Origin of the sequence: Pseudomonas lundensis (assembly GCF_001042985.1) — a bacterium.
Classification (GTDB): domain Bacteria; phylum Pseudomonadota; class Gammaproteobacteria; order Pseudomonadales; family Pseudomonadaceae; genus Aquipseudomonas; species Aquipseudomonas lundensis.
The window spans coordinates 171,434-216,436 of the sequence record NZ_JYKY01000005.1 but is presented as its reverse complement, the minus strand read 5'-3'; the positions used below and the strand labels follow the sequence as shown (position 1 = coordinate 216,436).

Below are 45,003 nucleotides of genomic sequence, written 5' to 3'. Positions count from 1 at the left end.
GGCTCGCTGATGGCCTCTTCGCCTTTGAATGCCAGCACCGAAAAGGGCTGGTCGCTGCCCATGAGGGTCAGCTGGAAGCGGGTTTGGCGGCTAACGGTGGACATCCTTGGTTCCTCAGAAACTGAGGACGGGACGCTACAGGATTAGCTTAGGAATCACGTGTCAGACGATTCGGAATGTTTTAAAAGAAACGGGATCGGCCGGTGAATGACCGCCCCCCCCCTTACGCTACGTCCAGCGATCAGCCGCTGCGTGATCGCTGGCGCGTCCCTCCACCCAGCGCGGGCCGTCGGGAGTGTGTTCTTTTTTCCAGAACGGCGCCCGGGTTTTCAGGTAGTCCATCACAAAGGCACACGCGTCGAACGCCGCTTGCCGATGGGCGCTGGCGACGCCCACAAAGACGATGGGCTCTCCCGGTTGCAAGGCGCCCACGCGGTGCAGCACTTCAAGTTTGAGCAACGGCCAACGCTGCTCGGCCTCGATGACGATCTTGCCCAGCGCTTTTTCAGTCATGCCGGGGTAATGCTCCAGAAACATGCCTGCCACGTCGCGACCGTCGTTGAAGTCGCGCACATAGCCAACAAAGCTGACCACGGCGCCCACGCCTGCGTTGGCGGCATGCAGGGCGTTGACCTCAACGCCAGGGTCGAACGCCTCTGTCTGGACGCGAATAGCCATGTTCAGCCTCCCGTAACCGGCGGAAAGAACGCAACGTCGTCGCCGTCTGCCAAGGGTTCAGCGAGTTTGCACAGGTCTTGGTTACGCGCACACATCAGGTTGGACTCAGCCAGTACGTCCCACGCGTTGCCACGTTGCAACAGGTGCGAGCGCAGCTCTGCAATGGACGAAAAAACGCCTTCGACCTGCTCGCTGTCCCGCCCCAAGGCTTCACGGTAACGGGCGAAATACATGACGTTGAGCTTCATGACGCATCGGCCTTGAAATGCCCGCTCTTGCCGCCACGCTTCTCCAGCACGCGCACGCTTTCGATGGTCATGCCGCGGTCGACGGCCTTGCACATGTCATACACGGTCAGTGCCGCAACGCTGGCGGCGGTCAAGGCTTCCATCTCGACGCCGGTCTGCCCGCAAAGCTTGCAGCGCGCCACGATCAACACGGCATCGGAGCCCTGCGCGCTGAGTTCGACCTTGACCCCGGTCAGCATCAACGGGTGGCACAGGGGAATCAGGTCAGAGGTTTTCTTGGCCGCTTGAATGCCAGCAATACGCGCCACGGCGAAAACGTCGCCCTTGGGGTGGCCGCCACTGACGATCATGTCCAGCGTTTCGGGGCGCATGCGCACCACGGCCTGGGCCGCCGCCTCGCGAAAGGTCACGGCTTTGTCGGTGACATCCACCATGTGGGCACGACCTTGTGAATCCAAATGAGTCAGCACTGGGTTACTCCCTTCAAGTGCGGCGATTGTAAACCCGCCTCTGCTGCCTGCGCACCCTCGATCGCCCAGCAGCCTCTATGCCTTATGGCTCAAGGCCTGTAGCCAGGCGATCCACCTCGCGAATATCGCGCATTAGAACAAAGAATTGGCCCTGTTTTTATATTCGCCGTACAAGATTAAAAAAAAGGACGGCACGCACCATGAGTTTATTTGTATCCATTGTCTTGAGTTTACTGGCGGGTTTTGCAGTGCCCTTGCAAGCAGGCACTAACGCCAAACTGGGCGTGTTATTAGGTCATCCCTTATGGGCCACTGCCGTGTCGTTGGTGGTCAGTTGTATTGCCGTGATGGTGGTCATGCTGATTTTTAAAGTACCTCGTCCCAATATTGCCGCCCTGCAAGCAGGTCCTTGGTGGATCTGGTGTGGCGGCATTGCCGGTGTGTTGTATATCACCGCCGCCCTGATATTGGTGCCGCGACTGGGTGCACTCAACTTCATCATGGCCGTGATTATCGGCCAACTGACCATCTCGATAATGATTGATTACTTCGGGTTAGTGGGCTTACCCAAACAACCCCTCAATCTGCAAAAAATCATTGGCGTCAGTGTGGTACTGGCCGGTTTTTTAATTGCGGTACGCAGTTAATCCGCGATGCGTTTAAAGGCAACAACTTCACCCACCGGCCTTTATCAGGGGTCGGCATTTAATAACAGCAATCACACTTAATAGGTGAGCAATGAGTTCTTTTACCGCTTATGACGCCATTGGCGATCGCTTTGAAGTCTTCACCGACACCGCATCGCAACGTTCCGTTGAAACCGAAACGTTCTTTCATATGGTGGGTGATGTGAAAGGCAAGTCCGTTTTGGACCTGGCCTGCGGTTATGGGTATTTCGGCCGTGAGCTGTACCGTCAGGGCGCGTCGCGGGTGGTGGGGGTTGATATCTCGCCGTCGATGATCGAGCTGGCGCGCAAGGAGTCGGCCCGTAACAACGAGGCCATTGAGTTTCACGTGGCCAACGTCTGCGAGATGCCGGTGATGGGCCAATTTGAACGCGTGACCGCTGCCTGGCTGTTCAACTACGCCCAGTCGCCCGCCGAATTGGAAGCGATGTTCTACGCCGTTGCGCAAAACCTGCAGCCCGGCGGCAAGCTGATTGCCTACACCGTCGACCCCAGTTTCCGCCTTGAAGACGGCAACTTCACCAAGTACGGCGTACACGTCAAAAGCGAAAACCCTCACGAAGGCGGATTCCGCTGCTCTTCAGAATTTGTCACCACGCCACCCAGCGAATTCACTTTTTACCGCTGGAGCCACGAAGACTACGAACGGGCCATCCGCAAGGCGGGGTTCAGCGACTATCACTGGCAACGCCCGTTGATCTCCAAAACCAATCGCCAGAAATTCCCGGAAGGCTATTGGGGTGACTTTGAGCGCAACTGTTTGCAAACCGGCCTGGTCTGCACCCTCTGACACCTTTTGCATCTGTAGTGGAGTTCGACGTGTCAAACACATCCAAGGCGTTTCCCCACTGGCCGGTATTTGACGGCCCGCTGACCGCGCAAATGACTGACCGCCAATTAATGGGGCTCGAAGAGCACTTCCAGCCGGGGCTCAACCTGGCCTTGCCGCTGGCTGAGTGGCAGCAATTGACTCAAGCGCCAGTCAGCCTGCTGACGCGGCGCGTGGAAGACCCGCACGCCGCGCTGCCGATCCGCCTGGCGGCAGGCCGCTACCTGGCCGAGACCCTGGACCCGCGTCTGGATGTGCTTAACCCGCCGATGATCCGCATCGAAGGCGGCCAGATAGAAATCGGGCTGGATCAAGCCAAGGTCGACAGCGTCATGGACAGGATGCAAGGGCTGGGGTTAGACCGAAGCTGGATCGAAAAGGAAGTACCGCGCCACACGGTGCAGCTTCAACCCTATGCCATCGGCAAATACCCGGTCACTAACCTGGAATACAAAGCTTTTCTTGAAGATTCGCTGGAACCGCGTATTCCGACCAACTGGGCATTTGGGCAATTCCCGGTGGAACGTTCGAACCATCCGGTCTACGGCCTCACCGCAGAAGACGCCGATGCTTACGTGGCCTGGTTGAGCCTGCGCTCGGGGCGCGCCTTTCGCCTGCCGACTGAAGCGCAATGGGAATACGCAGGCGCGGGGCCGGAGAACCTTGAGTTTCCGTGGGGTGAGCGCTTTTTGCCGGAACACGCCAATACCGCCGAAATGGGCATTTTCAACACCACCCCGGTGGGCATGTTCCCCCTGGGCGCCTCGCCCTTCGGCTGCATGGACATGGCGGGCAACGTTGAAGAATACGTGGCCGACGACTATGCCCCCTACCCCGGCGGACACGCCATCAGCGATGACCTGGTCACCGTGGTAGGCAACCACCGCATCGCACGGGGCGGCAGCTTTACACGGTTTCGCGACCTGGCCCGCAACTGCCGTCGGCATGGCAAATACCCGCGCGAAATTTATGTCATGGGCTTCAGGCTCGCTGAAACGCTGTAACCCAAACTAATAAAAATCCGTTAATAGGAAAGGAATTCTATGAACCCGCTGCGCGTTAGAAACCAGGTTGATATCCACCTGAATGAATCGGGTATCCCCGGTACGTTTTACAGCTTTACGGGGCTGGAAGCCGACAAGGAACATATCGTTATCAAACTGGGTCCGGCGTCGATCAATAGTCCTTTGGTGCGTTTGCACTCTGAATGCCTGACCGGAGATGTCTTCAGTTCCCAACGCTGTGATTGCGGCCCGCAATTGTCCGAGTCCATCGAGCGCATGCACGAAGAAGGCGGTTATTTGATTTACCTGCGCCAGGAAGGCCGCGGGATTGGCTTATATGCCAAGTTGGACGCCTATCGCCTGCAAGACACGGGCATGGATACCTTTGAAGCCAATCAACATTTGAACTTTGGTGAAGATGATCGCGACTTCACGGAAGCCGCCCATATGTTGAAAGCACTGGGGGTGCAACATTGCCGGGTCATTACCAATAACCCGGACAAAGTAATCGCCCTGCAAAACAACGGCGTGCAGGTGGACGACGTGATCCCGACCGGGGTGTTTTTGACCCGGCACAACCGGCCTTATTTACAAGCCAAGATCAATAAAAAGAATCACCACATCAACTTGTTCAAATAAGTCCGTCCGTTAAATACCCGCCGGTTCTTTGCAGGGGCCCCGTTATTTATCGTCTGTGGCAGCCCTTGCAAACAATCGGTTTTTAACGGCACGGCATGACGCACTTTTACCTATTCAGGATGAATACACATGAAGCACTTCGGCCCGATCAGCGGTATTGCCACGTTTAAAGATTTCTATGTCGCCACTGCCGGTTATGACAATCAGGTCATTTTGTGGGATGCCACCACCAAAACCCCGATTCAGCGCGTGGTGCATGACCACCTGGCCAACCAGTGCGCGTTCAACCCCACCGGCACCCTGCTGGTCAGCGCCAGCAGTGACTACACCGCGCGCGTCTGGGAAGTCCCGAGCCTGCGCATGAAAGCAGTGCTGATCGGCCACGATGACGACATCGAAATGGCTGCGTTCTCGCCTGACGGACAAACCATCGCCACCTGCTCACGCGACCATACGCTGCGTCTGTTCGACCTCAATGGCCGCACCCTGCGCATCCTCCAAGGCCACACCGCCGATGTTATTTCAGTGTGCTGGGCCGCTGACGGCGCCACGCTGGTTTCAAGCAGCGACGACGGTTCGATCCGCCGCTGGGACGCCATGACCGGCGCACAACTGGAAATCATTGACCTGGGCGGGGTTGAAACCGACACCGTGGCCCTGTCGCGCGACGGCATCATTTTCGCCGGTGACGACGAAGGCAAAATCTCGCTGATCAGCGCCCAGGGCACGTTCCTGCAACCGGCTCACACCGCGGGTATCAAGCGCATCATCTGGGACGACGCCCAGCGTCTGTTGATCAGCCTCAGCTATGACCGCTCCGTGATGCTCTGGCACCTGAACAGCCAGAACCGTCTGGAAAAAACCGCCGAAACCTCACTGCCCAGCATCATCTGGCCACGCAGCTGCGCCCTGCTCGGCACAGACCGTATTGCGTTCGTGACCTTCGGCTCATGCTATGCCACCTGGAACTTCCGCACCCAGATCTGGGACCTGGACGGCATCGAACCGGCCATCAGCCTCAACGCCGTGGCCTTGGTCAACGATGACATTTTCAGCATCGGGGATGCGGGCATCCTGCACGTCAACGGCGTGGCCAACACCCAGGCCGGCAGCCTGTGCAACTTCCTGCTGCCGTTCGGCGACAGCGTACTCACCGGCGGCCAGATGGGCACGGTGTTCGACGCCCGCACCGGACAGGCCCTCTACCAGCACCGCTCGCCCCTGAACTGCGGCACCACGTTCATCAAAGACGGTCAGCTGCACGCGGCCATCGGCACGTACACCGGTGAAGCGCTGATATTCAAACTGGACCATCAGCAGCCCGTCTTCCTCACGGAAGTGGCCATGCACGACAACGCCATCAAAGGCATTGCCGCTGACGAAACCTTCATCTTCAGCGTGTGTGCCACCGCAGCAGCGGCGTTCTTCACCATTGACGACTTCACCGAACACACCTATCTGGACAAGGCGCACGACCGCATCTCCAACGGCTGCACGCAAATTGAGGGCGGATTCGCCAGCATCGGCCGCGACCTCAAACTGCGCCTGTGGCGCAATGGTGAAAGTGAAGTCTTCGAAACCCCGCACAACCATTCCATCAAGTGCATCGCGGTGTCCAAGGACCAAAACCTGATCGCTACCGGCAGCTATGGCGGCACTGTGGCCCTGTTCGATGTGCGCACCGGCCTTTGGGAGAAGTTCGAGAAGCCGACCGCCAGCGGCATCTCCTGCCTGACCCAGGCGGCCAACGGCAACGGTTTTCTGGCCAGCGCCTACGACGGTCGCATTTACCCGATCACGGCGCGTGCAGGCAGGCCACTGCTGTCATGACCTATTTCACCGAAGTCGACTTTCAGCACATGCAACACGCGCTGTCGTTGGCTGAGCGTGGCAGCCACTCCACCTGGCCCAACCCTCGGGTGGGCTGTGTGATCGCTCACGGCAATTGCGTCGTGGGCGAGGGTTGGCACCGGCGGGCGGGCGGGCCGCATGCCGAGGTGTTCGCCTTGCGTCAGGCAGGCGCCCTGGCCAAGGGCGCCACCGCCTACGTGACGCTGGAACCGTGCAGCCACATCGGCCGCACGGGGGCCTGTCATCAGGCCTTGATCGAAAGCGGTGTCAGCCGAGTGATCGTAGCCCTTGAGGACCCGTTCAAACAGGTCAATGGTCAAGGGATTGCCGCACTGAGGGCCGCGGGGATCGAGGTCAAGGTGGGGCTGATGCGCGAAGCGGCGAGTGAGTTGAATCGCGGTTTTCTGTCGAGCATTCAGCACCAGCGCCCGGCTCAGGTCGCGGGGGCTGCATGACCGACCACCTGCCGCACTTGCTCGCGCAGCCACCTATGCGCCGGGTCTTCGCCGAAACGGTTGTGCCAGAGCTGCACAAACGGGAACGGCGGAATCGGCAACGGCGGGCTGAGGCTGACCAGTTCTTCATCGAGCAACGCGTTATCCAGCGTGCGGGTGGCCACGGTGAGTATCAGGTCGGTGTTGCTGATCATGCTCGGGGCGGTCCGCCAGTGCGGGACACTGACTGCGATGCGGCGCTGCAAGCCTTCGTCACGCAGCAGGCGGTCGATTTCACCGTTCGAACAACCGTCCACCGACACCGAAATGTGCGGGCGCAACAAGTAATTGTCCAAATCCAGTTGGCCGTTGGCCGGCAAGGTGCTGCGATCCAGCAGACAGGAGAAGGTTTCTTCAAACAGCACCTCGCTGGAGATGTCCGCGCTGAGGTTGGGAAACACCCCCAACGCCAGGTCGATCTTGCCTTGGGCAATCTGTTCGAGCATGCCGTGGCGGCTGTCCTGGGTCACGACCAGCGTGGTGTTCGGCGCCTCGGCGCGCAGTTGCCGCAACAGCTTGGGCAACACGATCGCCGCGCCGTAATCAGACATCGCCAGGCGGAAGGTGCGGTGAGAATTGGCGGGCACAAAGTCAATCGACTTACCGAGCAGGATTTCAATCTGGCTGAGGATTTCCTTGAGCGGCGCCTGCAGGTTTTGCGCCAGGGCACTGAGCACCACTTCGCTGCCCTGACGGATCAGGATCGGGTCGTCGAGCAACACCCGCAGTTTGCTCAGAGAGTGACTGATGGCCGGCTGGCTCAAATGCAGCCGGGCCCCGGTGCGGGTGACGTGCTTTTCGGTCAGCAGCGCGTCGAGCACCACTAACAGGTTCAAATCAATATTGCGCAGTAAAACCATGACCATCCTGTCATTCACAAATCCGGGATTACCTTCCCGATACGGAGCGCCCCATGCTTCAACTCAAACGGATAATTGAAACCGCTCTTTACGTGAAAGATCTTACAGCAGCAAAAGATTTTTACTACAAAACCCTTCATTTGGAGGTCATGGTCGAAAGCGATGTGCTGATCGCGTTTAACGTCGGCGACCTCAACACGCTTCTGTTGTTTAAGCGCGGGGCGTCCCTTGAAACCAAATACCTGAGCGGCGGCGAAATCCCGCCGCACGATGCCCACGGCCGGATTCACGTGTGCTTCGCCATCGACGCCGACGACCTGCCCGCCTGGCAGCAAAAACTGGACGACAGCGGGGTGGCCATCGAAGGCCGCACGCAATGGCCCAAGGGCGGTTCGAGTGTGTATTTCCGCGACCCCGACCATAACCTCGTCGAACTGCTCACGCCGGGCTGTTGGCCGATTTACTGATTGCCTCTTTAAGGAACAAGATCATGCCTCACGTCGCTGCAAGCACTCGTCCGCTGATCCGGCGCACAGCCCTTTGGGCCCTGATTGCTCTCGTACTTGCCGGCGTGGCCTGGGGCGTCTGGCGCTGGCAACAGCCGGCCCCCGCCGGGTATGTGGCGGCCCCGCTCAAGGTGGCCGTGGCGCCGGTCAGTCGCCAGCCCTTCACCCGTTACCTGGAGGCCATCGGCGAGCTCGAAGCGGTGGAAGAAGTCAGCGTGCCGGCCGAAATCGGCGGGCGTATCGTCGAGCTACCCATCGAGTCCGGGCAACGGGTCGAGCGTGGTCAAGTGCTGGTGCGTCTTAACGATGCCCCCGAGCGCGGGCAACGGGTGCGCTTGCAAGGCCAGGTGGACAACGCCCGCGTACGCCTCGAACGCCTGCAAAAACTTATTACCTCCAACGCCGTGTCGCGCGAGGCCCTGGACGATGCCCAGGCCGAATACACCACTGCACGCGGGGCCTTGCAGGAACTCATGGCACAGATCGAGCAGCGCACCATTCGTGCACCATTTGCCGGCACGCTGGGTATTCGCAAAGTGCACATGGGCCAATACGTGAACCCTGGCGACACCCTGATCAACCTGATCGGCAATAAAGGCCTGTTCGTCAATTTCAGCGTGCCCGAACAAGCCCTGGCGCACTTTAAGACCGGCAGCCCCTTGCTGATTGAACTCGATGCCCTGCCCGGCCAACCGGTCACGGCGGTGGTCAGCAGCGTCGACCCGTTTCTGGACCGCACCCGCACGTTGAGCGTTCAAGCACGCCTGCAAGACCCGCCTGGCGCAGCACTGCCGCGCATGTTTGCCCGTGTGCGCCTGCCACAGGCCATGCCGGAAAACACCCTGAGCCTGCCAGAAACCGCCGTCACCTACAGCGCCTATGGCGAAGACGTGTACGTGGTGCAACCGGCCCGTGATGAAAAAAGCGCGCCCACGGTACGCCGTGTGTCGGTCAAGACCGGCGAGCGGCGCGATGGCCGAGTGGTGATCGACAAGGGCCTGTCGGCCGACGATCAGGTCGTGATCTCGGGCCAGATCAAGCTCAGTGATGGCGCGAGCATCGAACCGGTGACCAGCGCCGCGCTGGCCGTCGAAGCAGGAGCGCAAAAGTGAAATTCACTGACATTTTCGTCCACCGCCCGGTGCTCGCGCTGGTGGTCAGCCTGATGATCCTGCTGGCCGGGCTAAAAGCCTGGATGGGCCTGCCCGTGCGCCAGTACCCGCTGCTGGAAAGCTCGGTGATTACCGTCAGCACCGATTACCCCGGCGCGCCCGCCGAGTTGATGCAAGGCTTCATCACCCAGCCGATCAACCAGTCGCTGGCATCGGTGGAAGGCGTCGATTACGTCAGTTCATCGTCGGTGCAGGGCCACAGTGTGATTACCCTGCGCATGGCGCTTAACGAAGATTCGGCCAAGGCGCTGAGTGAAGTGATTGCCAAGGTCAATCAGGTCAAATACCGCCTGCCCGAGCAGGCCTATGACCCGGTCATCGAGCGTTCGGCGGGGGACTCCACGGCCGTCGCCTACGTCGGCTTTTCCAGCGACACCCTGTCCGCCGCCGCCCTGACCGACTACCTAAGCCGCGTGGTGCAACCGTTGTTTTCCACCCTTGAAGGGGTGGCCAAGGTCGACACGTTTGGTGGCCAGCGCCTGGCCATGCGCGTGTGGCTCGACCCGCAGCGCATGGCGGGCCACGGCATCAATGCCGATCAGGTGGAACAGGCGATTCGCGCCAACAACTTTCAGGCCGCCCCGGGGCAGATCAAGGGCCACTACGTGGTGTCCTCGATCCAGGTCAACAGCGACCTCAACACCCTCGATGAATTTCGCGACATGGTGATCAGCAACCGTGGCGACCACCTGTTGCGCCTGCGCGACATTGCCGAGATCGAACTGGGCTCGGCCGCCTATGAAACCAGCGCCCTGATGGACGCCAAACCTGCGGTTCACTTGGGCCTGTACGCCACGCCCAAGGGCAACCCGCTGCTGATCGTCGAGGGCATCAAGCGCCTGCTCCCCGACATCCAGAAGACCCTGCCGCCCGGTGTCGAGGTGGCGCTGGCGTTCGAGACCGCGCACTTTATCGAAGCCTCGATTCTGGAAGTGCTCGAAACCCTGCTCGAAGCGATCCTGATCGTGGTGGTCATTATCTTCCTGTGCCTGGGCTCGTGGCGCACCGTGCTGATCCCGATCCTCAGCATCCCGCTGTCGATGCTCGGGGCGCTGGCGCTGATGGCGATGTTCGGGTTCAGCATTAACCTGCTCACCTTGCTGGCCATGGTGCTGGCCATCGGCCTGGTAGTGGACGACGCCATCGTCGTGACCGAGAACATTCACCGTCACATCAAGGAAGGCCGCGCGCCGCTTGACGCCGCATTGGTCGGCGCACGGGAAATCGCCTCGCCGGTCATCGCCATGACCATCACCCTGGCCGCGGTGTACATGCCCATCGGCTTGATGAATGGCCTCACCGGCGCGCTGTTCAAGGAGTTTGCCCTGACACTCGCGGGCGCGGTGCTGGTGTCCGGCGTGATCGCCCTGACCCTGACGCCGGTGATGTGCGCCAAACTGCTGCCCCCCGGCCAGAGCGAAGGGCGCATGAGCCTGCTGGCCGAGGGCTTCTTTCACCGCCTGTCGCGCCTGTATCAGCGCGGGCTGGTGCATTCGCTGCGTGCACGCGGCGCGGTACTGGCGTTCGGCCTGCTGGTGCTGCTGAGCCTGCCGCTGCTATACGGCCACGCGGACAAGGAACTGGCGCCCAACGAAGATCAGGGCAACCTGCTGCTGGCGATCAAGTCCCCGCAACACGCCAACCTCGACTTCGTGGAGCGCTACGCTGCCCAACTGAGCGAACTGCTGGCCCGGATCCCGGAAACCACCAGCACCTGGATCATCAACGGCACCGACGGGGTTGCCGCCAGCTTCGCGGGGATCAACTTCAGCGAATGGGGTCAGCGCGACCGCAGCGCCGCACAGATCCAGAACGAGCTGCAACAACAGGTGGACGCCGTGGAAGGCAACTCGATCTTCGTCTTCCAGATGCCGCCCCTGCCCGCCTCGACCGGCGGCCTGCCAGTGCAACTGGTGATTCGCAGCACCGAGGATTACCGCGCGCTGTATCAAGCCATGCAAGACATCAAGGAACAGGCGCGGGCCAGCGGCCTGTTCGCGGTGGTCGACAGTGATCTGGACTTCAACAACCCGGTGACCGAAGTGCGCATCGACCGCAGCAAAGCCAACAGCCTCGGCATTCGCCTGCAAGACATCGCCAGCACGCTGGCGGTGTTGGTCGGTGAAAACTACACCAACCGCTTTGGTTTGCAGGGCCGCTCCTACGACGTGATCCCGCAGACGCAAGCCAAACAGCGCCTGACCCCGGACGCGCTCAACGGCTTTTACGTCAGCACTGACAGCGGTGTGCAAGTGCCACTGTCGACCGTGGTCAGCCTGCACAGTGACATCCAGCCCAACCGCCTCAAACAGTTCAACCAGCAAAACTCGGCCACCTTTCAGGGCATCCCGGCCCCGGGCGTGAGCCTAGGCGAAGCGGTGGCCTTTTTGGCCAATCAGAGCGCACAACTGCCTGCCAGCTTCAGCCACGACTGGCAATCGGACTCACGGCAGTTCATCCACGAAGGCAACGCGCTGATGATGACCTTCCTGTTCGCCATCATCGTCATTTACATGGTGCTGGCCGCACAGTATGAGAGCCTGCGCGACCCGCTGATCATCCTGATCACCGTGCCCCTGTCGATCTGCGGCGCCCTCATCCCGCTGGCGCTGGGTTGGGCCACGCTCAACATCTACACACAGATCGGCCTGGTGACGTTGATTGGCCTGATCAGCAAACACGGGATTCTGATGGTCGAGTTCGCCAACGAACTGCAACAGGCCAGTGGCTGCTCCCCGGCCCACGCCATCATCCGCTCGGCGCGCATCCGCCTGCGCCCGATCCTGATGACCACCGCCGCCATGGTCGTGGGCCTGGTACCGCTCCTGTTCGCCAGCGGCGCGGGCGCCAGCAGCCGCTTTGGCCTGGGGATCGTGATTGTGGTGGGGATGGTCGTGGGCACGCTGTTCACGCTGTTTGTGCTGCCGTCGATCTACACCCTGATCTCAACACGGCACACGGCGCCGATGACCCACGGGGTCTCCCTTGAAAAAGCCCCCTGCGGCGAGCCTGAAACCTTGTAAATCCCTGCGGAACAGGGCCAGCCAAGGCTGGCCCTCAACCGGCGCTACACAATCGAATCGATGTCCAAAAAGTAGGGTTTACCGTAGACGTGACCGCCGACCAGTTCGGCAATCGCCTGCTCAACGGGGTCGATTTCCACAGGGCTTGGCCAGCGGGATTTGCGGGCGGCGGTACGGGCCAGTTCGTCGCTGCTTGGGACAGGGATTTCGGCGGGTTCGCCTTTGAGGATGGCGATCAGGTCTTCGGTCGTGGCTGTGGCTTCGCTCAGCAGCGGCGCCAGCGGCAAGGCCTGGGCGGCTTTGACGGCGCTGGCCGTGTCTTTGCTGAAGGCGCGGATTGAGGTCAGCCCTTCAACCATGGGCAGGGCGCGGCGCGTGACGGTGTCAAACGCGCTGATGCTCGGGAAGCCCACTTTGCCGCGAAACACCGGGGTGCCAAGGGTCGGTATCACCAGCCCCACCAGAAAGCGCGGGTCATGGCGTTTGACGCTCAGGCCGACGCTGGCCACCGACAGCGCCACGCCCACCACGCGCTCAGTGGTCACCAACAACGTCAGTTCGTTGTTGGACTCATTGTCGAAAAAGATGTTGCGGTAACGGAAGTAATCACTGAACAACTCGCGTTCATTCAACTCCGCGTTCATGAACCAGGCGCGGGAGTCATGCACATGCTCATCGAACAGGCGGATGATCGGCAACACACTGTCGTTCAACGCCTTGCCATCATGGCCGAACAGTTGCCCATAACGGATCTCCCCATCCCTGCGCATGTCGGCATAGTGCTGCGCTTCATCCTGCTCATTGGTCATGTAGACCAACCCGCCGAGAAACGTGTTTAACAGCGTTCCCCAGCCGACAAACTCGCTGGTGTCCAGGTTCCATTCCGGCACGTAGTCACGTCGAAAATCGGCCATGGCGTTGCGCAATTGCCGGTATTCAAGGGACGGTTCGTACACCTTGCTGGTGTTGAACCTCTGCACGGGCGGGGTCTTGCTACGTTCCTCGTACTTCTTTTTGATGGCTTCGTGGGCTGTTTTTTCAGCCAACTGCACCTCGGTCAAAACGGGAGCAGGCGCGCCCGCCAGCGCGGCCGCGTCTGCCTTGAGTTGCATGCCGTGCAACGCTTTGAAGGCCTTGACCTCGTCAGAGCTCATGTCTTTGGTCGCGCCATCCCTCATGACATCGCTGTACGACTGCGTGTGAGGGGCACAGCCCTTGGCGTAACGGCTGATCCGCCACCCGGTAATCAACCCCGCCTCGCGCCTCATCACCTCCTCCAGCGGACCGTTGTCCATGGCATTGAGCCAGGTGTTGAAACGGGTGATGACGGTGGGGCCTACGGCGAATTCAAAAGAAGTTGATTCACTCATCGCTAGCCAAGGGCGTTCATTCATTAATGCTGCATTAAACGCTTCAGGGGGAGCCTGCAGAGGTGCGCCGACTTTATAAGCCTCGGCATACATGTGGTGCAAAGCGAGCTGCGACACCACCTCTTTTTCGCCCTGAGAGGCCTTGCCCTGATCGCCGGGCGGGTAACCGCCGCCCACATCCGAGTGCATGCCGGGGTAGATGTACTCCGCCGTACCGGCGCGGTAAGTGGACGGGCACATCGGGTCGTCCGGGTTGGCTTTACGCCGAATGGAATCCACCGGGAAGCAACTGCGCTGCTCGTGGGCCGCCACCATGTGCACGCAATGCTCAAGGAAGGCCTCGTCATCGCTCAGGCGCAGGCTGCCATCGGCCCAGCCCATGTGCCCGGCGGCAAAGGGCACCATATACGGTAACCCCACCGACGCCACGGTATCGAACAGGCCCATGAACACGATCTTGATCGGCAGGCCAGCGAACAGGTAACACGTGCTGCCCTCCACCTCGACCTTGGTCAAGGCCTCCAGCCAGTTGGCAAACGTCCGCGCCTGGGCTGCGCCACGGGAAAAGCCATACACGAACAGGCGCACGGCCTTGATTTCAGGAATGGTTTTAGACGCGTGTGCCGCATCAATCTGGCTTTTAAGTTCAGCCAGTGGGGCGGCCAGTACTTCCTGGCGGCGGGTATAGCTGTTTTTGAAAAGCGAAACGCCGAGTAAGTCTTCGGTGAGGCTGGTGCCCATTTTCTGCACCAAGGCATAGGCGTCATCTGTATCCAGATAGGTTTCGCCTGAAGCCCTTTTCAAGGCATCGATCACTCGGGTAATGCCCCAGTTGATCCGGTTCTCACCGCCCACCGCCTTTGTCAGGCCGTCACTGTTGGGTTCAAATTCACGTATTTCCTTAAATTCGGTGCCAACGCCTTGCATGTAATAGGCGTAAAAACCCTCACGTCTTACCACTTCATTTTCGTTACGCCCCAAACTCGCGTGGTAAAGACGCGCCACGTTAGTTGTGGTGGAAGGCTTGGCCTTAATGTCGGACGGTTCATGGTTGTTCGTACCGTCAAAACACAGGCTGATCGTCACAATTTTCATGCACGGGGCGCCCGCATATGCGTGTCCCGCAGCCCAAGCAGCGCTCATCGCGGCTTGCTCAAACCCATGAAAGGCCGCTTGTTGCTCTCGGTAATTGCGCAACACATCGCCCGGCGTTTTTGGCAGCAACCCGTCTTCCTTGAAATAAGGAGTGGGGCTCATAAATTCCGGAGCCGGCTTTTGGGAAGATGAATTCATGGTTGTGGACATGTCGCGGGCTCCTGCATTTTTTGAGGAAAGTGAAACGGATATTTGGGCGTTCCGGGCATCATGAGCCCCGCGGTAACTGCCACTTGGTTGCACGGCAAGAAGTGCACGTTCACAACCCCCAACCGTTCGTACCGCGCAACAGGAACAACGGCTCGATGACGGGTGTATTTGGCCTGATGCTCTCTGGCTGCTTTGCTCCAAGCATCCGAATAGCGGGGCTTTGGCCAGTTGATTGAGTCATACACATTGGGATCCTTCTCCCACTCCACCACCACCGTCAGCCCGGGATGCCATTTCACCGGCAGCGACGCGCAGCAATTCTGTTTGCCGCCGCCGCTATAAGGACTGATGTTCGGCCCGCCGCCTCCATTCACAGAAAACCAATTAATCGCCGCCGAGGTATGGCTATACCCCTCAATGGGTGTACCCAGACGCACGGGCTTTGGCGGGGTGCAGCCTTGCAGCGAAAGGCCGCTGATCAACATCAGCCACAAGACTCGAATCAGGACTCTGGACATGTGGCGGGCTCCTGCATTTTTTGAGGGAAGTTGAACGGGTAGCCGGGTTGCCCTGGCAGCATCGCCACTGCCGAAACCGCAACCTGATTGCAAGGAAGAAAGTGAACATCGATTGCACCCAGTCGCTCATAGGGCGCTACAGGCACAACGGCTCGATGACGGGTGTAACGCGTTTTGTGTTCTTTCATGCGTTCACTCCACGCATCAGAAAACACCCGTTCAGGCCAACGCCCATAAGCATATGGATCAGGATCCTTCTCCCACTCCACCACCACCGTCAGCCCGGGGTGCCATTTCACCGGCAGTGACGCGCAGCAATTTTGCCCACCCCCGTAGCCATACGGCGCCAGATTCGGCCCCCCGCCCCCGTTCACAGAAAAACGAATCGCCGCCGAGGTATGGCTGTACCCTTCGATGGGTGTACCCAGACGCACGAGCTTTGGCGGGGTGCAGCCTTGCAGCGAAAGGCCGCTGATCAACATCAGCCACAAGACTCGGATCAGGACTCTGGACATGTCGCGGGCTCCTGAATTTTTTGAGGGAAGTGAAACGGATAATCGGGACGCCCCGGATAAGTCGCACCAGCCGAAACGGCTACTTGGTTGCACGGTAAGAAGTGCACATTGACAAGCCCCAACTCCTCATACCGTGCAACAGGCACAACGGCTCGATGACGGGTGTAACGCGTCTTGTGTTCTTCCATGCGTTTACTCCACGCATCAGAAAACACCCGTTCAGGCCAACGCCCATAAGCATATGGATCAGGATCTTTCACCCACTCCACCACCACCGTCAGCCCGGGGTGCCATTTCACCGGCAGTGACGCGCAGCAATTCTGTTTGCCACCGCCGCTATAAGGACTGATGTTTGGCCCGCCCCCCCTGTTCACAGAAAACCGGTTTATCGCCGCCGAGGTATGGCTATACCCCTCGATGGGGGCACCCAGACGCACGGGCTTTGGCGGGGTGCAGCCTTGGAGTGCAAGGCCGCTGATGACGATGAGCCAAGCTGCGCGGGTCATAAGGCGGCCTTCTTGGGGGTGAGGCTTAAGGGCGGGAATTCGCTCAATGCGCTGGCGATGAAGGCTTCGTGTTGTGGTTTTTCCAACTGTTGGCGGCTGAGGTTCAGGTGGATGCCTGTCAGGCATCGAATCAGCGCTTCATGGCTGGTGAACCCATGTTGGGCAGGCGTGCAGTCATTTTTTTTGAGCCACTGGAGGGCTGCGCTGAGGGCGTGCAACGGCTGGACCTGCGCTGCGTTTAAGGTCAGGCCGGTCAATGCGCTGTGGTCCTGGGGGTTGATGTCCAGACCGCACAGCGAGGCCTTTTTGCCGTCGTGGTCGATCCAGTGCCAGCGGCACACCGGGCCATGGAAAGGCGCCAGTTGTTCAGGGTCGAGTTGCTCGCAGAAATGCCTGAACAGGCGCGTGTCGTAGTAGCGCAACACGCCGCTGCTGGTGCCTTTGTTCCAGGTTGCCTGGGTGGCGCCACGCAATTGCACGGCCAGTTTGTCGAAAGGCCAACGGCTGATCAGGGCCAGCACGCAAAACTGCGCGTGCACGGCGGTGAATAAGTGCGCTGTCGCTGCAATGTGCGCCTGATCCCCCAGGGCGATGCGCAGTAACACCGGCCCCTGATGAGCCAGCGCCTGTTCGGGGGTGTGCTCAAGCAGCCACTGACACTCAGGCGCCGGGCTCAGTGCCAGCAGCGGCGGTAACAGCGCCTCTGGCAGTACGGCGCCGTTAAGCAGCAGGTCCAGATGATCGATTCCGGCACTGCGGGCTTCGCCTATCAAGTGATGCAGCCATTCTTTTGCGTTCGTGGTCATGGCTTTTCCTTCCCTTCTCTTATTGTTTTGGTGACCTGAATATCAACGCGCCACTAACGCTTCGCCCTTGACCTGCGCGGCGAGTAAACAGTCCTTGCAGACGGGCTTGGGGGGCAGTGGCGTTTGAGGGGCTGGCGAGGCCTGCGCGGTCGGGTCCTGGCCGTGCTCAAGCAAGGACGGCGTGGCCATGAGCCCGAGCATCCCCGGCAGCAACGGGGCGGCAGCCGTGCCGCTGGCCGGAGCACCGCCGATTTGAATCGGGGAGCTGCTGAATATCCCCCCGCCGCCAATGACAATGTGTTCCCCGCCCGCTTTCAGGGTGAGGCTCGCACCCGCGTCGAGAATCAGGTTGGCGCCCGCCTTGATGTGCACTTCCTGCCCGGCTTCGGCCACCAGTGCTTGCCCCACGCGGGTGTGACTGCTGACGGCGACGTGCAGATAGTCATTGGCCTTGAGCTCGACCTTGCGGTCCGCAGCCACGGTGCGATGGTCCTCGGCCTCCAGCACCACGATGTTGTTGCCAGTGATGGTTTCATGCCGCTCGTTGCCCACCTCAAGGCGGCAGTCGTGTTCAACCTTGCGTTGCATGTCGCGCTGGGCGCGCAGGTAGATCAGCTCCTGCCCCGCGCGGTCTTCAAGGTGCAATTCGTTGAACCCGGTGCTGTGGGGGGTGCTGCGGCTGCGCAATACCGTGCGGGTCTTGTTGGCCGGCAGTGGATAAGGCACCGGGTGACGGCTGTTGGCCAGGCAGCCGCTGACCACAGGCTGGTCGGGGTCGCCTTCCAGAAAAGTCACCAGCACTTCCATGCCGACCCGCGGGATCGTCACGCTGCCGTGGCTGCTGCCTGCCCAGCTAGAGGCCACGCGCAGCCAACAGCTGGACGTGTCATCCCCCTGGCTTGCACGGTCCCAATGGAACTTGACCTTGATGCGCCCATAGGCGTCGCAATAGATCTCTTCCCCCGCAGGCCCGGTCACTAACGCGGTCTGACTGCCCAGCACCCGGGGTTTGGGGTAAGCCTGTTTGGGGCGGTAAAACACATCCCACGGCGTGGCCAGGAAGGTGTTGCGGTAGCCCTGCTCGAACGCGTCCGTATCCGGTTCGAGGTCGCAGGAGGTGCTCTCTTCCAGCACTTGCGGCTGATAACCCTGGTGGTGGATTTCAGTGAGCAGCCACAGGTCGTTCCATTCTTTGCGCGGGTGCCCGGTGAGGGAGAGAAAATGCCCCGTGACCAGCGTCGGCTGATCGCTGTTGCCCTCGGCCTGAAGGTAGTCGGCGCGGTGCCGCTCAAGGGCGCGTCGGGTCAGGGGCTTACCGCGATCTTGCGTCACGAACAGACCGGGATAGTCGTAGTCCTCCAGATCGGGCTGTGGGGTCTGCACCTCGGGACGGTGGTCGGCTTCGATCACAAAACCGGATTTTTCGAAATCGTAATCGCGGCGCGTGACACGGCTGGGGCGGGCTTCAAACCGCACCTTGAACTGCCGGATAACAGGCTCATCTGCCACCATGCCACTGTCTTGTACGTAGGCCGTGGGGCGGCGCAGTCGCGGGAAGACGGTCTGATCATCGCCAAACACCAGCACATGGGACTGTTCGCCATGCTGGAAGTGGTAGTGAATGCCTTCTTCGTGGCAGAGCCGCTGAATGAAGTGCAAGTCTGATTCGTCGTACTGGACGCAGTACGCTCGCGGCGGGTAGCTGGCATTCAATTGGAACTGATAGGTATCGCCTTGAATGCCGTGTTCTTCAAGCACGCAGGCAATGATCTGCGCCACCGTGCGCTGTTGAAAGATCCGCTGGTTGGTGCGATGGCGCAGGTACGCCAGGTGGGGCACCAGCGTCAGGCTGTAGCGGGTAAAACGCTTGCCCGACTCGCCTTGTTCAATGCGATAAATCTGCCCGTGAATCCCGTTGCCATGGCGGTTGAACGCCAGAAATGCCTGCTGGTGCAGCACGCGCTCAAGGTCAAGATTGGAGCGTTCGCTGACAAGCTCCACGGTGATTGCAAAGGGGGTACTGATCGTCTCCTGCCCATGAAACTTGAGCACGCGCAGGTCATGCTTAAGCCCCTGGATGGTGAGCGTAAATTGCGTTTCGTTGGCTGGACTGAACATCCATGACTCCTCGGGTGAACACCTCAACGTTAGGAACGGCAACCTGCGTGATGAACGAGGGTTGCCTTCAGGCAGCAGGTCGGTCACAACCAACCACAGGTGAACACCCGGCCTCGGCACCGAAAAGCAGCCGACGCGCATTGGCAGACGCCTTGAAACATGCCCCGGTTTGCACGCGCGTCCCGACAGGGTGTCCCCACCCAAATGCAGTGTTCGCAGCGGCAATAATTAGCCCCTGCCGGGGGCCCGCGAGGGGCATGAAATTCGGCTCCGCCATGGAGGTTCTCCTTGCTGAAAACAGGCACTTGAGAGGCCACACAATCGCTCAAGCGCTGAATCGATTAATCAAGGTTCGTGCCAGCTTTTAGGAATTCCTTTTAAAGCAAACACATAGCGAAATCGGGTTTTTGAGAGGGTGTTTTTTGGGCCAAAAACAGGGGAAAAGTGCGCAAGAAGTTGCGCAGTACTGTGCAACTTCTTGCGCACTCCTCTACAGACCAATAGGCATATGGCCTGTAGCAATGTATTCACAGGTTTATCCACAAATGAGTGCGCAACTTCTTGCGCAGTTGGCCCTTTTCAGCCACGGCGTTTCAGGGCACGTTTTGCCAAAAAAAAGGGCGGCTCATGGCCGCCCGGATCTGGAGTGAAATGACAGGTTTACAGGTGCGATTCGGCGTACTCGGCAAGTATCGAACGAGGCACCCCTTGCAGGGCAATATGGACACCGTTCGGGAAGTCTTTGAAACGCTCCGTCAGGTAAGTCAGGCCCGAACTGGTGGCCGACAGGTAAGGCGTATCAATCTGCGCCAGGTTGCCCAGGCACACCACTTTGGACCCCGCGCCCGCACGGGTGATGATGGTTTTCATCTGATGCGGGGTCAGGTTTTGACATTCGTCGATCAAGATCAGGCTTTGCTGGAAGCTGCGGCCCCGGATGTAGTTCAGGGATTTAAACTGCAACGGCACCTTGCTCAGGATGTAGTCCACGCTGCCGTGGGTGCTTTCATCGTCCATGTGCAGCGCTTCCAGGTTGTCGGTGATCGCCCCCAGCCACGGCTCCATTTTCTCGGCCTCGGTGCCGGGCAAGAAGCCGATCTCCTGGTCCAGCCCTTGCACGCTGCGGGTACAAATGATCCGCCGGTAACGCTTGCTGACCATGGTTTGCTCAATGGCTGCGGCCAGCGCGAGGATGGTTTTGCCCGAACCCGCGGCGCCCGAGAGGTTGACCAGATGGATGTCCGGATCAAGCAGGGCATACAGCGCCAGCCCCTGGTAAATGTCACGCGGCTTGAGACCCCAGGCTTCCTGATGAAGCAAGGGCTCCTGGTGCATGTCGAGAATCAGCAGGTGGTCCTTGCGCACCTCCTTGATCCAGCCCACGAAGCCCTGTTCGTCGATGATGAATTCGTTGATGTGAACCGAGGGCAGGTTTTCGATCAGTTGCACCTGGTGCCACGTGCTGCCGTGCCCCTGACGGGTTTCTACCTTGCTGACGCGGTCCCAGAACGAACCGGTCATGGTGTGATAGCCGCGTGACAGCATCGACACGTCGTCCACCAACTGATCGGTGCTGTAATCCTCGGACTCAATCCCGCAGGCCCGGGCCTTGAGGCGCATGTTGATGTCTTTGGTTACCAGCACCACCTGAATCTCGGGCGAGCGGGCGTGCAAATCAATCAACTGGTTGATGATGATGTTGTCGTTAAGGGTTTCAGGCAGCAGCGCATTGGGTTCTCTGCGCTTGTTCATCAGGATCGACAGAAAGCCTTTGGGGCCGCTTTTGCCGCGCTCGATGGGCACGCCCTTTTCAACGTCTTCGGGCGAAGCCACACCCAGCACCTGATCAATCAAACGGATGGCCTGACGGCATTCTGCTGCCACCAGTAATTTGCCGGTTTTGAGTTTGTCGAGCTCTTCGAGCACCGTCATCGGGATCGCGACGTGGTGTTCCTCGAAGTTGAGCAGGGCGTTGGGATCGTGAATCAGAACATTGGTATCGAGTACATAAAGGATTGGCTGGTTGGAGGAAGGCGTGCGTCCGTGATCATCCATACTCGGTCACCTTTGTGGGAGCCATTCGACGCAATACCTCAACAGTGCTGCGCCTCGATATGACGGCCTGATCACCTGCCCCGTGGTGTCCTGAAAGACGCCACCTGTGTGGCAGGTTTCGGCGGTCTGTCTTCGTAATACTCCAAAAAGTGTGACAAGAAAAAGTCTTTTTCGCGGCCGGGCACTATTTTTTTCAGAAAGACGAATAGCCCTTGGCGCAATGCCAAACCGCTACTAGGCTTAGTAATTACCTGAAACAGCACGGGCTCATTTCAGGACCCACATTCGCCTGTTTCGGGCACCACAACGCCTGATTCGAATCCTCCCCCCAAACGGCCGGACCGCTCTTACACACAGCAGCGAGGACGCCTACCCGCCCTTCTTTTTGGCAGCACTAAGCTTCGTTGCGCACGGGCTGATTCAGACCGGCGCCCACTTACTGCTAAAGCCAAAGGACGTTGTATGACCCCTATTTCCAAAACCCTGGAACAGATGCTGCTGGAGATTTACAAGGACGGCAGTGCGTCTATCACCGAATTCCAACAACTTCGTGACAATGCCGATGAGCGTATGGATGCGGTCATTCGCGAATTTGGCCTGCACAACAACATCACGGCCTTTCAAAAAGCGATGGATGTGGCCATGCAATTGCTGCAGTTGTCGGTCATCGACGCCAAAAAAGCCAAATTGACGGACACCGGCGAGGCCATTGTCAAAGACGCCCTCATCGCTCAAGTCGAATACCTGCGCGTTGGCAGCGACGTGGCATTGCACCTTTTGTAAGCTCACCGCCCGCCTTGACCGGCGGGCTTTTCCTGCGGCTGTTATTTGCCGAAGGCCGCACACTCCTCCCAACCAATGCCGCTCTGGGCCGTGGCTTTCATCAGCCAGGGCAACGCGGTACGCACTTTGTTTTGAGTGTCATGGAAGGCAACCACCCCATGACGCCAGAGCAACATCAGGCTCAGTACCCGCTGCGCCGATTGCTCGGCACTCAAACTGGACGCCATGTCCTGCGAATCGATATCCCACAGCGCCACACGCAGCCCCTGGGATTGAAAAAAAAGCCCGCTGTCTTCACGACGGTGCCCATACGGCGGGCGGAATAAAGGCACGTAACTGTCGGGAATGGCCCGCTTGACCAACGCTGTGCTGCGCAGGATTGAATCTTGCCAATAGTTCCAATGGCTGTGCGAACGGTACTCCCACCCCTGAACGCCAACGCACTGCCCTTTATAGAGCGCCTGCAACTGCTGCTCGGACTGCTTGTTCAACCGTGTCTGCACGCTGTTGCCCAAGACAAAAAACGTCGCGCTCAGGGATTGTTTGCGCAGGTAGTCGGTGAGCCAGTCCGTGGTGCCGGGCAGTTGGGTGGGGCCGCTGTCGAAGGACAGCATGAACAGCCGGTCATTCATCGCCTCGCCATTGAACTCATGCTCACCGTAGAGAGCGATCTCACTGCCGGTCTGCGGGAACAGCGCGGCGAGCCGTAACAGCTCGTCCAGGTAGTGACGATGAAACGTGGCGCTCGGCTCGGCCCAGTTCACGTAGAACGAGTCTTCGGCGATCTCGAACTTGCCCGCTTGCTCGCGCAGGCTGTCCATCCCGTCGACGTAATAACAGAACGATGCGTCCTGATCGCAGCTCTGCTGGGCAAGGTTGTAGTTGGCCAACAGCCGTAGCCACAGGCGCTGACGGACCGTATCAATCGCATCCATGTTGATGATCTTCAACCCCAGACGCTGACTGAGCGCAGCTTCGTCCAGCGCTTCACTGGTTAACAGGGCATGGGCGAAGGTGAGGATTTCTGCCCGCGAGGCCACATCGAACAGAGCCGGGCTGATTAACGGCTCTGGCCACGTGCTGCGATCCAGCGTTGCGGGCTCATTGGGCGCCGCCACCGTGCTCAGGCACACCAGCCAGGCCGACAAGAAAAGAGCAATACGCACGAATCAATCTCCCTGTAAAAACTGTGCGCACTATAACCTGCTGCCCAACAAATGCCTTTTGATACTCCGTCGCTGTCCTCGCATGCAGACCCTGCCAGATTCCACCCCGCCCCTTTCATCAGCAGCCTGTGCGTTCTATCGGCGTCATAGGTGGAGTCAAACCGCCCAACCCCCTAGAATCCCCCGACGCTTAAAGGAGACGACCCCATGCTGATGGTGATTTCACCCGCTAAAACCCTCGACTATGAGACGCCGCCGGCCACCCAGCGCTTTACCCAGCCGCACTACCTGGATCATTCACAGGCGTTGATCGGCCAACTGCGCGAACTGAGCCCGCAGCAGATTGGCGAGCTGATGCACCTGTCCGACAAGCTGTCCGGCCTGAATGCCGCGCGCTTCGGCAGTTGGACACCTGCTTTCACCCCTGAAAACGCCAAACAAGCGTTGCTGGCATTCAAGGGCGATGTGTACACCGGCCTCAATGCCGTGGATTTCAGCGAGGCGGATTTTGATTACGCGCAAACCCATCTGCGCATGCTTTCAGGGCTATACGGGCTGCTGCGCCCGCTGGACCTGATGATGCCGTATCGCCTGGAGATGGGCACCAAACTGGCCAACCCGCGGGGCAAAGACCTGTACGCCTTCTGGGGCACGCGCATCAGCGAGTGGCTCAACGAAGCACTGGCCGCCCAGGGCGATGATGTGCTGCTCAACCTGGCGTCCAACGAGTACTTTTCGGCGGTCAAGAAATCAGCCCTGAACGCGCGCATCATCAACACCGAATTCAAGGACCTGAAAAACGGGCAGCACAAAATCATCAGCTTTTATGCCAAAAAAGCCCGCGGCATGATGAGCCGTTTCGTGATCAAGGAACGCATCAACACCCCTGAACAGCTCAAGCAGTTCGATGCTCAGGGTTACTACTACAGCGCCGAGCAATCCAAACCGGATTCGCTGGTCTTTTTGCGCGACCACGCCCCCGAATAACCCCCGCCTTTTTGACGCTCCCCGGCCTGAACGGGGAGCTCACCTGCGTGTGACCCCTTTCACACCTCACCCCTAAAAGCCAAATATTTGACGCCAAAAATATGTCTTGAAATATCCATGAACTTAAATTCACTCGACAGATGTGACTTTTTTTCATAGTGGCACCTAATTTATTTATCCATAGTGGCACTTAACTATCCCCTCTGATCAACACCCTATAACTAAAGGGTAAAACCTGAAGTGCTATCAATATGGAACCAGTGCCATCATTTTTCATTTTGTTAAATTTCGTCGAAAACGGGATGAACGGCCCGGAACTATGTCCGATACCTCCGCTCATACAACCCGTAACGATTCTTACAGAGCTTGTGAGATATCACTTACACAGATAAGACCAACTCCCTGGTGTTATCGGTTGTTAAAAAGCCAAAACAAAGGTGACTGAAACATAGCTATAACCCTTTGTTTTCAAAGGCTAAAAATAAGAGAGAGCGCGGCGCCAGGCGCCCACCCAAGGCCGTCCCCATCATCTGACATGCCTTACTGATAGTGATGAGTTGCACATTAAAGGTGCAACTTCCAACAACTTAAAACTTAACGATGCCTGCACCCGGCGTTACGGCTTTTATGTGCCGTAGTTCCAAGTGCGCCCACACTTTAAGTCCGGCCATTAATTGGCCTATACAAGACAGAGGTAATTGCGATGCGCATCAGCATATTTGGTTTGGGTTACGTTGGCGCCGTGTGCGCCGGTTGTTTGTCCGCCCGTGGTCACGAAGTGATCGGCGTAGATATCTCTCAGGACAAAATCGACCTGATCAACCTCGGCAAATCGCCCATCGTTGAACCGGGCCTTGGCGAGTTGCTCGCCCAGGGCATCCAGAATGGCCGTCTGCGCGGCACCACCAACTTTGCTTCGGCTATCCGCGAAAGCGACCTGTCGATGATCTGTGTCGGCACCCCGAGCAAGAAAAACGGCGACCTGGAGCTCAATTACATCGAAGCCGTGTGCCGCGAAATCGGTGCCGTGCTGCGCGACAAGACATCGCGCCACACCATCGTGGTACGCAGCACCGTGCTGCCGGGCACCGTGAAAAATGTGGTCATCCCGATCCTCGAAGAGTGCTCGGGTAAAAAGGCCGGCGTCGACTTCGGCGTCGCGGTCAACCCGGAATTCCTGCGCGAAAGCACCGCGATTGCCGACTACGACCAGCCGCCAATGACTGTTATCGGCGAGTTCGATAAAGCCTCCGGTGACGTGCTGCAATCGCTGTACGAAGAACTCGACGCCCCGATCATCCGCAAGGACATCGAAGTCGCCGAGATGATCAAGTACACCTGCAACGTGTGGCACGCCACCAAAGTCACCTTCGCCAACGAAATCGGCAACATCGCCAAAGCTGTCGGCGTCGATGGCCGAGAAGTGATGGACGTGGTGTGTCAGGACAAAACCCTGAACCTGTCGCAGTACTACATGCGTCCGGGTTTTGCGTTCGGCGGCTCGTGCCTGCCAAAAGACGTGCGCGCCCTGACCTACCGTGCCAGCTCGCTGGACGTGGAAGCGCCGCTGCTCAACTCGCTGATGCGCAGCAACGTGTCGCAAGTGCAAAACGCATTCGACATCGTCGCCAGCCACGACAAGCGCAAAGTTGCCCTGCTGGGCCTGAGCTTCAAGGCCGGTACTGACGACCTGCGCGAAAGCCCACTGGTAGAACTGGCCGAAATGCTGATCGGCAAGGGCTTTGACCTGAGCATCTACGACACCAACGTCGAATACGCCCGCGTCCACGGTTCGAACAAAGACTACATCGAATCCAAAATCCCCCACGTGTCGTCCCTGCTCAACTCGGACTTCGACTCCGTAATCAACAACAGCGACGTGATCATCCTGGGCAACCGCGATGAGAAGTTCCGTGCGCTGGCCGAAACCGCGCCACAGGGCAAACAGGTCATCGACCTGGTGGGCTTCATGTCCAAAGCCACCTGCACCGTCGGCCGTACCGAAGGCATTTGCTGGTAACAACAGCGCTGTAGCCGCTGACGAGTGAAACGGGCTGCGATCTTTGACACTTCGAACGATCGCAGCCTGCGCCAGCGACTACACGCTCTGCGCATCACAGCCTCCATGCTCAAACGGAACCTCATTATGCTCAGGCTAAAACACGGCCTTCTCCAAGCCGCCGGTTGGCTGTTTTACCTCACGCTGTTGATGGGCCTCGCGCTGGCGTTGCCGACATCGACCTTCGACTCCGAGTCGAAAAACTTTATTTTCCTGATTGGCGCCGTGGGTATCTGGCGCTATTCAATGGGTGCCACGCACTTCCTGCGCGGCATGCTGTTTTTATATGTGGTGTATCCGCACCTGCGACGCAAAGTGCGCAAGCTGGGCAAAGCGGCAGACCCGTCCCATGTGTTTTTGATGGTAACCAGCTTTCGTATCGACGCGCTGACCACCGCGCAGGTCTACAGCTCGGTCATTCGCGAAGCCATCGAATGCGGCCTGCCGACCACAGTGGTGTGCTCGCTGGTGGAAATGTCCGACGAGCTGCTGGTCAAGAGCATGTGGGAGCGCCTTAACCCGCCAGAGCGCGTCAAACTCGACTTCGTACGCATTGCCGGTACCGGCAAGCGCGACGGCCTGGCCTTTGGTTTTCGCGCCATCTCGCGGCACATGCCGGACAGCCGTGCCGTGGTGGCCGTGATCGACGGCGACACCGTGCTCGCCCCCGGCGTCGTGCGCAAAACCGTGCCGTGGTTCCAGTTGTTCGGCAATGTCGGCGGCCTGACCACCAACGAGTTCTGCGAAGTGCGCGGCGGTTACATCATGAGTGAATGGCACAAGCTGCGCTTCGCCCAGCGCCACATCAACATGTGCTCGATGGCCCTGTCCAAACGCGTGCTGACCATGACCGGGCGGATGTCGGTCTTTCGCGCCAACGTGGTCACTGACCCGGACTTTATTGCCGACGTAGAAAGCGACTCGTTGCAGCACTGGCGTCTGGGCCGTTTCAAGTTTTTGACCGGCGACGACAAGTCCAGCTGGTTCAGCCTGATGCGCCTGGGCTACGACACGTTCTACGTGCCGGACGCGGCCATTCACACCGTTGAACACCCGCCGGAAAAGAGCTTCATCAAGGCCAGCCGCAAACTGATGTTCCGCTGGTACGGCAACAACCTGCGGCAGAACGCCCGGGCACTGGGGCTGGGCGTCAAGCGCCTCGGCCTGTTCACCAGTGTGGTGCTGTTCGACCAGCGCATTTCGATGTGGACCTCGTTGCTCGGCCTGACCGTCGCGCTGATTGCCAGCGCCAAATACGGCATCACGTTCCTCATCGCCTACCTGCTGTGGATCGGCATCACGCGCCTGATTTTGACCCTGTTGCTGGCCTGCTCCGGGCACAGCATCGGCCCGGCTTACCCGCTGATTCTTTATTACAACCAGATTGTGGGTGCGCTGGTGAAGATCTACGTGTTCTTCCGCCTCGACCAACAATCCTGGACCCGTCAGGACACCAAATTGACCCGTGATCTGGCCAGCTTTCAACGTTGGTTCAACACCTGGTCGTCTCGGACCATGACCTTCTCGGCCGCCAGCATCTTTGTTGCCGTGCTGCTGACGATGGTCTGACCCGACCCGATCGAATTAACCAGGAACAAGACCTTATGAACACTCAAGTAAACACCAACGTTGTCCACGAATCCGAAGCCCAGCGTCAGCACGCACGGGTCAAAATCCCGGCCAAGCTGCGCTTTTTCGGCAAAGACCGCACACCGATGGAAGTCAGCATCATTGACCTGTCGGCCGGAGGCCTGAGCTTTTACGCCGCCAACCAATCCTTGGCCGTTGGCGAAGTGCACAAAGGCCGCTTGCAGTTTGTGATCGACAACCTGGGGTTGGCGATGGACGTGGAGCTGCTGGTACGCAACGTTGACCGCCAGAGCGGACGCGTCGGTTGCCAGTTCCAGAACCTCGATCAACAGGACATTTCCACCTTGCGTCACCTCATCACCTCGCACCTGAGCGGCGATATCGTGACCATGGGCGAAGTACTCGCCACCTTGCAGCGCGACAACTTCACCAAGGCGCGCAAGGTCAAGGATGGCGGCAGCGGCATGACCCCGTTCGGTCGCATGAAAGCCGTGGTGCTGAGTGCCGGCGTATTTGTCGTCGGGCTGGTGGCATTCGGTTTTATCGTCAAATCGGTGTACGGCGTGTACTTCGTCACCCACGCCCAGTCGGCGCTGGTCAGCGTCCCCGGCCTGAACATCACCATGCCCCGCGACGGCACCGTACAAAGCCTGGTCAAAGACGACAACCTGGCGGCCAATGGCGCGCCAATTGCGACCTTCAGCACCAGCATGCTCGACGTGCTCAAAGGCCATCTGGACGAAAACCAGTTGCAGCCGGCCAATATCGAAACCCTGTTTGGCAAGCAAATGACCGGCACCCTGACCTCGCCGTGTGATTGCGTGGTGGCCGAGCAAGTGGTTGCCAATGGCCAATACGCCAGCAAAGGCGACGTGATTTTCAAACTGGTGCCGCGCACCAGCGAAGCCAACATTGCCGCTCGCTTCAGCTATCGCCAGTTTGGCGACGTGTTGCCGGGTGCCCGCGTGAACTTCCAGGTGGCGGGTGAAGACTACCAGCGCACCGGCAAAATCATCAGCAGCACCAGCTTGAACAGCGATGACCTGTCATCCGACATCCGCGTACAGATCAAGCCCGATGCCCCGCTGGACAGCGCCCTGGCCGGTCGCCCGGTTGAAGTGCGCAGTGACCGCGGTCCGTCGATGGACTGGCTTATCAGCAAAGCCTCGGCAGCAGGTCTGTAATCATGAAGAACGCCTTCCCTACGCTTTGCCTGCTGACCCTGGCCCTCGCCGGCTGCTCCGGCCTGCCCGATCAGCGTCTGGCCAATGAAGCCCTGAAAAATGGCGACACGGCCACTGCCCAGCGCAACTATCAGGCGCTGGCGGACTTGGGTTACACCGAGGCGCAGGTCGGTCTGGCCGATATCTGGATGGAAAGCCGCGACGCCGAGCAGCTGAAAAAAGCCGAAGCCACTTACCGCGAGGCGGCCAAAACGTCGCCCCGCGCTCAGGCTCGTCTGGGTCGTTTGCTGGCGGCCAAACCCGGCGCCAGCGAGGCCGAGTTGCACGAGGCGCAAGCGTTGCTGCAACAAGCGTTTGCCAGTGGCGACGCCAGCAGCCTAACGCCGTTGGCAATGCTGTATTTGCAGCACCCGCAGAGTTTCCCCCGGATCGACGCCCAGCAGCAGATCAGCCAGTGGCGCGCCGAAGGCTACCCGCAGGCCGGTCTGGCCCAAGTGGCGCTGTACCGCATCGAAGGCACTTACGACCAGCACCTGGATGAAGTCGAGTCCATCTGCCGCCAAGCCTTGTCCGCCAACGACGGTTGTTACGTCGAGCTGGCCACGGTCTACCAGAAACAAGGCAACACCGAGCAACAGGCCGCGCTGATTTCGCAACTGCAAAGCGCTTACAACCGGGGCACCGCCTCGGCGCAAAAAGTCGATGGCGTGGCCCGTGTGCTGGCCGATGCGAACCTGGGCACACCCGACCCGCAGACGGCCCGTTCACTGTTGGAAAACATTGCCCCGGCCTACCCCGCTGCATGGGTCAGCCTTGCGCAATTGCTGTACGACTTCCCCGATCAGGGCGACGTCGCTCAGTTGCAGGAATACCTGGACAACGGCCGCGCGGCCGATCAGCCCCGCGCTGAACTGTTGCTGGGCAAGCTGTATTACGACGGCAAATGGCTAACCCCGGATGCGCAGCAAGCTGAAGCGCATTTCCAGCGCGCCGTGGACAAAGAAGTCGCCGCCGATTACTACCTCGGCCAGCTTTACCGTCGCGGCTATCTGGGGCAGGTGTACCCGCAAAAAGCCCTCGACCATTTGCTCAAAGCGGCACGTAACGGCCAGAACAGCGCGGACTTCGCCATCGCCCAGCTGTTCTCCCAGGGCAAGGGCACGCAGCCCAACGCCATGAACGCCTATGTGTTCAGCCAGTTGGCCAAGCTGCAAAACACCCCGCAAGCCAATGAACTGGCGGCCCAACTCGACGAGCAACTGCCCGCCGATCAACGCGCCGCGGCTCAGCGCCTGCTGCAAAAAGAACACGCCTTGCGCGCCACCCTGAGCCAGAACGCTCTGGCGGTGCAGACGCTGGCCGAAGAAAACGGCGAGGAAGCCCTATGACCCTGAATCCTTTTGTAAAAGCCGGGATCGGCCTGACCTTCGCCCTGCTGTGGTCATGCCCGACCCTGGCGGCGCTGACCGATGAAAAAAACTTCGGCCTGGAAACCAAGATCACCGCGCAATCGGAAGACGACCGCGACCTCGGCACCCGCAGTGGCGGCGACGTCAACGGCATCGGCCTTGACCTGCGCCCCTGGGTGTACGGTGAACGCGGCAACTGGAGTGCGTACGCCATGGGCCAGGCGGTGACGTCCAGCGACATCATCGAAACCGACACCCTGCAACAATCGGACACCGAACAAAACAGCAGCAGCGATGCGCGCAAACAGGACAAAAGCTACCTGGCCCTGCGCGAATTCTGGGTCGGCTACAAAGGCTTCACCGCCTACCCCGGCGAACAGCTCAAGTTGGGTCGCCAGCGTCTGCGCAATGACGACGGCACATGGCGCGACACCAATATCGAAGCGCTGGCCTGGACGTTTGACACCACCTTGCTCAAGGCCAACCTCGGCGCTGCCGAACGCTTCAGCGAATACCGCACCGACCTGACCGAACTGGCCCCGCAAGACAAAGACCGCCTGCACCTGTTCGGTGATATTTCGGCGCAGTGGACGCCCGGCCAATGGGTCGGCCTGCGCGCCCATCACACCCATGACGATGGTTCGCTCAAGCATCAGGGTGAAGAAGTCGACGCACTGGACAAAACCCAGAACGGCGACCTGACCTGGCTCGGCCTCGAAGCCAACAGCGACGCCTACAACTACCGCAACACCCACACGGTGAATTATTGGGTCAGCGTCACCGGCATGAGCGGCAAGCGCGACAAGCTCGCCACCTCCACCGTGGACGGCCGCAACCTTGCTGGCGCCAAAGCCAGTGACGACGTGGATGGCTGGGCCACCGACCTGGGGGTTCGCCTGCGTCTGGACCCGAACTGGCAAGTGGGTGCCGCCTACTCGCGCGCCAGCGCCAACTACCAGCAGACCGGTCTGGAGAGCAACCGCTCCAACTTCACCGGTACACGCTCGCGGGTTCACCGCTTTGGTGAAGCGTTCCGGGGCGAAATGCAGAACATCCAGAGCGCCAGCCTGTTCGGTTCGTGGCAATTGCGCGACGAATACGACGCCTCGCTGGTCTACCACAAATTCTGGCGGGTCGACGGCAACAAGCCGATCGGTGCCAGCGGTATCAATGCCGTGCAGAACAACGAAGACCCGACAGACGCCCTGCTGGCCAGCACCGCGCTGCCGATGATGGACGGCAAAAAAGACCTCGGTCAGGAAATGGACCTGGTGGTGACCAAGTACTTCAAGCAAGGCCTGTTACCTGCCGCGTTGAGCCAGTCCATCGATGAACCTTCGGCGCTGGTGCGCTTTCGCGGCGGCGTGTTCAAGCCGGGCGATGCGTACGGCAAAGGGGTGGATTCGTACATGCACCGCGCGTTCGTTGACGTGATCTGGCGCTTTTGATGACAACGCCAACGGGAGTGCGTGACATGAATCATCCTGCTTATATCGGCGCGATCAGCCTGCTGGCCGGCGCTCTGCTGCTGGCCAGTACCACTACGTTTGCCACTGTCGAGCCGGTCAAACCGACCGTGGCCAAAGAGCTGCAACACGCCAAAACCTACACCGTCAGCACCGCGCCCGTCGCACCGCTGAATATCCCGAAACCGGCATTGCCCGACCTCTCGGGTTACACCGCCGAAGCGGCTGCGGCCAAAATCGTGCGCAGCACCGCCGGTAAAGTCAGCGTGCGCCGCATGATGCAAGAAGACGCGCTGAAAGACTTCATCGGCGGCGACAACAAAATGGCCGAGTGGGTGGTGCGCCAGGGCGGCATTCCGCAGGCGATTTTCATTGATGACGGCTACGTGAACCTCAAGGATCTGGCCAAACGCGTGCCCAAGCAGTACTTCAGCGAGACCGCACCGGGTGTGTACCTGGCGCGCTTGCCGATTGTGGTCGGGCACAAGGGCATTCTGGAAATCGACAACAGCACCCAAGAGCTGCGCCTGTCCCAGGAAGCGGGTTCATTTCTGGTCAACGACGGCCAGTTGTTCGTGCGCGACACCCAGGTCACCGGCTGGCGCGAAAAAGCCAATGGTCCCGCGACCTTTCGCGATGCCAAGGAATTTCGCCCGTTCCTGCTGTCCTGGGGCGGCACCGAGACTTACATCATCAACACCAAAATGGCGAGTTTCGGCTACGCCAACAGTAAGTCGTACGGGGTGAGTATTTCCCAGTACACGCCCAACATGGCCAAGGTCATCAAGCGCGACGAGCCCACCGGCTGGATTATCGGCTCCGAGTTCTCGGACATGTGGTACGGCTTCTATTGCTACGAAACCCGCGACTTCGTGGTCAAGGGCAACACCTACCGCGACAACGTCGTCTACGGCATCGACCCCCATGACCGCTCCCACGGGCTGATCATTGCCGAGAACGATGTGTTCGGCACCCAGCGCAAGCACGGGATCATCATTTCCCGCGAGGTGAACGACAGCTTCATCTTCAACAACCGCAGCCACGACAACAAACTGTCAGGGCTGGTGATCGACCGTAACAGCGTGAACAACCTGATCGCTGACAACGAGATTTTCCAGAACCACACCGACGGCATCACCCTCTACGAGAGCGGCGATAACCTGCTGTGGGGCAACAAAGTCATCAACAACCGCCGCCACGGCATCCGCGTGCGTAACAGCGTCAACATCCGCCTGTACGAAAACATCGCCATGGCCAATGGCCTGACCGGCGTGTACGGCCACATCAAAGACCTGACCGACACCGACCGCGACATCGAGCTCGACCCGTTCGACGCCGAAGTGTCGCTGATCATGGTGGGCGGCGAGCTGGCCGGCAATGGCAGCGGGCCGCTGGCGATTGATTCGCCGCTGAGCATCGAGCTGTACCGGGTGTCGATGCTGGCACCGACCAAATCCAGCGGCATCAGCTTCAACGGCATTTTGGGTGAGCGTCAGGACGAAATTCTCGACCTGATGGTGCGCCAACAAAAAGCCGTGTTGATCGACCCCGTTGAACGCCAGACCGAATTGCGCAACTGAGGATGACTGTTATGCCCCTCCATCTGATCAAGATTTTGAGCCTGTCGGGCCTGACTGCCGCCATCCTCGGCGCAGCCGCCGGTGTGCAGGCCGAAGAGGTTCAGGCGCCCGCCTTCACGGCCGAAGCATGCTGCAACCTGTGCCCTGCCGCCCACGATGCGAAAAACTACACCACGCGCTATCAGCAGAACTTCACCACGCTGGTTCAGGCCCAGGGCGACTGGCTGTTCCGTACCCAGGAAGACCTGCGCACCGAGTTCGACACCACACCGGCCGGTTACAAACGCATGCAACAGCTGCACGACGCCTTCAAGAGCAAGGGCGTGGAGCTGGTGGTGGTGTATCAACCGACCCGCGGGCTGGTCAATCGCAACAAATTGATGCCGGCCGAGCGCGATTCATTCGACTACGACACCGCGCTGAAAAACTACCAGGCCATGCTCGGGCGCTTCGCCAAAATGGGCTATTACGTGCCTGACCTGTCGCCCCTGACCAATGAGCAACAAGCCCACGACTTTTACTTCCGCGGTGACCAGCACTGGACGCCGTACGGGGCCGAGCGCACGGCAAAAATCGTGGCCGACACCGTGAAAAAAATCCCCGGCTTTGCCGACATTCCGCAACGTGAATTCGAAACCAAAATCACCGGGCGCATGGGCAAGACCGGCACCCTGCACAACATGGCCGGGCAGCTCTGCGGCACCAGTTATGCCGTGCAGTACATGGACCAGTTCAGTACCGAACCCAAAGGCGAAGCGGCGGACGGCGACTTGTTCAGCGACGATGCCAACCCGCAAATTACCCTGGTGGGCACCAGCCACAGCGGCAAGAACTACAACTTTGCCGGGTTCCTGGAGCAATACATCGGCGCCGACGTGCTGAACGTGGCCTTCCCCGGCGGTGGCCTGGAAGGGTCGATGTTGCAGTACCTGGGCAGTGACGAGTTTCAGAAAACCCCGCCCAAGGTGCTGATTTGGGAGTTTTCGCCGCTGTATCGCCTGGATCAGGAAACCATCTACCGCCAGATGATGGCCCTGCTCGACAACGGTTGCGAAGGCAAACCGGCGTTGATGAGCAGCAGCGCCACCCTCAAGCCGGGCAAGAACCAGATGCTGGTCAACAGCACCAACAAAGACCTGCGCAACGCCAACCACCAAATCGACATCCGCTTCGCCGACCCGTCGGTGAAAACCCTGCAAGCCACGCTCTGGTACATGAACGGTCGCCATGAAGATCTGAAGATCGACAAACCGACCACATCCGACACAGACGGGCGTTTCGCCTTTGAACTGCGTACCGATGAAGACTGGGCCAGCCAGAACCTGCTGGCCATTGAGATTCAGGGCCCGGAAGACGCGGGCGACGCACAGAAAGTCGACGCCAAAATCTGCAAACGCAACGTTTTCTCCCACTCTGCGCCGTTGAACGCGCAGGCCGGACGATGAGGTTTCTGATGCCCACTGCACCGATCAACCTGCGCACTCTGCTGGCGCCCACCTTGCTGGGGCTGGCAATGTTTGCCAGCACTGCCCACGCCGCCGCGCCCTTGCGCCCGCCCCAGGGCTATTACGCCCCGGTCGAAGCGTTCAAAACCGGCGATTTCAAAAACGACTGCGACGCGATGCCCAAGCCGTACACCGACAAGCTGGAATTTCGCAGCAAGTACGAAGGCTCGGACAAAGCACGTTCGACGCTTAACGTGGTCTCGGAAAAAGCATTTCGCGACGCGACCTCCGGCATCACCACCCTTGAGCGCGGCACCAGCAAGCGGGTGATGCAGTTCATGCGTGATGGCCGCCCGGAGCAACTGGAATGCACCCTCGGCTGGTTGACCGCCTGGGCGCAGGCCGATGCGTTGATGAGCAAAGCGTTCAACCACACCGGCAAGTCGATGCGCAAATGGGCCTTGGGCAGCATGGCGTCGTCGTACCTGCGCCTGAAGTTCTCCGAATCGCAACCGCTGGCGCAGCATCCGCAGCAGGCCAAAGAAATCGAAGCCTGGTTCAGCAAAATGGCCGAACAGGTGGTCAGCGATTGGGACAACCTGCCGCTGGCTAAAACCAACAACCATTCGTACTGGGCCGCCTGGTCGGTGATGGCCACGTCCATCGCCACCAATCGCCGCGACCTGTTCGACTGGTCGGTGAAAGAGTTCAAGGTCGGCGCCAACCAGGTCGACGCCCAAGGCTTTTTGCCCAACGAACTCAAGCGCCAGCAACGCGCCCTCGCCTACCACAACTACGCCCTGCCGCCGCTGGCGATGATCGCCAGTTTCGCGCTGGTCAATGGCGTGGACCTGCGCAACGAAAACAACGCGGCGCTCAAACGCTTGGGCGAACGCGTGCTCAGCGGCGTGAGAGACCCGCAGTCGTTTGAAGCCAAAAACGGCAAGGCGCCGGACATGACCGATTTGAAGGTTGACGCCAAATTCGCCTGGCTGGAGCCGTTTTGCACGCTCTACACCTGTGCGCCCGAGGTGATTGAGATGAAGCGCGGGATGCAGCCGTTCAAAACCTTTCGTCTGGGCGGGGACCTGACCAAGGTCTACGACCCGGCGCACGAAAAAGGCTGAAAGCGGCCCTCTCCCTCTGGGAGAGGGTTGGGGTGAGGGTCGATCGAACGACACCCACCCCTGAACGAAACACATGCACCCTCCCCATTTTTTCACGGGGGGGTTTGGGGGGGCTGAGCCCTTTACTGTTGGTCCACACGGAGAGGTCAGGATGGTTTTTTCATCCAATGTGTTCCTGTTTTTATTTTTGCCGGTGTTCCTCGGCCTGTATTACTTGAGCGGGCAACGCTATCGCAACCTGTTGCTGCTGGTCGCCAGCTACGTGTTCTATGCCTGGTGGCGAGTGGACTTTCTGGCCCTGTTCATCGGGGTCACCGTCTGGAACTACTGGATCGGCCTCAAGGTCGGTGCCGCCGGGGTACGCACCAAACCCGCGCAACGCTGGCTGTTGCTGGGTGTGGTCATTGACCTGGGGATTCTGGGCTACTTCAAGTACGCCAATTTCGGCGTCGACAGCATCAACGCGATGATGGGTTCGGTCGGGCTCGACCCGTTTATCCTCACCCACGTGCTGTTGCCGATCGGCATCTCGTTCTACATCTTCGAGTCCATCAGCTACATCATCGACGTGTACCGCGGCGACACCCCGGCCACCCGCAACCTGATCGATTTCGCGGCTTTTGTTGCCATCTTCCCGCACTTGATCGCCGGGCCCGTGCTGCGCTTTCGCGACCTGGCCGACCAGTTCAACAACCGCACCCACACCCTCGACAAGTTCAGCGAGGGCGCCACGCGGTTCATGCAGGGTTTCATCAAAAAAGTCTTTATCGCCGACACGCTGGCGGTGGTGGCCGATCATTGCTTCGCCTTGCAAAACCCGACCACCGGCGATGCCTGGCTCGGCGCGCTGGCCTACACCGCGCAACTGTATTTCGACTTTTCGGGCTACAGCGACATGGCCATCGGTTTGGGCTTGATGATGGGTTTCCGCTTCATGGAGAACTTCAAACAGCCGTACATCAGTCAGTCGATCACCGAGTTCTGGCGTCGCTGGCACATCAGCCTCTCCACCTGGCTGCGTGACTATCTCTACATCACCCTGGGCGGCAACCGCAAAGGCACGCTCATCACCTACCGCAACCTGTTCCTGACCATGTTGCTGGGCGGTCTGTGGCATGGCGCAAACATCACCTACATCGTGTGGGGCGCCTGGCACGGCATGTGGCTGGCGATTGAAAAAGCGCTGGGCATCAACACCACGCCGCGCGCGCTGAACCCGATCCGCTGGGCGCTGACCTTCCTGCTGGTGGTCATGGGCTGGGTGATCTTCCGGGCCGAAAACCTGCACGTGGCCGGTCGCATGTACGGCGCCATGTTCAGCTTCGGGGAATGGTCGCTGTCGGAACTCAACCGCGCCAACCTCACCGGCCTGCAAGTCGCCACGCTGGTGGTGGCTTACCTGACGCTGGCGTTCTTCGGCCTGCGCGACCTGTACAGCACGCCCAACGCCCCGCGCAACACCGAGGCCGATGGCCCGGCCACCGCGCAACCGGGCTTGATCAAAGCCGTACCGGGCGACGCCCCCGGCAGCCTGCACCTGCCGGGCTACACCGTGGGCACAGAAGCCAGCGTGCAACCGGCGTTCTGGGTGGCCGACTGGCCGCGCTACGCAATGCGCACCCTGATCGTGCTGCTGTTCATCGCCTCGATTCTCAAACTCTCGGCGCAAAGCTTCTCGCCGTTCCTGTACTTCCAGTTCTAAGGGGAGCCGACCATGAATCGAACATTACGCATCGTCTACGTCGCCTTTTTCTGCGCCTTGCTGCTGGGCCTGGGGTTGATTTCACTGCGCAGCTTTATGGGATTTAACACCACCGACGACGCCACCGTGCTGAACGGTCGCTGGAGCAAAGCCGTCGAGACCCACTATGACGACGAGTTCCCGATCAAGCGGTTGGGCACCAACCTGTGGGCAGCGCTGGATTTCACCCTGTTCAATGAAGGCCGTCCCGGCGTGGTGCTGGGCCGCAACCACTGGTTGTTCAGCGATGAAGAGTTCAAGCCGTGGCCCAACGCCGAGCAAAACGTGGCCGACAACTACGCGCTGGTCGAAGGCGTGCGCCAAACCTTGAAAGCCCACGGGGTGAAGCTGGTGATGGCGGTGGTGCCGTCCAAGGTGCGCCTGTACCCCGAGCACATGGGTGACGAGCGTCCGGCCAGCATTCACGCCGATCTGTACCGTGACTTCCATGCGCAACTGGCGGCCAGCCAGATCATTGCCCCCGACTTGCTGGGCCCGCTGCAACAGGCCAAACAAGGCGGCGCGCAAGTCTTCCTGCGCACCGATACGCACTGGACACCCGATGGCGCACAGGTCGCGGCCCAGCAACTGGCCGCTGCGATTGGCAGCCAGTTCCCCCTGAGCGGTGAACCGCAACAGTTTGTGACCGAGGCCGAAAAAACCGAACAGCACAATGGCGACCTTGAGCGCTTCCTGCCCATGGACCCGCTGTTCAGCAACCTGATGCCGCCTTCCGAGCCGCTGGAAAAACGCAGCACCCGCGCGGCCAATGCCGAGGCAGACAGCGAAGACGCGTTGTTCGCTGACAGCGAAGTGCCCGTCACGCTGGTGGGTACCAGCTACAGCGCCAACCCCAACTGGAACTTCGTCGGCGCCCTGAAACAGGCACTGCGCAGCGACGTGATCAACGACTCCAAGGACGGCCACGGTCCGATCCTGCCGATGCTCGCTTACCTCAAAAGCGATGCCTTCAAGAACACCCCGCCACAGGTGCTGATTTGGGAGTTCCCCGAGCGTTACCTGCCGGTGGACAACGAGATCGGTGATGCCGACCCGCAGTGGGTCGCGACCTTGAAAGAAGCGGGCGCACGCCACCCGCAACTGGCGCAAAACACGCCGAAATCCGAGACGCCCAACCGGGCGCAACACTGAAAGAGAGGTTCGACTGATGACTATTAAAACCATGCCATTCACACCTGCTCCACGTCGTCTCGCCAAATCATTTGCCTTGATCGCGGGCATGAGCCTGCTGTCGTTACACGCCTGGGCCGGTGGCGATGCCGCCCTCTACGGCCCGACCGCGCCCAAGGGCTCCAGCTTTGTGCGCATGTTCAACGCCAGCAACCAGCCCGTCAGCGCCACCGTTGGCAATACCGCGCTCAACGACGTTGCGGCACAAGGCAGCAGCGATTTCAGCTTTCTGCCACAAGGTGACTACAGCGCCAAAGTCGGCAGCCACAACCTGCCGGTCAAACTGAGCGCCGACCACTACTACACCCTGGTCAATACCGGCAGCGGCCAACCGCAACTGATCGAAGAGCCGCCGTTCAAGAACAAGCAAAAATCCCTGGTCCGCGTACAGAACCTGACTGACAAGGCGCTGACGCTCAAAACCGCTGACGGCAAGACAGACGTGGTCAAGGCCGTGGCTGCCAAGGGCCGTGGCGAACGTGAAATCAATCCGGTGAAAGTCAGCTTCGCGCTGTTTGAGGGCGACAAGAAAGTCAGCGACCTCAAACCTGTCGCCCTGGAGCGCGGTGAAGCCGCGGTGCTGTACGTCACCGGCAACGGCAGCAGCGTGTCGCCGACGTGGGTCAAGCGCCCGGTTTCTACCCGTTAATTCAATTTTTTGCTCTGTGCCGGCGCGAGCGAGCCTCGCGCCATCAGACACAACTATTTCAGTTTTTGGAGAGACAACATGATTCCGGTAATTCTTTCAGGTGGTAGTGGTTCGCGTCTGTGGCCTTTGTCGCGCAAGCAATTCCCCAAGCAGTTTCTGGCCCTGACCGGCGAGCAGACCCTGTTTCAGCAAACCCTTGAGCGCCTGGTGTTTGAAGGCATGGACGCGCCGATCGTGGTGTGCAACAAGGAGCACCGTTTCATCGTCAACGAACAGTTGGCGGCTCGCCAGCTGGACACCCAACGCATCCTGATGGAGCCATTCGGCCGCAACACGGCGCCCGCTGTTGCCCTGACCGCGATGATGCTGATTAACGAAGGCCGCGACGAGTTGATGCTGGTGCTGCCGGCCGACCACGTGCTGGAAGACCAGAAAGCCCTGCAACGCGCCCTCGCGCTGGCCACCGTGGCTGCCGAACGCGGCGAAATGGTGCTGTTTGGGGTTCCTGCGCTCAAACCTGAGACCGGTTATGGCTACATCAAGTCCACCGCCGACGCCCTGCTGCCCGAAGGCGTGAGCCGTGTTGCCTCCTTTGTCGAAAAACCCGACGCCAAGCGGGCTGCCGAATTCGTCAAAAGTGGCGGCTATTTCTGGAACAGCGGCATGTTCATGTTCCGCGCCAGCCGCTTCCTGGAAGAACTGAAAAAACACGATCCGGACATCTACGACACCTGCCTGCTGACCCTGGAACGCAGCAAGCAAGACGCCGACACCGTGGACATCGACGACGCCACATTCGCCTGCTGCCCGGACAACTCGATTGACTACGCCGTGATGGAAAAAACCCAGCGCGCCTGCGTCGTGCCGTTGACGGCCGGTTGGAGCGATGTGGGCTGCTGGTCGTCGTTGTGGGATGTCAATGAGAAAGACGCCAATGGCAACGTGAGCAAAGGCGACGTGGTGATTCAGGACAGCACCAACTGCATGATCCATGGCAACGGCAAACTGGTGTCGGTGATCGGCCTGGACAACATCGTGGTGGTGGAAACCAAAGACGCGATGATGATTGCCCACAAAGACAAGGTTCAGGGCGTCAAACAGATGGTCAACACCCTGAACGAACAGGGTCGCAGCGAAACCCAGAACCACTGCGAAGTTTATCGTCCGTGGGGGTCGTACGACTCGGTGGACATGGGCGGGCGCTTCCAGGTCAAGCACATCTCGGTCAAGCCGGGGGCCTGCCTGTCGTTGCAAATGCACCACCACCGCGCCGAACACTGGATTGTGGTGTCGGGCACGGCGGAAGTGACGTGTGACGAAAACGTATTCCTGCTGACCGAAAACCAGTCCACCTACATCCCGATTGCCTCGGTACACCGCCTGCGCAACCCGGGGAAAATCCCGCTGGAAATCATCGAAGTGCAGTCCGGCAGCTATTTGGGTGAAGACGACATCGAGCGGTTTGAAGACGTGTACGGTCGCTCGACGCCCGTTGAACGTGGCGTGTCAGTCAAGACGATTGCGCAGTAAGCGCGTTACCTGCCCGGCCGCCTGCCCTCACCCCGGCCCTCTCCCTAATGGAGAGGGCGCGGTGAGGGCCGGCCTTGGTGTCATCCGAATTCGCCATTCCCACCTAAGCTTCAGTAGGATGTCCCTCCACTCTCTGCGAGGCGAGCGTCATGCTTATCGGCGTTCTACTGATCATCACCTGGTTGGTCCTGCTGCTGCGCTACCCGTCCAAAGCCTTGCCGGTTTCACTGGCAGCCGTGGCGGGGCTGGCGGTTGTGGCCGCTTCGGTCGCCTGGCTCGATCACCGTGAAGCCCAACAATTGGCCCGCCTGGAACTGCGCATGGTGTATGCGCCCGAGCAGTGCCCGGCCGACCGTCCCCTGAGCCTGACCCTGCGTAATGGCAACGATGTGCCCTTGCTTGAACTGGGCTGGCGCGTGGCGGCTTATGCGCCGGGCGATACGGTCAACCTGGCCGACAACCTCTACACTGCCCCGCGTTACCGTGGGCCGGGTGAACTGCAAGCAGGCGCGGTGTGGCACGATTGCTTGCCCTTGCCGCCGTTGCGTGCCGGTTACCGTGCGCAAACCCTGGAATTTCGGGCTGAACGCCTGCAAGGCAGTTTTTCCAACTGATCTTTTTTAGCCGCTCTCAAGGACGTTTTGATGCCCCTCGTTTTAATCACTGGCTGTTCCAGCGGCATTGGCCGCGCCCTGGCGGATGCCTATAAACACGCCGGTTATGAGGTGTGGGTCACGGCCCGCAAAACGGCCGATGTGGCGCAATTAAAGGCCGATGGCTTTGTCGCCGTGCAACTGGATGTCAACGACAGCCTTGACGTCGACCGGCTGAGCAAGCGCATCAAGCAGCACGGCCAAGGCCTGGACGTGTTGATCAACAACGCTGGCTATGGCGCCATGGGCCCCGTGCTCGACGGCGGGGTTGAGGCACTGCAATTGCAATTTGAAACCAATGTGTTCTCGATTGTGGGCATGACCCAATCCCTGCTGGAGCCGCTGCGCAGCAACCGCGGGCTGGTGGTCAATATCGGCAGCGTTTCAGGGGTGCTGGTCACGCCGTTTGCCGGGGCGTACTGCGCGTCGAAAGCAGCCGTACACGCCTTGAGCGAAGCCATGCGCATGGAGCTGGCACCGCTGGGGGTGCGGGTGATGGAAGTGCAGCCCGGCGCCATCGACACCCACTTTGCAAAAAACGCCAGCGCCTGCGCTGAAGTGTTGATCGCCGAGGATTCGCCGTGGTGGCCGATGCGTGAGGGGATTCGCGCCCGCGCCACGGCATCGCAAGACAACCCGACCCCGGTCGCGGCATTGGCGCAGGTGGTTTTCAAGGCCAGCCGCAAGCCCCGGCCTCCGGCCTTGTTGCGTTACGGCAACGGCAGCCGCGCCCTGCCGCTGCTGGCCGCATTGATGCCGCGCTGGCTGCTGCAAAACATCCTTATGAAACGTTTCGGCCTGAACCCGCCTCGCGGTTTTTCATAAAGTCGATAAACGCCCGCACCTTGAGGGGCAAGTGGCGGGTGTCGGGGTACAACGCATACACGCCTTGGGGGGTGAACTGCCACTGCGGCAACACGTGCACCAAGCGGCCGCTTCGCAGGTCATCGTCAATCAACCAGTCGGGCAGAATCGCCACGCCCTGCCCGCTCAGTGCAAACGCCCGCAGCACCGAGGCGTGATCGGCCTTGAGGCGCACCTTGTCGGGGTCGGGCGCGTAGGGCCGAACCGCACCCGTGCTGCGCTCCGTCACATTCAATTCCCCCACCCGACCATGCGCCAGCCACGGGGTGTGCTCCAGTGCCCGCACGCTGTCGATGGGCGGCTGAGTCCGCACAAACCCCGGTGACGCCACCGGTAAAATCTCGAAGGTACTCAATTGCACGGCGCGGTGGCTGGAGTCGAGGATGCGACCCAGGCGCAGGGCCACATCGAAGCGTTCGGAGATCAAGTCAGCGTGGGTCGATGACGTCGACAGGTGCACCGTGAGATCGGGGTGCAACGCGCCAAACACTTCCAGCGCAGGCACCACGCTGGCCAGCGCATATTCCACCGTGGTGGTCACGCGCAGCGTGCCCTTGAGCCCGGTGTGTTCGCCACGGGCTTCGTCGATGGCCAGTTGCGCCGCTTCCAGCATGCTCAAACAGCGCACATAAAAACGTTCGCCCGCTTCTGTCAGCGCCAGCCGCCGAGTGTTGCGGGTGAGCAAGGTGACGCCCAGTTCAGCCTCCAGGCGCTTGATGGTGAAGCTGACCACGGCCCGGGTCTGCCCCAGCAAATCAGCCGCCGCGGTCAGGGAACCGGCTTCCACCACGGCTTTGAAAGTGTCGAAACGATCAAGACTGACCACGCCAAATGCCACCTATTGTCAAAAATATTTTGACAATCTAGCAGCGCATACCCCGTTCCTCCAGCCCTAAAAGACGCCTACTGTGCGGCCTCTGATCAAGGAGGCGGTCATGGCCTATCGCACTAAAATCGCCGCGGTGTACCTGCTGAGCTTTGCGCTGGATCTGGTGAACATGTTTGCCGTGTCGATTGCCTACCCGCAAATCGGTGTGGATCTGCAGGCATCGGTATCGCAACTGGCCTGGATCGGTAATGCCTACATGTTGGGCCTGACCCTGATTATTCTGCCCAGTGTGTGGCTGGCAGCCGTGGTGGGCGAAAAGCGCCTGCTGCTGATTTCACTGGGGGTGTTTACGGCGGCGACCTGGGGGGTGGCGCAAGCGACCTCGATTGAAACGCTGATCGGCTGGCGCCTGCTGCAAGGGCTGGGCGGCGGGTTGTTGATCCCGGTGGGACAAGCCATGGTGTATCGCGAGTTTCGCCCCCATGAGCGGGCGCGGCTGACATCGGTGATCCTGCTGGTGGCCCTGATGGTGCCGGCCCTGTCACCGGTGCTGGGCGGCTGGGTGGTAGAGGCGACGTCATGGCGCTGGGTGTTTTATGCCAACCTGCCGCTGGCGCTGATTGCACTGTTACTGACGCAGTGCTGGGTCCGGCCCGTCACTCAATCGGCACGGCCCGCGCCGGTGCGGCTGGCGACCCTGGCGCACCTGCTCAAAAGCCCGCTGCTGCGCGTCGCGATGCTGACGTACCTGTGCATTCCGGGGATTTTCATGGGCACACAGCTGGTGAGCATTTTGTATGTGCATCAGTTGGGTTACGGCCCGGCACAGACCGGTGCGCTGATGCTGCCCTGGGCGCTGGCGTCCGCACTGGGTATTGCCCTGAGCCGCTACCGGTTCAATCGGTGGGGGCCCAAACCCTTGTTGCTGGCAGGCATGAGCGCGCAGGCACTCGGCATCGCCTTGTTGATCCAGCTGCAGGACGGCCCCCTCTGGTTGCCCATGGCGCTTTACGCGCTGATGGGGTTTGGCGGCAGCCTGTGCAGCAGCACAGCACAGAACACCGCCTTCATTGACGTACCCGCTGACCACATGGCAC

At 59.9% G+C, this 45,003-nt stretch carries 39 protein-coding genes (1 of these 39 running past the window's edge); 26 read left to right on the top strand and 13 right to left on the bottom strand.

The window, feature by feature from the left end:
• Positions 1 to 228: 228 nt before the first annotated feature.
• The 3 genes from moaE to moaC are packed head-to-tail and all read right to left on the bottom strand — an operon-like array spanning position 229 to position 1,396.
• On the bottom strand, positions 229 to 678 hold the full coding sequence (gene moaE / locus TU74_RS06505; protein WP_047273475.1) for a molybdopterin synthase catalytic subunit MoaE: 450 nt from the start codon (positions 676 to 678) through the stop codon (positions 229 to 231).
• Positions 679 to 680: 2 nt separating this feature from the next.
• Positions 681 to 926, bottom strand: a complete 246-nt coding sequence (locus TU74_RS06500) for a MoaD/ThiS family protein (RefSeq protein WP_048375642.1) — start codon at positions 924 to 926, stop codon at positions 681 to 683.
• The gene (gene moaC / locus TU74_RS06495; protein WP_047292412.1) at positions 923 to 1,396 is read right to left on the bottom strand and encodes a cyclic pyranopterin monophosphate synthase MoaC; all 474 of its coding nucleotides are present in this window, start codon (positions 1,394 to 1,396) and stop codon (positions 923 to 925) included. The genes TU74_RS06500 and moaC overlap by 4 nt, the downstream gene beginning before the upstream one ends.
• A gap of 200 nt (positions 1,397 to 1,596) precedes the next feature.
• Between moaC and TU74_RS06490 the strand changes: the two genes are divergently transcribed.
• The 6 genes from TU74_RS06490 (at position 1,597) to ribD (ending at position 6,860) form a co-directional block, all read left to right on the top strand.
• On the top strand, positions 1,597 to 2,043 hold the full coding sequence (locus TU74_RS06490; RefSeq protein ID WP_047292410.1) for a DMT family transporter: 447 nt from the start codon (positions 1,597 to 1,599) through the stop codon (positions 2,041 to 2,043).
• Positions 2,044 to 2,134: 91 nt separating this feature from the next.
• The gene (locus TU74_RS06485) at positions 2,135 to 2,872 is read left to right on the top strand and encodes a class I SAM-dependent methyltransferase (RefSeq protein ID WP_048375641.1); all 738 of its coding nucleotides are present in this window, start codon (positions 2,135 to 2,137) and stop codon (positions 2,870 to 2,872) included.
• Between the two features lie 92 nt (positions 2,873 to 2,964).
• Positions 2,965 to 3,915, top strand: a complete 951-nt coding sequence (locus tag TU74_RS06480; protein ID WP_048375661.1) for a formylglycine-generating enzyme family protein — start codon at positions 2,965 to 2,967, stop codon at positions 3,913 to 3,915.
• 39 nt (positions 3,916 to 3,954) lie between these two features.
• Positions 3,955 to 4,554, top strand: a complete 600-nt coding sequence (locus tag TU74_RS06475; RefSeq protein WP_047273470.1) for a GTP cyclohydrolase II — start codon at positions 3,955 to 3,957, stop codon at positions 4,552 to 4,554.
• A gap of 129 nt (positions 4,555 to 4,683) precedes the next feature.
• Positions 4,684 to 6,384 carry a WD40 repeat domain-containing protein gene (locus TU74_RS06470; RefSeq protein WP_048375639.1) on the top strand — a complete coding sequence of 567 codons (1,701 nt, stop codon included), beginning with the start codon at positions 4,684 to 4,686 and terminating at the stop codon, positions 6,382 to 6,384.
• Positions 6,381 to 6,860, top strand: coding sequence for a bifunctional diaminohydroxyphosphoribosylaminopyrimidine deaminase/5-amino-6-(5-phosphoribosylamino)uracil reductase RibD (gene ribD, locus TU74_RS06465; protein WP_241485546.1), 480 nt, complete (start codon positions 6,381 to 6,383; stop codon positions 6,858 to 6,860). Before TU74_RS06470 ends, ribD begins: the two co-directional genes overlap by 4 nt.
• Here ribD and TU74_RS06460 read toward each other — a convergent pair.
• A complete protein-coding gene (locus tag TU74_RS06460; protein WP_047279844.1) occupies positions 6,839 to 7,765 on the bottom strand; it encodes a LysR family transcriptional regulator in 927 nt (308 codons plus the stop codon). The two genes, ribD and TU74_RS06460, sit on opposite strands and share 22 nt — an antisense overlap.
• Before the next feature lie 47 nt (positions 7,766 to 7,812).
• Here TU74_RS06460 and TU74_RS06455 point away from each other — a divergent pair, with 47 nt between their 5' ends.
• From TU74_RS06455 to TU74_RS06445, 3 genes are read left to right on the top strand one after another with little or no spacing between them, the layout of a single operon-like run.
• On the top strand, positions 7,813 to 8,226 hold the full coding sequence (locus TU74_RS06455; protein WP_047292403.1) for a VOC family protein: 414 nt from the start codon (positions 7,813 to 7,815) through the stop codon (positions 8,224 to 8,226).
• 23 nt (positions 8,227 to 8,249) lie between these two features.
• A complete protein-coding gene (locus tag TU74_RS06450) occupies positions 8,250 to 9,377 on the top strand; it encodes an efflux RND transporter periplasmic adaptor subunit (RefSeq protein ID WP_048375637.1) in 1,128 nt (375 codons plus the stop codon).
• Positions 9,374 to 12,460 carry a MexW/MexI family multidrug efflux RND transporter permease subunit gene (locus TU74_RS06445; RefSeq protein ID WP_047292399.1) on the top strand — a complete coding sequence of 1,029 codons (3,087 nt, stop codon included), beginning with the start codon at positions 9,374 to 9,376 and terminating at the stop codon, positions 12,458 to 12,460. The genes TU74_RS06450 and TU74_RS06445 overlap by 4 nt, the downstream gene beginning before the upstream one ends.
• 44 nt (positions 12,461 to 12,504) lie before the next feature.
• On the opposite strand, the gene TU74_RS06440 is transcribed toward TU74_RS06445, so the two are convergent.
• The 7 genes from TU74_RS06440 to TU74_RS06410 all read right to left on the bottom strand — a co-directional run bounded on the left by TU74_RS06440 (position 12,505) and on the right by TU74_RS06410 (position 21,653).
• Entirely contained in the window at positions 12,505 to 15,087 is a 2,583-nt protein-coding gene (locus tag TU74_RS06440) for a T6SS phospholipase effector Tle1-like catalytic domain-containing protein (RefSeq protein WP_241485545.1), read from the bottom strand.
• 32 nt (positions 15,088 to 15,119) lie between these two features.
• The gene (locus TU74_RS06435; protein WP_053069966.1) at positions 15,120 to 15,653 is read right to left on the bottom strand and encodes a Tli1a family immunity protein; all 534 of its coding nucleotides are present in this window, start codon (positions 15,651 to 15,653) and stop codon (positions 15,120 to 15,122) included.
• Positions 15,638 to 16,168 carry a Tli1a family immunity protein gene (locus TU74_RS06430; protein ID WP_048375636.1) on the bottom strand — a complete coding sequence of 177 codons (531 nt, stop codon included), beginning with the start codon at positions 16,166 to 16,168 and terminating at the stop codon, positions 15,638 to 15,640. The genes TU74_RS06435 and TU74_RS06430 overlap by 16 nt, the downstream gene beginning before the upstream one ends.
• On the bottom strand, positions 16,153 to 16,674 hold the full coding sequence (locus TU74_RS23340) for a Tli1a family immunity protein (RefSeq protein WP_082149838.1): 522 nt from the start codon (positions 16,672 to 16,674) through the stop codon (positions 16,153 to 16,155). The genes TU74_RS06430 and TU74_RS23340 overlap by 16 nt, the downstream gene beginning before the upstream one ends.
• Positions 16,671 to 17,480 carry a toxin Tle1 chaperone Tla1 gene (locus tag TU74_RS06425; protein WP_048375634.1) on the bottom strand — a complete coding sequence of 270 codons (810 nt, stop codon included), beginning with the start codon at positions 17,478 to 17,480 and terminating at the stop codon, positions 16,671 to 16,673. Before TU74_RS06425 ends, TU74_RS23340 begins: the two co-directional genes overlap by 4 nt.
• A 42-nt stretch (positions 17,481 to 17,522) precedes the next feature.
• Entirely contained in the window at positions 17,523 to 19,598 is a 2,076-nt protein-coding gene (locus tag TU74_RS06420; RefSeq protein WP_048375632.1) for a type VI secretion system Vgr family protein, read from the bottom strand.
• A gap of 660 nt (positions 19,599 to 20,258) precedes the next feature.
• The gene (locus TU74_RS06410) at positions 20,259 to 21,653 is read right to left on the bottom strand and encodes a PhoH family protein (protein ID WP_047273446.1); all 1,395 of its coding nucleotides are present in this window, start codon (positions 21,651 to 21,653) and stop codon (positions 20,259 to 20,261) included.
• A gap of 462 nt (positions 21,654 to 22,115) precedes the next feature.
• On the opposite strand from TU74_RS06410, the gene TU74_RS06405 reads away from it, so the two are divergent.
• Positions 22,116 to 22,436 (top strand): hypothetical protein, encoded by a 321-nt coding sequence (locus TU74_RS06405; protein ID WP_047292376.1) that lies wholly within the window; start codon positions 22,116 to 22,118, stop codon positions 22,434 to 22,436.
• Positions 22,437 to 22,477: 41 nt separating this feature from the next.
• On the opposite strand, the gene TU74_RS06400 is transcribed toward TU74_RS06405, so the two are convergent.
• A complete protein-coding gene (locus TU74_RS06400; RefSeq protein WP_048375627.1) occupies positions 22,478 to 23,602 on the bottom strand; it encodes a polysaccharide deacetylase family protein in 1,125 nt (374 codons plus the stop codon).
• A 207-nt stretch (positions 23,603 to 23,809) separates the two neighbouring features.
• Here TU74_RS06400 and yaaA point away from each other — a divergent pair, with 207 nt between their 5' ends.
• From yaaA to TU74_RS06325, 15 genes are all read left to right on the top strand, one after another.
• Positions 23,810 to 24,589, top strand: a complete 780-nt coding sequence (gene yaaA / locus TU74_RS06395; RefSeq protein ID WP_047273443.1) for a peroxide stress protein YaaA — start codon at positions 23,810 to 23,812, stop codon at positions 24,587 to 24,589.
• Between the two features lie 703 nt (positions 24,590 to 25,292).
• Positions 25,293 to 26,609 carry a nucleotide sugar dehydrogenase gene (locus TU74_RS06390; protein WP_047273442.1) on the top strand — a complete coding sequence of 439 codons (1,317 nt, stop codon included), beginning with the start codon at positions 25,293 to 25,295 and terminating at the stop codon, positions 26,607 to 26,609.
• Between the two features lie 126 nt (positions 26,610 to 26,735).
• The gene (gene alg8, locus TU74_RS06385; protein WP_047273441.1) at positions 26,736 to 28,217 is read left to right on the top strand and encodes a mannuronan synthase; all 1,482 of its coding nucleotides are present in this window, start codon (positions 26,736 to 26,738) and stop codon (positions 28,215 to 28,217) included.
• A gap of 35 nt (positions 28,218 to 28,252) precedes the next feature.
• On the top strand, positions 28,253 to 29,422 hold the full coding sequence (locus TU74_RS06380) for an alginate biosynthesis protein Alg44 (protein ID WP_047273440.1): 1,170 nt from the start codon (positions 28,253 to 28,255) through the stop codon (positions 29,420 to 29,422).
• Between the two features lie 2 nt (positions 29,423 to 29,424).
• A complete protein-coding gene (gene algK, locus TU74_RS06375) occupies positions 29,425 to 30,810 on the top strand; it encodes an alginate biosynthesis TPR repeat lipoprotein AlgK (protein ID WP_088500187.1) in 1,386 nt (461 codons plus the stop codon).
• A complete protein-coding gene (locus TU74_RS06370) occupies positions 30,807 to 32,279 on the top strand; it encodes an alginate export family protein (RefSeq protein WP_048375623.1) in 1,473 nt (490 codons plus the stop codon). Before algK ends, TU74_RS06370 begins: the two co-directional genes overlap by 4 nt.
• Before the next feature lie 26 nt (positions 32,280 to 32,305).
• Positions 32,306 to 33,877: a mannuronan 5-epimerase AlgG gene (gene algG / locus TU74_RS06365; protein WP_048375621.1), complete on the top strand. Its 1,572-nt coding sequence runs from the start codon at positions 32,306 to 32,308 to the stop codon at positions 33,875 to 33,877.
• Between the two features lie 11 nt (positions 33,878 to 33,888).
• A complete protein-coding gene (locus TU74_RS06360; RefSeq protein ID WP_048375618.1) occupies positions 33,889 to 35,322 on the top strand; it encodes an alginate O-acetyltransferase in 1,434 nt (477 codons plus the stop codon).
• A gap of 8 nt (positions 35,323 to 35,330) precedes the next feature.
• A complete protein-coding gene (locus TU74_RS06355; protein WP_047292366.1) occupies positions 35,331 to 36,449 on the top strand; it encodes a mannuronate-specific alginate lyase in 1,119 nt (372 codons plus the stop codon).
• Positions 36,450 to 36,600: 151 nt separating this feature from the next.
• Positions 36,601 to 38,151, top strand: a complete 1,551-nt coding sequence (locus tag TU74_RS06350; RefSeq protein ID WP_048375616.1) for an MBOAT family O-acyltransferase — start codon at positions 36,601 to 36,603, stop codon at positions 38,149 to 38,151.
• Positions 38,152 to 38,163: 12 nt separating this feature from the next.
• Entirely contained in the window at positions 38,164 to 39,342 is a 1,179-nt protein-coding gene (locus TU74_RS06345; RefSeq protein ID WP_048375613.1) for an alginate O-acetyltransferase, read from the top strand.
• Between the two features lie 31 nt (positions 39,343 to 39,373).
• Positions 39,374 to 40,030, top strand: coding sequence for an alginate O-acetyltransferase AlgF (locus TU74_RS06340; RefSeq protein ID WP_047273463.1), 657 nt, complete (start codon positions 39,374 to 39,376; stop codon positions 40,028 to 40,030).
• 78 nt (positions 40,031 to 40,108) lie between these two features.
• Positions 40,109 to 41,560 carry a mannose-1-phosphate guanylyltransferase/mannose-6-phosphate isomerase gene (locus tag TU74_RS06335; RefSeq protein WP_048375612.1) on the top strand — a complete coding sequence of 484 codons (1,452 nt, stop codon included), beginning with the start codon at positions 40,109 to 40,111 and terminating at the stop codon, positions 41,558 to 41,560.
• Between the two features lie 149 nt (positions 41,561 to 41,709).
• Positions 41,710 to 42,174 carry a hypothetical protein gene (locus TU74_RS06330; protein WP_047273431.1) on the top strand — a complete coding sequence of 155 codons (465 nt, stop codon included), beginning with the start codon at positions 41,710 to 41,712 and terminating at the stop codon, positions 42,172 to 42,174.
• A 30-nt stretch (positions 42,175 to 42,204) separates the two neighbouring features.
• The gene (locus TU74_RS06325) at positions 42,205 to 43,038 is read left to right on the top strand and encodes an SDR family oxidoreductase (protein WP_048375610.1); all 834 of its coding nucleotides are present in this window, start codon (positions 42,205 to 42,207) and stop codon (positions 43,036 to 43,038) included.
• On the opposite strand, the gene TU74_RS06320 is transcribed toward TU74_RS06325, so the two are convergent.
• Positions 42,995 to 43,903 carry a LysR family transcriptional regulator gene (locus TU74_RS06320; RefSeq protein WP_047273429.1) on the bottom strand — a complete coding sequence of 303 codons (909 nt, stop codon included), beginning with the start codon at positions 43,901 to 43,903 and terminating at the stop codon, positions 42,995 to 42,997. The genes TU74_RS06325 and TU74_RS06320 overlap by 44 nt on opposite strands.
• Before the next feature lie 109 nt (positions 43,904 to 44,012).
• Between TU74_RS06320 and TU74_RS06315 the strand changes: the two genes are divergently transcribed.
• Positions 44,013 to 45,003, top strand: partial view of an MFS transporter gene (locus TU74_RS06315; RefSeq protein ID WP_048375608.1) — the 5' portion only. 212 nt of this gene lie beyond the right edge of the window; the window shows 991 of its 1,203 coding nt (coding positions 1-991); its start codon is at positions 44,013 to 44,015; the stop codon falls past the right edge of the window.

Coding starts and splice junctions, on each gene's coding strand:
- moaE (WP_047273475.1), bottom strand. CDS start 678: ATGGCTATTCGCGTCCAGACAGAGGCGTTCGACCCTGGCGTTGAGGTC.
- TU74_RS06500 (WP_048375642.1), bottom strand. CDS start 926: ATGAAGCTCAACGTCATGTATTTCGCCCGTTACCGTGAAGCCTTGGGG.
- TU74_RS06490 (WP_047292410.1), top strand. CDS start 1,597: ATGAGTTTATTTGTATCCATTGTCTTGAGTTTACTGGCGGGTTTTGCA.
- TU74_RS06485 (WP_048375641.1), top strand. CDS start 2,135: ATGAGTTCTTTTACCGCTTATGACGCCATTGGCGATCGCTTTGAAGTC.
- TU74_RS06480 (WP_048375661.1), top strand. CDS start 2,965: ATGACTGACCGCCAATTAATGGGGCTCGAAGAGCACTTCCAGCCGGGG.
- TU74_RS06475 (WP_047273470.1), top strand. CDS start 3,955: ATGAACCCGCTGCGCGTTAGAAACCAGGTTGATATCCACCTGAATGAA.
- TU74_RS06470 (WP_048375639.1), top strand. CDS start 4,684: ATGAAGCACTTCGGCCCGATCAGCGGTATTGCCACGTTTAAAGATTTC.
- ribD (WP_241485546.1), top strand. CDS start 6,381: ATGACCTATTTCACCGAAGTCGACTTTCAGCACATGCAACACGCGCTG.
- TU74_RS06460 (WP_047279844.1), bottom strand. CDS start 7,765: ATGGTCATGGTTTTACTGCGCAATATTGATTTGAACCTGTTAGTGGTG.
- TU74_RS06455 (WP_047292403.1), top strand. CDS start 7,813: ATGCTTCAACTCAAACGGATAATTGAAACCGCTCTTTACGTGAAAGAT.
- TU74_RS06450 (WP_048375637.1), top strand. CDS start 8,250: ATGCCTCACGTCGCTGCAAGCACTCGTCCGCTGATCCGGCGCACAGCC.
- TU74_RS06440 (WP_241485545.1), bottom strand. CDS start 15,087: ATGAGCCCCACTCCTTATTTCAAGGAAGACGGGTTGCTGCCAAAAACG.
- TU74_RS06435 (WP_053069966.1), bottom strand. CDS start 15,653: ATGTCCAGAGTCCTGATTCGAGTCTTGTGGCTGATGTTGATCAGCGGC.
- TU74_RS06430 (WP_048375636.1), bottom strand. CDS start 16,168: ATGTCCAGAGTCCTGATCCGAGTCTTGTGGCTGATGTTGATCAGCGGC.
- TU74_RS23340 (WP_082149838.1), bottom strand. CDS start 16,674: ATGACCCGCGCAGCTTGGCTCATCGTCATCAGCGGCCTTGCACTCCAA.
- TU74_RS06425 (WP_048375634.1), bottom strand. CDS start 17,480: ATGACCACGAACGCAAAAGAATGGCTGCATCACTTGATAGGCGAAGCC.
- TU74_RS06420 (WP_048375632.1), bottom strand. CDS start 19,598: ATGTTCAGTCCAGCCAACGAAACGCAATTTACGCTCACCATCCAGGGG.
- TU74_RS06410 (WP_047273446.1), bottom strand. CDS start 21,653: ATGGATGATCACGGACGCACGCCTTCCTCCAACCAGCCAATCCTTTAT.
- TU74_RS06405 (WP_047292376.1), top strand. CDS start 22,116: ATGACCCCTATTTCCAAAACCCTGGAACAGATGCTGCTGGAGATTTAC.
- yaaA (WP_047273443.1), top strand. CDS start 23,810: ATGCTGATGGTGATTTCACCCGCTAAAACCCTCGACTATGAGACGCCG.
- TU74_RS06390 (WP_047273442.1), top strand. CDS start 25,293: ATGCGCATCAGCATATTTGGTTTGGGTTACGTTGGCGCCGTGTGCGCC.
- alg8 (WP_047273441.1), top strand. CDS start 26,736: ATGCTCAGGCTAAAACACGGCCTTCTCCAAGCCGCCGGTTGGCTGTTT.
- TU74_RS06380 (WP_047273440.1), top strand. CDS start 28,253: ATGAACACTCAAGTAAACACCAACGTTGTCCACGAATCCGAAGCCCAG.
- algK (WP_088500187.1), top strand. CDS start 29,425: ATGAAGAACGCCTTCCCTACGCTTTGCCTGCTGACCCTGGCCCTCGCC.
- TU74_RS06370 (WP_048375623.1), top strand. CDS start 30,807: ATGACCCTGAATCCTTTTGTAAAAGCCGGGATCGGCCTGACCTTCGCC.
- algG (WP_048375621.1), top strand. CDS start 32,306: ATGAATCATCCTGCTTATATCGGCGCGATCAGCCTGCTGGCCGGCGCT.
- TU74_RS06360 (WP_048375618.1), top strand. CDS start 33,889: ATGCCCCTCCATCTGATCAAGATTTTGAGCCTGTCGGGCCTGACTGCC.
- TU74_RS06355 (WP_047292366.1), top strand. CDS start 35,331: ATGCCCACTGCACCGATCAACCTGCGCACTCTGCTGGCGCCCACCTTG.
- TU74_RS06350 (WP_048375616.1), top strand. CDS start 36,601: ATGGTTTTTTCATCCAATGTGTTCCTGTTTTTATTTTTGCCGGTGTTC.
- TU74_RS06345 (WP_048375613.1), top strand. CDS start 38,164: ATGAATCGAACATTACGCATCGTCTACGTCGCCTTTTTCTGCGCCTTG.
- TU74_RS06340 (WP_047273463.1), top strand. CDS start 39,374: ATGCCATTCACACCTGCTCCACGTCGTCTCGCCAAATCATTTGCCTTG.
- TU74_RS06335 (WP_048375612.1), top strand. CDS start 40,109: ATGATTCCGGTAATTCTTTCAGGTGGTAGTGGTTCGCGTCTGTGGCCT.
- TU74_RS06330 (WP_047273431.1), top strand. CDS start 41,710: ATGCTTATCGGCGTTCTACTGATCATCACCTGGTTGGTCCTGCTGCTG.
- TU74_RS06325 (WP_048375610.1), top strand. CDS start 42,205: ATGCCCCTCGTTTTAATCACTGGCTGTTCCAGCGGCATTGGCCGCGCC.